51 protein-coding genes, 2 tRNA genes and 1 other annotated feature (1 of these 54 running past the window's edge) are annotated in these 57671 nt (G+C 47.3%); of the genes, 3 read left to right on the top strand and 50 right to left on the bottom strand.

All coding sequences use genetic code 11. The features are described from left to right. Together ACFPXP_RS16560 and ACFPXP_RS16555 are read left to right on the top strand one after the other, a co-directional pair. Positions 1–100, top strand: partial view of a class I SAM-dependent methyltransferase gene (locus ACFPXP_RS16560; RefSeq protein ID WP_379895457.1) — the end only. It extends 656 nt beyond the left edge of the window; the window shows 100 of its 756 coding nt (coding positions 657–756); its start codon lies beyond the left edge, outside the window; the stop codon is at positions 98–100. A gap of 381 nt (positions 101–481) precedes the next feature. Continuing rightward, positions 482–1471, top strand: a complete 990-nt coding sequence (locus tag ACFPXP_RS16555) for an S-layer homology domain-containing protein (protein WP_379895456.1) — start codon at positions 482–484, stop codon at positions 1469–1471. Positions 1472–1596: 125 nt separating this feature from the next. Here the strand turns inward: ACFPXP_RS16555 and ACFPXP_RS16550 are convergent. From ACFPXP_RS16550 to lspA, 19 genes are all read right to left on the bottom strand, one after another. Continuing rightward, positions 1597–1673, bottom strand: a tRNA-Ile gene (locus ACFPXP_RS16550). Between the two features lie 15 nt (positions 1674–1688). Next, positions 1689–1765, bottom strand: a tRNA-Met gene (locus tag ACFPXP_RS16545). 111 nt (positions 1766–1876) lie between these two features. Continuing rightward, positions 1877–2041: a hypothetical protein gene (locus ACFPXP_RS16540; protein WP_379895455.1), complete on the bottom strand. Its 165-nt coding sequence runs from the start codon at positions 2039–2041 to the stop codon at positions 1877–1879. 107 nt (positions 2042–2148) lie between these two features. Continuing rightward, a complete protein-coding gene (locus ACFPXP_RS16535; RefSeq protein ID WP_379895454.1) occupies positions 2149–2676 on the bottom strand; it encodes a phosphatidylglycerophosphatase A family protein in 528 nt (175 codons plus the stop codon). A 130-nt stretch (positions 2677–2806) separates the two neighbouring features. After that, positions 2807–4291, bottom strand: coding sequence for an ABC transporter substrate-binding protein (locus ACFPXP_RS16530; protein ID WP_379895453.1), 1485 nt, complete (start codon positions 4289–4291; stop codon positions 2807–2809). Beyond that, complete coding sequence (locus ACFPXP_RS16525) at positions 4278–5171, bottom strand: ABC transporter ATP-binding protein (RefSeq protein WP_379895452.1); 894 nt, start codon at positions 5169–5171, stop codon at positions 4278–4280. The genes ACFPXP_RS16530 and ACFPXP_RS16525 overlap by 14 nt, the downstream gene beginning before the upstream one ends. Positions 5172–5174: 3 nt before the next feature. Beyond that, entirely contained in the window at positions 5175–8093 is a 2919-nt protein-coding gene (locus tag ACFPXP_RS16520) for an ABC transporter permease (RefSeq protein ID WP_379895451.1), read from the bottom strand. Continuing rightward, on the bottom strand, positions 8093–9229 hold the full coding sequence (locus ACFPXP_RS16515; protein ID WP_379895450.1) for an efflux RND transporter periplasmic adaptor subunit: 1137 nt from the start codon (positions 9227–9229) through the stop codon (positions 8093–8095). The genes ACFPXP_RS16520 and ACFPXP_RS16515 overlap by 1 nt, the downstream gene beginning before the upstream one ends. Then, complete coding sequence (locus ACFPXP_RS16510; RefSeq protein WP_379895449.1) at positions 9183–9980, bottom strand: ABC transporter ATP-binding protein; 798 nt, start codon at positions 9978–9980, stop codon at positions 9183–9185. Before ACFPXP_RS16510 ends, ACFPXP_RS16515 begins: the two co-directional genes overlap by 47 nt. A 461-nt stretch (positions 9981–10441) precedes the next feature. Then, positions 10442–11083 carry an orotate phosphoribosyltransferase gene (gene pyrE / locus ACFPXP_RS16505; protein ID WP_379895448.1) on the bottom strand — a complete coding sequence of 214 codons (642 nt, stop codon included), beginning with the start codon at positions 11081–11083 and terminating at the stop codon, positions 10442–10444. Then, positions 11080–11808: an orotidine-5'-phosphate decarboxylase gene (gene pyrF, locus ACFPXP_RS16500; protein ID WP_379895447.1), complete on the bottom strand. Its 729-nt coding sequence runs from the start codon at positions 11806–11808 to the stop codon at positions 11080–11082. Before pyrF ends, pyrE begins: the two co-directional genes overlap by 4 nt. A gap of 109 nt (positions 11809–11917) precedes the next feature. Further along, positions 11918–15136: a carbamoyl-phosphate synthase large subunit gene (gene carB, locus ACFPXP_RS16495; RefSeq protein WP_379895446.1), complete on the bottom strand. Its 3219-nt coding sequence runs from the start codon at positions 15134–15136 to the stop codon at positions 11918–11920. Beyond that, positions 15123–16271, bottom strand: coding sequence for a carbamoyl phosphate synthase small subunit (locus tag ACFPXP_RS16490; protein ID WP_379895445.1), 1149 nt, complete (start codon positions 16269–16271; stop codon positions 15123–15125). The genes carB and ACFPXP_RS16490 overlap by 14 nt, the downstream gene beginning before the upstream one ends. A 119-nt stretch (positions 16272–16390) precedes the next feature. Continuing rightward, a complete protein-coding gene (locus ACFPXP_RS16485; RefSeq protein WP_379895444.1) occupies positions 16391–17674 on the bottom strand; it encodes a dihydroorotase in 1284 nt (427 codons plus the stop codon). Positions 17675–17700: 26 nt separating this feature from the next. Further along, positions 17701–18606: an aspartate carbamoyltransferase catalytic subunit gene (locus ACFPXP_RS16480; protein WP_379895443.1), complete on the bottom strand. Its 906-nt coding sequence runs from the start codon at positions 18604–18606 to the stop codon at positions 17701–17703. Then, a complete protein-coding gene (gene pyrR, locus ACFPXP_RS16475; RefSeq protein WP_379895442.1) occupies positions 18606–19154 on the bottom strand; it encodes a bifunctional pyr operon transcriptional regulator/uracil phosphoribosyltransferase PyrR in 549 nt (182 codons plus the stop codon). The genes ACFPXP_RS16480 and pyrR overlap by 1 nt, the downstream gene beginning before the upstream one ends. Before the next feature lie 360 nt (positions 19155–19514). Beyond that, a complete protein-coding gene (locus ACFPXP_RS16470; protein ID WP_379895441.1) occupies positions 19515–20759 on the bottom strand; it encodes an LL-diaminopimelate aminotransferase in 1245 nt (414 codons plus the stop codon). Between the two features lie 138 nt (positions 20760–20897). Continuing rightward, positions 20898–21845, bottom strand: coding sequence for an RluA family pseudouridine synthase (locus ACFPXP_RS16465; protein ID WP_379895439.1), 948 nt, complete (start codon positions 21843–21845; stop codon positions 20898–20900). Beyond that, positions 21832–22332 carry a signal peptidase II gene (gene lspA, locus ACFPXP_RS16460; RefSeq protein ID WP_379895438.1) on the bottom strand — a complete coding sequence of 167 codons (501 nt, stop codon included), beginning with the start codon at positions 22330–22332 and terminating at the stop codon, positions 21832–21834. The genes ACFPXP_RS16465 and lspA overlap by 14 nt, the downstream gene beginning before the upstream one ends. A gap of 125 nt (positions 22333–22457) precedes the next feature. On the opposite strand from lspA, the gene ACFPXP_RS16455 reads away from it, so the two are divergent. Beyond that, positions 22458–23201 carry a TraR/DksA C4-type zinc finger protein gene (locus tag ACFPXP_RS16455; RefSeq protein WP_379895437.1) on the top strand — a complete coding sequence of 248 codons (744 nt, stop codon included), beginning with the start codon at positions 22458–22460 and terminating at the stop codon, positions 23199–23201. Between the two features lie 18 nt (positions 23202–23219). On the opposite strand, the gene ACFPXP_RS16450 is transcribed toward ACFPXP_RS16455, so the two are convergent. The 31 genes from ACFPXP_RS16450 to ACFPXP_RS16300 form a co-directional block, all read right to left on the bottom strand. Beyond that, positions 23220–23570, bottom strand: a complete 351-nt coding sequence (locus ACFPXP_RS16450; RefSeq protein WP_379895436.1) for a DUF5665 domain-containing protein — start codon at positions 23568–23570, stop codon at positions 23220–23222. A 130-nt stretch (positions 23571–23700) separates the two neighbouring features. Further along, on the bottom strand, positions 23701–26472 hold the full coding sequence (gene ileS, locus ACFPXP_RS16445; RefSeq protein ID WP_379895435.1) for an isoleucine--tRNA ligase: 2772 nt from the start codon (positions 26470–26472) through the stop codon (positions 23701–23703). 88 nt (positions 26473–26560) lie between these two features. Next, positions 26561–26794 (bottom strand) — a binding site (T-box leader). A 155-nt stretch (positions 26795–26949) separates the two neighbouring features. After that, a complete protein-coding gene (locus tag ACFPXP_RS16440) occupies positions 26950–27426 on the bottom strand; it encodes a DivIVA domain-containing protein (protein WP_379895434.1) in 477 nt (158 codons plus the stop codon). A 108-nt stretch (positions 27427–27534) separates the two neighbouring features. After that, positions 27535–28326: a YlmH family RNA-binding protein gene (locus tag ACFPXP_RS16435; protein ID WP_379895433.1), complete on the bottom strand. Its 792-nt coding sequence runs from the start codon at positions 28324–28326 to the stop codon at positions 27535–27537. Further along, entirely contained in the window at positions 28326–28604 is a 279-nt protein-coding gene (locus ACFPXP_RS16430) for a YggT family protein (protein ID WP_379895432.1), read from the bottom strand. The genes ACFPXP_RS16435 and ACFPXP_RS16430 overlap by 1 nt, the downstream gene beginning before the upstream one ends. 21 nt (positions 28605–28625) lie before the next feature. After that, positions 28626–29054 carry a cell division protein SepF gene (locus ACFPXP_RS16425; RefSeq protein WP_379895431.1) on the bottom strand — a complete coding sequence of 143 codons (429 nt, stop codon included), beginning with the start codon at positions 29052–29054 and terminating at the stop codon, positions 28626–28628. Continuing rightward, positions 29042–29764: a YggS family pyridoxal phosphate-dependent enzyme gene (locus tag ACFPXP_RS16420; protein WP_379895430.1), complete on the bottom strand. Its 723-nt coding sequence runs from the start codon at positions 29762–29764 to the stop codon at positions 29042–29044. Before ACFPXP_RS16420 ends, ACFPXP_RS16425 begins: the two co-directional genes overlap by 13 nt. Then, positions 29761–30621 carry a peptidoglycan editing factor PgeF gene (pgeF, locus tag ACFPXP_RS16415; RefSeq protein ID WP_379895429.1) on the bottom strand — a complete coding sequence of 287 codons (861 nt, stop codon included), beginning with the start codon at positions 30619–30621 and terminating at the stop codon, positions 29761–29763. Before pgeF ends, ACFPXP_RS16420 begins: the two co-directional genes overlap by 4 nt. Before the next feature lie 109 nt (positions 30622–30730). Beyond that, positions 30731–31036 carry a YlmC/YmxH family sporulation protein gene (locus tag ACFPXP_RS16410; protein ID WP_379895427.1) on the bottom strand — a complete coding sequence of 102 codons (306 nt, stop codon included), beginning with the start codon at positions 31034–31036 and terminating at the stop codon, positions 30731–30733. Between the two features lie 202 nt (positions 31037–31238). After that, positions 31239–32024, bottom strand: coding sequence for an RNA polymerase sporulation sigma factor SigG (sigG, locus tag ACFPXP_RS16405; protein ID WP_379895426.1), 786 nt, complete (start codon positions 32022–32024; stop codon positions 31239–31241). Positions 32025–32130: 106 nt separating this feature from the next. Then, positions 32131–32853 (bottom strand): RNA polymerase sporulation sigma factor SigE, encoded by a 723-nt coding sequence (gene sigE, locus ACFPXP_RS16400; protein WP_379895425.1) that lies wholly within the window; start codon positions 32851–32853, stop codon positions 32131–32133. Between the two features lie 130 nt (positions 32854–32983). Next, entirely contained in the window at positions 32984–33916 is a 933-nt protein-coding gene (gene spoIIGA / locus ACFPXP_RS16395) for a sigma-E processing peptidase SpoIIGA (RefSeq protein WP_379895424.1), read from the bottom strand. 267 nt (positions 33917–34183) lie between these two features. Next, a complete protein-coding gene (gene ftsZ, locus ACFPXP_RS16390) occupies positions 34184–35308 on the bottom strand; it encodes a cell division protein FtsZ (RefSeq protein ID WP_379895467.1) in 1125 nt (374 codons plus the stop codon). An 88-nt stretch (positions 35309–35396) separates the two neighbouring features. Further along, on the bottom strand, positions 35397–36641 hold the full coding sequence (ftsA, locus tag ACFPXP_RS16385) for a cell division protein FtsA (protein WP_379895423.1): 1245 nt from the start codon (positions 36639–36641) through the stop codon (positions 35397–35399). A 273-nt stretch (positions 36642–36914) separates the two neighbouring features. Further along, the gene (locus tag ACFPXP_RS16380) at positions 36915–37718 is read right to left on the bottom strand and encodes a cell division protein FtsQ/DivIB (protein WP_379895422.1); all 804 of its coding nucleotides are present in this window, start codon (positions 37716–37718) and stop codon (positions 36915–36917) included. A 104-nt stretch (positions 37719–37822) separates the two neighbouring features. Further along, positions 37823–39100 (bottom strand): UDP-N-acetylglucosamine 1-carboxyvinyltransferase, encoded by a 1278-nt coding sequence (gene murA, locus ACFPXP_RS16375; RefSeq protein WP_379895421.1) that lies wholly within the window; start codon positions 39098–39100, stop codon positions 37823–37825. A 15-nt stretch (positions 39101–39115) separates the two neighbouring features. Next, positions 39116–40018, bottom strand: a complete 903-nt coding sequence (gene murB, locus ACFPXP_RS16370; protein ID WP_379895420.1) for a UDP-N-acetylmuramate dehydrogenase — start codon at positions 40016–40018, stop codon at positions 39116–39118. 202 nt (positions 40019–40220) lie between these two features. Continuing rightward, the gene (gene spoVE / locus ACFPXP_RS16365) at positions 40221–41318 is read right to left on the bottom strand and encodes a stage V sporulation protein E (RefSeq protein ID WP_379895418.1); all 1098 of its coding nucleotides are present in this window, start codon (positions 41316–41318) and stop codon (positions 40221–40223) included. 62 nt (positions 41319–41380) lie between these two features. Continuing rightward, complete coding sequence (murD, locus tag ACFPXP_RS16360; protein ID WP_379895417.1) at positions 41381–42784, bottom strand: UDP-N-acetylmuramoyl-L-alanine--D-glutamate ligase; 1404 nt, start codon at positions 42782–42784, stop codon at positions 41381–41383. Between the two features lie 3 nt (positions 42785–42787). Next, complete coding sequence (gene mraY, locus ACFPXP_RS16355; RefSeq protein WP_379895416.1) at positions 42788–43753, bottom strand: phospho-N-acetylmuramoyl-pentapeptide-transferase; 966 nt, start codon at positions 43751–43753, stop codon at positions 42788–42790. A gap of 22 nt (positions 43754–43775) precedes the next feature. Then, a complete protein-coding gene (locus ACFPXP_RS16350) occupies positions 43776–45182 on the bottom strand; it encodes a UDP-N-acetylmuramoyl-tripeptide--D-alanyl-D-alanine ligase (RefSeq protein ID WP_379895414.1) in 1407 nt (468 codons plus the stop codon). Beyond that, positions 45179–46666: a UDP-N-acetylmuramoyl-L-alanyl-D-glutamate--2,6-diaminopimelate ligase gene (locus ACFPXP_RS16345; RefSeq protein WP_379895412.1), complete on the bottom strand. Its 1488-nt coding sequence runs from the start codon at positions 46664–46666 to the stop codon at positions 45179–45181. The genes ACFPXP_RS16350 and ACFPXP_RS16345 overlap by 4 nt, the downstream gene beginning before the upstream one ends. 83 nt (positions 46667–46749) lie before the next feature. Beyond that, a complete protein-coding gene (locus tag ACFPXP_RS16340; RefSeq protein WP_379895411.1) occupies positions 46750–48723 on the bottom strand; it encodes a stage V sporulation protein D in 1974 nt (657 codons plus the stop codon). A gap of 231 nt (positions 48724–48954) precedes the next feature. Then, positions 48955–51138, bottom strand: coding sequence for a penicillin-binding transpeptidase domain-containing protein (locus ACFPXP_RS16335; protein WP_379895409.1), 2184 nt, complete (start codon positions 51136–51138; stop codon positions 48955–48957). A 14-nt stretch (positions 51139–51152) separates the two neighbouring features. Continuing rightward, positions 51153–51560 carry a cell division protein FtsL gene (gene ftsL, locus ACFPXP_RS16330; RefSeq protein ID WP_379895408.1) on the bottom strand — a complete coding sequence of 136 codons (408 nt, stop codon included), beginning with the start codon at positions 51558–51560 and terminating at the stop codon, positions 51153–51155. Positions 51561–51588: 28 nt separating this feature from the next. Next, positions 51589–52542, bottom strand: coding sequence for a 16S rRNA (cytosine(1402)-N(4))-methyltransferase RsmH (gene rsmH, locus ACFPXP_RS16325; protein WP_379895407.1), 954 nt, complete (start codon positions 52540–52542; stop codon positions 51589–51591). Positions 52543–52553: 11 nt separating this feature from the next. Further along, positions 52554–52991 (bottom strand): division/cell wall cluster transcriptional repressor MraZ, encoded by a 438-nt coding sequence (gene mraZ, locus ACFPXP_RS16320; protein ID WP_379895406.1) that lies wholly within the window; start codon positions 52989–52991, stop codon positions 52554–52556. Between the two features lie 315 nt (positions 52992–53306). Further along, a complete protein-coding gene (locus ACFPXP_RS16315; RefSeq protein ID WP_379895405.1) occupies positions 53307–54569 on the bottom strand; it encodes an adenosylhomocysteinase in 1263 nt (420 codons plus the stop codon). A 34-nt stretch (positions 54570–54603) separates the two neighbouring features. Continuing rightward, positions 54604–56229 carry a bacillithiol biosynthesis cysteine-adding enzyme BshC gene (bshC, locus tag ACFPXP_RS16310; RefSeq protein ID WP_379895403.1) on the bottom strand — a complete coding sequence of 542 codons (1626 nt, stop codon included), beginning with the start codon at positions 56227–56229 and terminating at the stop codon, positions 54604–54606. A 179-nt stretch (positions 56230–56408) separates the two neighbouring features. Beyond that, the gene (locus ACFPXP_RS16305) at positions 56409–57275 is read right to left on the bottom strand and encodes an aminoglycoside phosphotransferase family protein (RefSeq protein WP_379895466.1); all 867 of its coding nucleotides are present in this window, start codon (positions 57273–57275) and stop codon (positions 56409–56411) included. A gap of 287 nt (positions 57276–57562) precedes the next feature. Beyond that, positions 57563–57671: IS3 family transposase (locus ACFPXP_RS16300; RefSeq protein ID WP_379893815.1), on the bottom strand; the 109-nt coding region annotated here is incomplete at its 5' end.

Raw genomic sequence — 57671 nt, 5'->3', positions numbered from 1 at the left:
ATATACAGCGATAGAGCAACAACTAGCGCCGTTATTTTTCAAGGAAGGCCGATGGGTCATTCATTATCAGAGGCTGCGTTTTATCGCCTATCGCGCTTAAGAAGTAAAGGTGGTTCCGGAGTCGCGGACAGATGCCTGATGTGACAGCTTCGCTTTACGGTCTCTCATATAAGAGACCGTAAGCGTAAGAAGCGGCACCCTCAATGAAAGCCCGAACGATCTCCTTCATCTTCAATCCCACTTTATAAGCTACCCCGATGCAGCTAAGAACCCCGCGGCATGAGACCAGTTGACAGCATAAGAAACGAGCAAACCTCCAGCATAATAAGAATTAAATAAACAAATGTCGATTGCCTGATGATCAATGGTTTTCTTCCTTTCTAATTGAGGTGCATGTACCTGCTTGCAACCTTTTATGCACGCTTTCCGTCTAAAACGGTGAAATTAACCAAATAATAGACTTGAAGGAGTGAGGCAGCTCATGAAGCACCGTTTCAAGACGGTCATCACGACCATGCTCGTGTTTCTGCTTATGATCACCGGCAGCGTATTTGCTTTCAATGACATTGACCATTCTCCCAACAAAGACAAAATTATGCAGCTCAGAGCCCTTGGAGCCGTACATGGTGTAAATGAAGAGCAATTTATGCCCGAAACGGAAATGACCGTCGCTCAAGCCGTCAGTATGCTCGTTTCCAGCTTCAAGCTGAATATCGATCATATCCAATTTGTAAAAGAGCCGATGGCATCAGATTCCTTTAACCATGTCCCTGAAGATGCTTGGTATACGGATGCGTTCATCATCGCGAAATTGAACGGATTACCGTTAGACCGGGATATCCGGCCTCAGGACAAAATCACTAGAGAGCAGTTCGCCCATTTGCTATTACACGCGCTTACCGCCAAAGGTGAATATGCATTTACAGAAATGTACTTCATGCTTGAAGATGAAAGTGAAGTCGATGAAGCTTATATGGGCAGTATCCAGATGCTGCTGAATGGCAAAATCATTACACTCGATGAAAACAACAAATTTTATCCAAAACGTGTTATCACTCGAGGGGAAGCGGCGGGAATGATTTTCGACGCATTGGAATTTGTGAAACGAATGAATGAACCCATTCCCGATGTGCCAAACGGTGACGATCCCGTATCGAGCGATCCGGTCCCTCCTGTCCTGGATGAACCCGTTCAGATCGACGACGAGCCTGAACTGAAAACCGTGATGCTGCAGGATGAAATACAACAAGTCATAGTCACCTGGGGAGCCAAACCGAATTCTGGATATGACATTCGTATTGAAAAGATCGAATTCAAAGAGCAGGGTGAGGCCCACATTTATGTAAGACGTATACAACCGCAAGAAGGACATATGTACCTGCAGGTTATCACGCATCCGGAAGATAGAGCTTACTTATCCAAGGAATGGAAACCTGTATTAAAGCTCATTGAGGATGAGCCGATCCAATAACTTCCCCTGCAGAACCTATAAAAAAGCTTGCTCAACCTCGTCGGGAAGAGCAAGCTTTTTTCATTTGATCTGTTTAAACTTCCAAGGCACTAAAAAAAACCTTGTTACTCCAAGGTTTCTAATCATGGTGGGCCTTGAGGGACTCGAACCCCCGACCAATCGGTTATGAGCCGACCGCTCTAACCAACTGAGCTAAAGGCCCTCAAAAAACATAGTTTGGTTGCGGGGGCAGGATTTGAACCTGCGGCCTTCGGGTTATGAGCCCGACGAGCTACCGAACTGCTCCACCCCGCGTCAATATGCCGCTGACGCATTTTAGGACAGCGACAAATAATAATATATACTAATCAAGGGCCTTTAGTCAAGGGGATTTTATGATTTTATTTGATTCAGTCAAACTTCTTCTCACAACATATATCGGACGCCAAATCGGCCTTTTTTGGATTTGAATACCTCTACCGTATCCGGGCATTCATACCCGTAGATCCACCAATCCTCTTCCATTCTTCGGGCCATACAGCTGGCTTGAAATCGGCTGCTGTACAATCGGTTCCAATATACCCACTTCATTTCAATCCACACTCCATTTGATCATCTAGCTTCTACTAGCATAACCAAAAGAAGTGCATTTGTTACGCCCAAAATCCTCATCCTTGATAAAATCATGATTTTCGTGATCAGCCTGCGTCCTCCTGCAGCTCCGCTTCTTCTTCATCTCTTTTCCGATGCGCAATACGTCCAGAAGCAGAAGCTGCAATACTCGCGACCAGATCGTCAAGAAAAGTATGAACTCCTTTCCCATTCTTCGTATCCAACCTTTGGATAATACCTACCTTATGTTTATCCAAATGCCCAAACGTCGTCACACCGATGCTGCCGTAGCCAAGAACGGAACCTAATGCCAACGTTTCATCACAGCCAAAGAGGCCTTCGTCAGCTTCTACAATGGACTGAAGCGGCTCTGAAAGCATCCCTTTCTCCGCTAATACGTCCAGTTCAATCCCAACTAAAATCGCATGCTGCAGTTCCCTTTTATTCAATACTTTCTGAACACTGTCGGCACAATCAGCGATCGTCAAATCCGGATCATATGGAGATTGCATTTCATATACAATTTCCGCAATATCTTGAATGGTCACGCCTCTAGCTTCCAACTTATTCATAACGGCTTCACGAACTTCTCTGCTGTGCACTCTTCTTGCCATAATCCTATAACCTCCTGTCTGAGCATTCCGATACCGATTCATATCATTATAACATGCCTCACACTCCGCGGAAAAAAAACAGGACCAATCCTTCCAATTTGTAAGGAATTGGCCCATAAGACACTGTTGCTTATTTCACGGGTAAAGTCACAGCACCATCTGACGCACTATCACTCTGTTCTTGGCTCATACGCTGTAAAACCTCGTCACCGCGGGTCTTCCACTGCTGAAGACCTTCCTTCACAGTGATTTGCTCTTGAAGTACTTGATTAAACACATCGTATGCTATGGAATAAACTTCCCAATAGTTTTGTCCGTTTTTATTCATTTCACCATATGGATCCGGACCAGGTTTCAGTGTGTAGAAAGCTGCCAAGTTAATGTTCATGCCTGCTGGCTGTTCAATATACGACTTCCGAGCCACCATATTATAGGAGCTCTTTGATTTGAGTTCGGCCCATTCTGTTCCATTAATAAATTGAATGAACTCCCAAGCATCTTCCGTATTTTGCGCATTTGCAGCAATACCCATAATCGGATCCATACTCATAAATCCACCTACATCCGGCTGAGCTGCATGTACGGGATACGTTACAACGTCCCAAGCGAATGGAGTGAAACCTTGAATTTGATCACCCAATTGCATTGCTGTTGTAATTTCATTAATTTGACCATAGCTGAGCAGCATCATCGCAGTTCTTCCAGATAAGAAAGCATGATCGAAATAACGGCTGTATCCACCATCTGGCATGTTGCTGTAATCCGGCGGCTCAGGGAATACATTTTGCTTTTTCAACTCTATCATTTGCGTCCAAACTTGTTCCCATTCCGGTGTATCGACAAGCATCGTTTTTCCTTCATCATCAAACATTCTCAGCCCTAACGGAGCTGTATAATAACGCATGTCGTCATACAAGTTCATGCTATTGGAATACGAGGAAAAAGCGAAACCGAATTTCTTCTCTGGAGCGCCTGCAAAATGTGCACTGACAAGCTGCGCTTTTTCAAATACTTGATCCCATGTCATATTATCTGTGGGATATTCAATTCCGGCTTCATCAAACATATCCTTGTTGTAAACTAAAGCGCTCGGAGAAAAAGTAGGAGCGAGTGCATACAACTCTCCGTTTCCAATTTCCCGAAGACCTTCGATCACCGTTGGAACGAAATCTTCAATATCAAACTCATCATTTTGAATATACGTTTCTAACGATTGCAGCAGATTCTCATTTACCATGTCTGCAAGGACCGTTTGATCAACAAATACGATATCCGGCGGGTTGTCGCCTTCGATCAATGCTTTCATCGCTTCGGAAGGATCCGGCTCTTCGTAAGGTTGGTCAGATGATCTTGTCATATAGATCTCATTCCAATTAACGGCGGAGACAAATTCAATTTCAATGTTCTTATGGGTAAATTCGAAAAGATCCGTATACTGGCTTCTCATGCCTTCGTTGTAACCGCCATCCCCATAGAGGGTTGCAATGCGAAGCACACGCTTCTCATCGTCAGATCCCCCGGAATTGTTATTGCTGCATGCCGCAAGGAAGGTCGCCATGACCATCATCAAAGCAAGCACGGCTGCCGTAAAAGCCTTTCGGTTAATTGTTTTCATCCTTGTTCCCCTCCAGTAGTGTCGGTGACTTAATGATAATTTTCTCCCCGTCGAATTCCATCGACGCCTTGCTGTCAATGCTGAGCGCCTGCAAATAATCCTTCGGAATTTGCAAACGTCCCACACGATCGACAACTACATACTCCTCATGGGCATCTCCAATTTTGCGATGTCCGTCCAGCGATAGAAGATCCAGATTCGGATTTCGCTTGATAAACTCGGTACTGGTCAGTCCATCGCGAATGGCGACGACCCGGTCTACCTTTCCGGCTAATGAAAGATCATGTGTAACAATCACAATCGTAACGCCTAGTTCTTGATTCATACGCCTGAAAATATCCATGATCATATCTGAAGTTTGGGTATCCACAGAACCGGTAGGTTCGTCGGCGAGCAATAGCTGTGGACGATTTGCAAGCGAAATCGCGATTGCGACCCGCTGCTGCTCCCCTCCGGAAAGCTGCTGCAGCTTGTTGTACATTCGGTCCTTAAGACCTACCCATTCTAGTAGTTGTTTGGCGTATGTACGGTCGTATTTTCCGCTGAGCATCATGGGCATCTCAACATTCTCAAGCGCAGTCAAATACGGAAGCAGATTTCGCGCATTATTCTGCCAAATGAAACCGACTGTTTTCCGTTTATATTCGACGAGCTGCTCGTCAGTGATTTTCAGTAGGTTCCATTCTCCTACACGTACCTGTCCGGCAGAAGGGCGGTCCAGACCGCCCAATATGTTCAGCAGAGTCGATTTACCGCTTCCGCTGTTGCCGATGATGGCCATCATTTCGCCCGGCTTCACGTGAATGTTCAGCCCTTGCAGCGCCACAACCTCGATTTCATCTGTTTTATAGATTTTAACGAGTCCTTCACACTCAATCATGAATTACCGCTCCTCTCCCAGCTTCACCGCTTGATGAACGCGAAGCTTACGGATGTGCATGAGCAGCAGTCCCGCTCCAATAAGCATCATGACGGCGACAACGATGTATAATTGCATAGTATCTTGGCTGTCGAATACGACGCGGAATGGCGGCACCTGTTGCTTCGCGCTTTCTGACGTCTCCAAGAAAGGTAAATATAGCAGACTGGCAATTTTCCCAATCACAATCCCCAGACAGATCGCAAGTCCAGCGGTGAAACCCTGTTCCAATAGCAGCATGCCCGTTAATTGTTTGCGGGACAGTCCCATCGCTCTAAGTACACCAAATTGAACCACCCGACTCGACAAGTTAAAGAACCAGTACAGGACGTACCCGACGAGTGAAACGATCACCGACACTAAAAATCCGAGGGACAGGATGCCGAACACGCCGCCACGTGACGGATGCTTCTCCTGCTGCGCCAGTTCAATCCGCATATCTTCTATAGAAGCAAGCTGGATTCCCTGATTGGCAAGCTCCTCCATCAAAGGCGCGGTCAGCGCACCAGCCTTCATCTTGAGCCAAACCTCATATGGAATCATTGGCACTTGATCGTAAATATAATCCAAATTCGTAATGAAGAACGGCTCTTCATCCGGATATTGTGAAGGCCAATACGGGACGATTCCGGCAACGACGAATTCAACGGATTGCTGGTTGATTGAAATGTTCATGATATTTCCGGGCTCTAGACGGTATCGCTTTGCGAACCCTTCAGGAACTAACACGGCCGCTTCGTGGAAACCAAGCAAGTTCAAGTATTCATTCTGGTGATGCGGAAGCAGGTCTCCATCACGGAACCAGGCGACATTGCCAAACGTCGTATTATCAATACCGAGTACCGTACCTTGACCTGCAGTCTTACCGGCTACCACTGCGTTTCCTGGTGTTTTCAGAACGCGTGCTGCTGACTCAACCCCTTCCAACTGCTCGAAGATCCGGAATGGAGGTTCTCGATAAGTCACCGTAGGAGGAGGCCCATTCTGTCCCGGATTGCCGCCGGGCTGACCAGAAGGCTGTCCGCCGCCTCCATTGCCGCCAGAACCACCACCGCTGCCATTTCCACCGTTTCCATTGCCGCCGCCATTATCCGGCGCTTCTGGATAAACTTCAATAAATCCTTCCCATACGGACTTAACGACGACATCTGTTCCGTATTGATATTGTATACGCTCCGTCGAATTCAGATCGATGGTGCGTGCTGAGGATGCATTATATACCCCAAGTCCGAGCGTCAAGATCAACAGCAGCATGAGCGGATAATACGCCTTAGCTGATCTCGACAGCTGCGTCAGCGTTAGGAAAAGAGGTACAGGCATGAATTTTCGGCCGATCCAGTTAAACAATTTTAACAACCACGGAAATATTCTTAAAAATACAAGTCCTAACGAAAAAATCGTTAATGCCGGAACAAAGAATAACAACGGCTGTACTTGCAGCTCATTGCTGCTAAGTCCTGAGCGCATAGATAAAAATTTGTTCTCGTTGAACATATACCATCCGTATCCAGACACTGCGACGAGTGCAATGTCGATAAACCAGCGCATCCAGAACGGATTGCGATCGGCTCTGGCCATCGATTGCTTCACGTTGACGATTGACTTTCTCGCATAGGACAAAGCTGGTATCAGGCTCGCTAACAGCGCGATGACAACGGTGAGAACTCCATACAGCACCGCATCCATATTAATGTCCACCGGAATAGACTTACGGTTCACAAAGGTCAGGAAGCCATTAGAGGAGCCGATGCTCTTGGCCATAAACCAACCGATCAATGGTCCTAAAATAAGTGCCGTTCCGCCTAGGAGCAAGCCTTCCAAAAAGTACACCATAAAAATTTGCCTCGTGCTTCCGCCCCTGCTTCGCAATACGGCAATGTCGCTGCGCTGGCGTTCCAGAGATTGCTTTGAATTCATCGCAATATAATAGAACACCATGGCGATCATCGGCGCGGCCAACGTGAACAGCAAGCTTTGAAGCTGCAAGCTTTGTGTACGAAATTCTTTCAGCATATCATCAAAGGACAAATCGACTTTCGTATTTTTCAGCAATTGATACACTTCCGAGTCGATTTCCTCCAGCGTAGACGACAAGGCTGAAAGCTGGCTCGTTTGAATTTCTCTCAAATCAATATTGTAATACCACTTGGCAACATCGAGCGGGACATTTTTCTTTTCCAGCAGTTCTTCCTGAAACACCTTCTCGTTAATAATGAAAGTATTCAGCATCGAATCCAGACCTTGGAACCAATAAGCGTCATATGGATTCTCCGGTGCTTTGGGTTCGTAAGTACCGACGATCTTGATTTTTAACGGCTGTATACCGTTGCCGCCTGAAATCGGATAAGAAAATACGTCACCAATCTGAAAATAATTGCTGTATAACGAATCTTGAAGGACGACCGCTTCAATAATATCACCGTCCACCTGATCGGAAAACATCGTACCGTTCAAAATATCTACGTGATTTTCGAAATCCGTCAGCGTCATAACAGACATTTGACGCCGTCTGCTCGTATCGGCCGTCTCGTCATTCGCCGGCTTTATATTGGATGACCTTAAAGAATAATTACGAACATAATTATGCTGTGGAAAGCCGATCGCTTCAGGAATATCCTGCTCAATATATTGATTGACGTCATTCAGAGAATCCAGATCCGGTTTCTCCGAACCGACGGCTTGGTAGCGGATCAAGATCGAACCTGCTGGCAAGCCGCTGTTATTTTCCTGAAGTTCTGACTCAACGACACGCTTCAATGACCCATTGGCATACATAGGAATGCTTGTTGAAAAAGCCACCGCAATAATTAACCCGACGAGCGTACTCAAGGTTAACCATCGCGTGTTCCACATTTTTCGAAAGACGAATCTGAACATCGCCATTATTTACCCACTACTTTCTGACCTGGCTCTAGTCCTTTCACAATTTCCACAGCGGTTGAAGTTTGTTGACCGACTTCGACATCCACTTCACGCTTCGTGCCGTCCTCTTCAACCACTTGGACGTATGTGCGCCCGCCATATGTTCTTAAAGCGGAAGGCGGAATGACAACCGCGTTTTCCTTCCGATCCACGATAACCTTCACGCTAAGCGGAGTTCCGCGAGTTGCCCCTTCAGGCATGCCCGCAAGCTCAACGACAAGATAGTCCTCGATGGACTCTACATCATTTTCGTTGCCAGGCATCGGATTTCCCCATGGATCGGTTGGCTGTTCCTCCCCGTTATCGACAGGCAATTGCTTCACCGTACCCTGCTGAGAACCAATCCCGTTAATGTCTACAACGGCTTCCATTCCAGGAGCAACCTTTTGCAGATCGTTCTGGCTCAGCTTCGCGGTAACGGTGAGCTGAGTCAAGTCTGCAATCACAGCCACTGGCTTATACGCCTGCACGGCATCGCCCCTTGAAACATTAATGGAAACGATCGTTCCGCTGAAAGGCGCTTTCAGCTTCGCTCTCTCGATCTGCTCTTCCATCTCTACGATTTCCAATCGGGCATTCTCAAAATCGATTTGAAATTGCTCGAATTCCTCTGGCGTGTATTGATCCTTTTCTCTAAGCTTCATTTTCATATCGAGCTCGTTTTTTCTAAAGTCGAGTCTGGCTCGTCTTAAATTGTCTTCAATCGTCTGCGTATCCAGCTCCATAATGACCGTACCGGCTTCCACATAATCTCCGGCCTTCACATAAATATCAAGAATGTTGCCTCCACCGGACGAACCGCTTTCCGAGCCGCTGGCAGTACCATCGGTGAAGAATAGTGTTTCTTCCCGTGCAGACATCAGCTTGCCGACTCCGCTCACGGTCGTTTCCAGCGTCTGTGTGGTAACGGCATACTCTGGTTTCTCGGACAGCTTTGGTGCCTGGATCGGCGGAAGCACTTCTTCCGCTGTCTCATCCGGAAGCAAGGAGCAGCCCGCAGAACTGATACTGAACACCAGCACGGCAGAAATGACTGCCGCTTGTTTCATTTTAGTTTTCTTGCTTGATGAATTTTCCGTCCACCATTTGGTAAACATGATCAGCTACCTCCAATATTGTAGGGTCGTGCGTCGTCATACAAATCGTCACATTTTCCGTTTGAATAATGTCTTGAAATACCGCCATCACCTGGGCGCTCATTTGGGAATCCAGCTCCGCTGTCGGCTCGTCGGCCAAAATCAATGAAGGCCGATGCGCGATGGCTTTTGCAATTGCTACCCGCTGCTGCTCTCCACCGGACATTTCATATGGGCGGTGATGCATTCTTTTCACCAGACCGACCAAATCCAAGCAGTGCGTTACTCTTTGCTTCCACTGCGATTTCGGAAATCCGGCCATCCGCAGGGACAGCTCCACATTCTCATACGCCGAAAGCAGCGGCATCAGCGCAAAGGTTTGAAAGATGAAGCCAATTTCTTTTCTGCGAATACGGGTTCTCATTTGATCGTTCCATTTGTGAATCGGTCTTCCTTTAAAATAAACCTCCCCTTCTGTCGGAAGGTCCAAACCGCCTATGATATTCATCAGGGTGGTTTTCCCTGAACCGGAACGGCCTCGAAGCATGACCAGCTGCCGCTTCTTCAATTCCATATCGATCCCTTTCAAGACGGCCAGTTGATTTCCGCCAACCTGAAAAGCTCTCTTAACGTTCATGACTTGAAGCAGCGGTTCCTGATCGTTCTCCGTTTCCTGCTCCGGCTGTTGATCGTTAGAGACTTCCACCGCTTTTACTGCAGCGGCTGTCTCTTCGTTATGTACTTTCTCTTTCTTTTTCAGCAGCCATGGCATAACGGCACAACGTCCCCCTCCATTTTTTCTTGATTTACATTATAGACGAGTCGAATTGCAAAAAAGTTACATGTACTTTAGCCATAAAAACCGATTTTTCCCAAACATATTTCCATTCGATGTAAAACAGGCATTTCCTTTTTATTTGATAAGAAACTGCGTTAAAAGACAATTTGTGACCAAAACTTGTAATTTGCCAGTTTTGTAATCTACTCACTCTTCTAATTCGAAGAAAAGGGATTGTCCTAGTCATGAGTGACTTTTAGAACAATCCCTAAGCAATAACGTTATTCCATTTAACCATAATATGTATCATAAAAAGATCATCTGTAGAACCTTGTGATCTCAGTCTGCAGACTGATTTACGATCGAATGCGAAACAAAAAAGACTCCTTCGGAGATCCAAAGGAGTCTACATCCACACGATCCGTCAATCGTGCCTTTCATGATTTTCGATTCATTTATTGTCCGAACGCGGTAGGATTGTCCTTCCAGCTTCGAAGCAGCTGAAGATCTTCCTTCGCCACCTTGCCAAGCTCAGCAGCAAGTTCAACCAAGTCTGAATAGCAGGACAAAGTGTGCAGTGGAATGCCCGCTTCCTCGAACGCTTTCACCGATTGCTCAAATTCATAAGTAAAGATCGCCGCAGTGCCAAGAACATCTCCTCCCGCATCCCTAACAGCCAGCGCCGCCTTCAGTGAACTTCCGCCCGTGGAAATCAGATCTTCAATGACGACAACCTTCTGACCCGAGTCTAATCGACCTTCGATCTGGTTTTGTTTGCCGTGACCTTTTGCTTTATCTCGAATATAGATCATGGGCAGATCAAGCTTTTGTGCGACCCAAGCCGCATGGGGAATGCCCGCAGTTGCCGTGCCTGCAACGACCTCTGCCTCTGGATATTGAGCACGGATCAAAGTAGCGAAGCCCTCAGCAATTTGTTCTCTTACTTTCGGGAAGGACATCGTCATTCGATTGTCGCAATAAATCGGAGATTTAAGTCCAGACGTCCATGTGAACGGCGATCTCGGATTTAAACTAACAGCCTCAATTTCCAGCAATTGCTTGGCGATGCTTTTAGATAACGCTTGGTCTCTATTCATTCACCATTCATCTCCTTCAATATATGTTCCAATGCTTCTCTAGGGCGTTCCGCACCCGTAATCGGCCGACCGACGACGATGAAATCCGTTCCTGCTTCCATTGCCTGCTTCGGAGTCATAACGCGGCTTTGATCGCCTGCCGCCACTCCGGAAGGGCGAATCCCCGGTGTGACCGTTATAAATTGCGGCCCGCAGTGCTGCTTTATATGCTGAACCTCCAGCGATGAAGCGACGACCCCATCTAAACCTGACTCTTTCGTCAATCCTGCATAACGAACGACCGCATCGATCATCGTTCCAGGAATCCCAATCTCTTGATTCAACACCTGTTCGCTGGTGCTGGTCAATTGGGTCACAGCAATGACCAACGGTTTGGTTTGGTTCGGGGCAAGCGCCTGCTGCAACCCTTCCAATGCGGCCTCCATCATCTGCCTGCCTCCTGCCGCATGCACATTAAACATGTCAACACCTAATCGGGTAATACTTGCGGCCCCGCCTTTGACCGTGTTGGGAATGTCGTGCATTTTCAAATCGAGAAACACCTTATACCCTTGGCTCTTAAGCTGTTCAATAAAGGCTGGCCCCGCGTTGTAGAACAATTGCATGCCTACTTTAATATAGCAAGGAATGCCGGCTAGCTCCTGCAGCAGTGCTTTGGCTTGATCTGCTTCCGGGTAATCCAGTGCAACCATCACTTTGCCTGCGGACTGCATCCATTGTGACATGTTAGGTCCCCTTTCGTCTCATCATGATTCCGAAAAAAAAGCCTGTACATACAAGCGAGGAGCTATCGCCGAAATAACGGCGCTCTCCCGCCTGTATGATCAGGCTGTACTATTTCTGCTCTGCAAATGCCGGCATCGACTGAGACGTAAAGTTAATCGTCTGCATCATGTTCAGCAGCGCTCTTGCCGTATCCAGTGAAGTCAAGCAGACAATCCCGTTCTCCGCTGCTTCACGGCGGATGCGGAAGCCATCGCGCTCAGGCGTTTTGCCCTTCGTGAGCGTATTGACGATCAGCTGAACTTCTCCATTGCGAATCAAATCCAGGATGTTTGGCGAACCTTCGCTCAACTTGGTAACGCGGGTAACAACCATGCCTTCATGCTCCAATGCCTTTGCGGTTCCGCCGGTTGCCGCAATTTTATATCCCATACTGTAGAAGCCCTGTAAAATATCAACGGCTTCCTGCTTATCTTTATCGGATACCGTAGCCACGATCGTTCCAGCCTTAGGAACCTTCATCCCTGCACCAATCAAGCCTTTATACAGTGCTTTGGCGAAGTTAATATCGCGTCCCATGACTTCACCCGTAGACTTCATTTCAGGTCCTAAGGTCGTGTCAACTCTGCGCAGCTTCGCGAAGGAGAACACCGGAACTTTAACAGACACGTAGCTGTCTTCCTTCCAAAGTCCATTCTCGTAGCCTTCATCCTTCAGCTTGCGTCCAAGAATGAGGCGCGTCGCTAGGTTTGCCATTGGAATACTTGTTACTTTGCTTAAGAAAGGTACTGTTCTTGAAGAACGTGGATTCACTTCAATAACGTACACTTGATCTTTGTAGATAACGAACTGGATATTTACTAGACCAACCACGTTCAGGCCTCTTGAAATTTTCGTCGTAATATCGACAATTTGTTCTTTAATTTCGTTAGACAGCGTTTGTGGAGGATATACCGCGATTGAGTCACCAGAGTGAACTCCTGCACGCTCCACATGTTCCATAATACCCGGAATCAATACCGTTTCTCCGTCGCAAATGGCGTCTACCTCAACTTCTTTACCCAGCATATAGCGGTCGATTAGCACCGGATGCTCCGGATTGATCCTTACAGCCTGCTCCATGTAGTTAAGAAGCTCCTGATCGGAGTAGACGATTTCCATCGCGCGACCTCCAAGTACGTAGGAAGGTCTTACCAATACAGGATAGCCGAGCTTTTGAGCCGTGACGACTGCTTCATCTACCGAAGTGACGGTCTCTCCTTGCGGTTGAGCAATCTCCAGCTTACGCAGCAGCGCTTCGAACTTTTTACGGTCTTCGGCAGCGTCAATATCCTCCAGGCTTGTTCCTAAAATCTTCACGCCTGCTTTGGCCAGCGGCCCTGCAAGATTAATCGCAGTTTGTCCTCCGAACTGGACGATAACGCCAACGGGGTTTTCCTGCTCGATGACGTTCATGACATCTTCGAAGAACAGCGGTTCGAAATATAATCGGTCCGATGTATTAAAGTCGGTTGAAACGGTCTCAGGATTGTTATTGATAATGACTGCTTCATATCCTGCATCTTGGATCGCCCATACCGCATGTACTGTAGAGTAATCGAATTCGATGCCTTGGCCGATCCGAATTGGACCAGAGCCCAATACGACGATTTTTTGTTTATCGGATTCTGTAACTTCATTTTCCGTTTCATAAGTAGAATAATAATATGGCGTTGTCGCTTCGAACTCAGCGGCGCAAGTATCTACCATCTTATATACAGGTTTGATAGCGTAGTCTTTGCGCAGCGAGCGAATTTCTTCTTCTGTCGTAAATTTCAAGCCGGATGCCTGCTGGCGGATTTCCGCGATCGCGCGGTCTGTGAAGCCTTTGCGCTTTGCCTCAAGCAGCAGATCTTCACTGAGCAGCGGCTGCTTCAGCTCTTCCTCGAACTTAATCAAGCCTTCGAGCTTTCTGAGGAACCACCAGTCGATTTTCGTAATGTCCTGAATCTGCTGCAGCGTGTAGCCTCTTCTGAACGCTTCGGCGACAAGGAACAAACGTTCATCGTCCGGTTTTTCAAGTCTAAATTCCAGCGTTTCCTTGTCAAGCGCGTCTGTTCCTTTGAGATAGAGACGGTGTACACCAATCTCCAAAGAGCGGATCGCTTTATGAATCGATTCCTCGAATGTTCTACCAATTGCCATGACTTCCCCGGTCGCTTTCATTTGCGTGCCGAGCTTGCGGTTGGCAGCCGTAAATTTATCAAACGGCCAGCGCGGAATTTTGCTTACGATGTAGTCCAATGTCGGTTCAAAGCAAGCATAAGTCTGTCCTGTTACCGGATTAACGATCTCATCGAGCGTATAACCGATCGCAATTTTAGCAGCCATTTTCGCAATCGGATAGCCTGTTGCTTTGGAAGCCAGCGCAGAAGAACGGCTTACCCGCGGATTCACCTCGATGACATAATATTGATAGCTGTGCGGGTCTAGTGCGAACTGAACGTTACATCCGCCTTCGATATTCAATGCACGAATAATTTTGAGCGATGCGGAGCGAAGCATCTGATATTCACGGTCGGACAATGTCTGGCTCGGTGCCACTACGATGCTGTCGCCAGTATGAACGCCGACTGGATCGATATTTTCCATGTTACATACAACGATGCAGTTATCGTTCGCATCACGCATGACTTCGTACTCGACTTCTTTCATGCCAGCGATGCTTTTCTCGACCAAGCACTGTTGAATCGGGCTGTAGCGCAAGCCGGAAGCAACGGTCTCACGAAGCTCTTCCTCGTTGCCTACGATACCGCCGCCAGTACCTCCTAATGTATAGGCAGGACGAACGATGATCGGATAGCCGATTTCATTGGCGAAATCAACGGCCTGCTCTACGTTGTTCACGATCGTGCTTTCCGGAACTGGCTGTTCTAATTCTCTCATTAGTTCGCGGAACAGATCACGGTCTTCTGCACGCTCAATTGCGTTCAGCTGCGTACCGAGCAGCTTGACGTCTTCCTGCTCCAGCACGCCAGCGCGTGCTAGCTCTACAGCCATATTCAAGCCGGTTTGGCCGCCAAGTGTAGGCAGCAAGCCGTCCGGGCGTTCTTGGCGAATAATTTGCGAGACGAAGTCGAGTGTAATCGGTTCGATATATACCTTGTCGGCCATATTCGTATCCGTCATGATCGTCGCTGGGTTGCTGTTGATCAGAACGACCTCCATACCTTCTTCCTTCAGCGCTTCGCAGGCCTGTGTTCCCGCATAATCAAACTCTGCAGCCTGGCCGATGACTATCGGTCCGGAACCAATCACCAATATTTTCTTGAGGTCTTTATTTTTGGGCATATTGAAGTTCTCCTTTCGCTGCAGCGGCCGCAAGCTGTGCTTGACGAGGCGGCTGTGGGTTGTTTTGCTTGTAATCACGAATCATAGTTAGAAAATCATCGAATAAGTAGCTAGAATCGTAAGGACCTGGTGCTGCTTCCGGGTGGTACTGCACGGAAAATGCCGGAGCCTTTTTATGCTTCAATCCTTCGATCGTCTTATCGTTATTGTTAATGTGTGTAACTTCCAAATCCGTTCCTGCGATAGAATCTTCTTTCACCGTATAGCCGTGGTTTTGGGAAGTAATGTAGCAGCGTCCGCTAGCTAGTTCCTGTACCGGATGGTTTCCGCCGCGATGACCAAACTTCAGCTTCTCGGTGTCCGCTCCGCTGGCTAAGGCAAACAGCTGATGCCCTAGGCAAATACCGAACAGCGGATATTCTCCGATGATCTCTCTGACCATTTGTACGGCATGCGGAACATCCTTCGGATCCCCAGGACCGTTGGACAGCAGAATGCCGTCCGGATTCAGTTTGCGAATTTCATCCGCAGTCACTGTATGTGGAACGACTACCACATCACAGCCCCGCTTCACGAGGTCTTTCAATATTCCGCTTTTGGATCCGAAATCGACGAGTACGACTCTTTCTTTATGGCCTGGTGCACTGAATACGTTCTTCGTAGAAACTCTAGATACTTGATCGCGAAGCAGACTCGACTGATTCAGACGATCCATCAGCGCCTCAACCGGTTCATTCGAGGTTGTCAGAATGCCTTTCATCGTTCCGTGATGACGGATTTTCCGGGTCAGCATACGTGTGTCAATACCCTGAATACCAGGAATATCATATTCCTTCAGCAGTGCATCCAATGTATATTCCGCTCTCCAGTTGCTCGGAACGTCTTCATGTTCTCTGACAATAAAGCCGTGAATATAGGGACGCAGCGCTTCAAAGTCGTCGCGGTTGATCCCGTAATTTCCAATCAACGGGTAGGTCATCGTTACGATTTGACCACAGTAAGACGGGTCGGACAATACCTCTTGATATCCTGTAATCCCCGTATTGAATACAACCTCGCCAGTCATTTCCTTCGTGCTTCCGAATGATTTTCCTATTAATAAAGTTCCGTCTTCCAGCAGCAATCTAGCTTGCATACGGATTCCACTCCTTTTCACGTTTACCTTCTCTGGCTGTACAGCGAAACATCGCCTTTATAACTTTTTACTCCATTGCAGGGCACATGTCAATAATTTTTATAAAAATTTATGCATAATTATTCAGACCAGACCACTTTTCCATCCACAATTGTCTTCACTGGCCAGCCTTTTAAGCTCCATCCAGTGAATGGAGTATTCTTTCCTTTGGATAAAAATGCTTTTGGATCCACTAGCTTTTCTGCCGACAAATCAACGAGTGTGATGTCCGCTGGAGATCCAACCTTCAATTCACCCGAAGGAAGTCCGAACACCTTGGCAGGAGCCTTGGTCATCTTTTCCAAAAGGAAATCCAGTGTCCATCTTCCAGTTTCGACGAATTTCGTATACAGCAGAGGAAACGCGGTTTCCAAGCCGACGATGCCGAAAGGAGCAAGCTCCATTCCTTTGGCCTTCTCTTCTTCGCTATGAGGAGCATGATCGGTTACGATCATATCAATCGTTCCATCCTCAATCGCTTCAATCATCGCCTCTACATCGCGAGGAGTACGAAGCGGCGGATTCATTTTCCAATTGCCGTCCATTCCCGGAATATCTTCGTCCGACAGCAAGAGATGGTGCGGGCACACTTCTGCTGTTACTCGAACCCCTACCTGCTTCGCCTGGCGGATCAGCCTGACGGATTGTTCCGTGCTGACATGGCATACATGATAATGAACACCTGTCGCTTCAGCCAGCAGCACATCTCGGCCTACATGAATCGCTTCAGATTCATTCGGAATCCCCTTCAAGCCGTGTTGTCTGGCGAACTCGCCTTCGGTCACAGCAGCACCCTTGACTAAGGAATCATCCTCGCAGTGTGCGATGATCGGTTTATTCAAACGCTGAGCCCGGTTCATCGCATCCTTCATCATTTGCGCGTTCTGTACGCCGACGCCGTCATCCGTAAACCCGATCGCACCTGCTTCTGCCAGCGCTTCGAAATCGGTGAGTTCCCTGCCCAGCTCGTTGACCGTAATGCTGGCATAGGGCAGTACCTTTACAATGCCTTCCTGCTTTGCTTTGTCAAGGACATATTGAACCGTCTCTACGCTGCCCGTCACCGGTCTTGTATTCGGCATGACCGCTACCGTCGTGAAACCGCCCTTGGCTGCCGAACGGGTACCAGTTGCAATCGTTTCTTTATATTCAAAGCCCGGTTCTCTAAAGTGCACATGCATATCGATAAATCCTGCACTGACCAGCAGTCCATCCGCCTCTATCACTTCATGTCCTTCCGTGTTAGGCTTGCTTTCTCCTTCAACGATTTGGGCGATCTTCCCTTCTTCCATCAGAATATGCGCCTTCATCCATTGCTTCGATTGTGGATCCATCATTTTTCCGTTCACTATCCAGGTTCCCATCTCGTCTCCTCCTGTATCCATTGTGATTAAGATAGAGCTCTCTCAATAACGGCCATTCTGATCGGTACACCATGACTGATTTGCGTGAAAATTTTCGATTTCTCGTGCTCGACCAGCTCATCGTCGATCTCCACATTCCGGTTGACTGGTGCCGGATGCATGATGATCGCATGCGGCTTCATCGCTGCTGCCCTCTGCACCGTCAGTCCGTATGCCTTTCTGTACTCGTCCGCAGATTTCATAATCCCGATCTCATGTCTCTCCAGCTGCACACGCAGCATCATCACTACATCCGCCTGTACGGCTTCTTCAATCGTCACATAAGGAGCGTACGCATCCAGATCCGGTGCCTTCATGACGTCCGGTGCACAGAACTGAACATGCGCTCCAAGCTTCTGCAGCGCCCATAGATTTGAACGTGCCACCCGGCTGTGCTGCACGTCTCCGATAATCGAGACGGTCAATCCGCGAATTTCGCCAAACTGCTTTCTCATCGTATATAAATCGAGCAGCGCTTGTGTCGGATGCTCGTTATTTCCGTCGCCCGCATTGATGAGTGGAACCGTTATTTTCTTCGCCACCTCCTGCAGCACTCCGACCGGCTTAATTCGGATCACACCGGCATCAATCCCCATCGATTCCAGCGTCTTTACGGTATCGTAAATGCTCTCGCCTTTCTCCACGCTGGACACCGCTGCGCTGAAATTGAGCACTTCTGCACCCAATCTTTTCTCTGCAAGCTCGAAGGAGAACCTTGTTCTCGTGCTGTTTTCGAAAAACATATTCGCTACGAATCGGCCGCTCATCATATTCGATACTTTAACCGGATGGTTTTCCCAGTAAGCTGCCCGATCTAATATCGATATGATCTCATCTGCGTCTAAATCCTTTAAACCGAGTAAATGCTTTGTTCTCACTTCAACCTGGCTCATTATTCTTGACCTCCGTTTGTACCGATTACGACTTGATCGGCATCATCGATTTCTTCTAAGGTGACTTCAATTTCCTCATACTTGGAGGTAGGTACATTCTTTCCAACATAGTCTGCTCGAATCGGCAGCTCTCGATGACCTCGGTCGATTAAGACGGCAAGTTGAATCATCTGCGGCCTGCCCTTGGAGACAAGTGCGTCCATTGCAGCCCGAACGGTTCTTCCTGTATACAGCACATCATCAAATAAAATGACTTTCTTCTCATGTACATTTAAATCGTTAAATCCGTTTTTTTCTTTGCCTGACTGGTCTTTCCCCGCGATATCGTCTCTGAACGATGTAACGTCCAGTTCACCGACTGGCACCTCGATGCCTTCAATTTGTGAAACCTTCTCCGCAATTCGTTGGGCCAAATAGATCCCTCTCGTGCGAATGCCGATGAAGATACAATCCTTGATGCCTTTGTTCCTCTCTACAATTTCATGGGCGATCCGTGTTAATGCTCTGCGAATTGCCGCATCGTCCATAATGACATGCGATTTGCTCATCGCTTTCCCTCCTCATTGGAAGATCGATCAACAAGGCGAAGGCGGCCGCATACAACAAAAAAACTCCTTGCCATCAGAGGCAAGGAGTACAGCTGTAAGCTTGCACTTTTTTCGTTGGATCTGCTTATGTCTGAGCACAGCTCGTCTTAGCGCGAACTGTATGTCTGTAAGACATCGCACATTAACCTGCAGACAACGATTGTCGATCACCTTGCCAGCCTCACGGGACTGAATTAAAGGTACTTATTCACCTAAGTGGATTATCCCACTTTCGACAAAAGAAGTCAAGCGCAACGATCAACTTTATCAAAAAACTCTAAAAAAACGAGCAATGTATTTTAATCATCCTTTAAAAACGGATTAAAATTCGAATTCTACATCCGTTAGACGACGCTTGATCTCATCAATGACTTGGCGTTCTTGTTCAAGACCACCCGCTTCGAACGTGACCGAAAACCGAATGAAGTGGCCAGCATCGTCCCAAGGTACAGTTGAAATGAGCTTCTCGCGAATTAAGTATTGAGAGAAATCCTCGCCGCTTTCGAACCGCTGTCCACCTTTGATGCCTTTTGGCGCTTCTACGTAAAGGAAGAATGAACCTTTTGGTTTTTCCGCTTTAAAACCAATTTCGTTCAGTGCGCCAACAAGCATCTCATGTCTGCGCGAATATTTCTCAGCGATTTTCTCAGTAATTTCCGGATGATCTAATCCGTAAGCCGCCGCCTTTTGAATAGCGATGAACTGACCGGAATCGTTGTTGTCCTTCACATCTTTGAACGCTTTGACGGCTAACGTGTTGCCAGCAATAAAGCCAATTCTCCAACCGGTCATGTTATACGACTTCGATAAGGAATGAAGCTCTACGCCAACTTCTTTCGCTCCCGGTACCGAAAGGAAGCTTAATGGTTTCAGACCATCATACGTTAGCGCAGCATATGGGGCATCATGCACAATGAGAATGTCGTTTTCCTTTGCAAATTGTACGACCTCCTCGAAAAACTCGACCGTAGCTGATGCACCTGTTGGATTATTTGGGTAATTCAAATAAAACAGCTTTGCCCGTTTGCGAATATCCGCCGGGATCGAATCTAAATCAGGAAGAAACTGATTTTCCTTTAAGAGCGGAACATTGTATACTTCTCCACCCAAGTACTTCGTATGCGTGCCCATCACCGGATAACCCGGTACTGTCATGATGGTTACATCTCCAGGATTAATGAAGCATGTCGGCAGCATCGCCAGTGCCGGTTTAGTCCCGATCGAGTGATTGATTTCCGTATCTGCATCAATGCCATCCACCTGAAATACATTTTTCAAATAGCGGGCTGCCGCTTCTTTAAATTCCTGAATTCCATTATCGGCATAACCGCGGTTCTCCGGCTTCGCAGCTTCCTCAGCCAGCTTGGCCACAATCCCCATATCTGCCATCTCATCCGGCTCGCCGACTCCCATATCAATGAGCTGAACCTCAGGGTGTTCTTTTTTCGCCGCAGCTTTCGCTCTTTTAATCTTTTCAAATTTATAAATTTCCGTGTCTTTACCGTAATTGATTCCGCCGATCCGTTCAGCAAACAGCTTTTGAATGTAGCTTTCTTGTTGCGTCATCGATGACACTCCTTCCAGAATTCTTCTACAAATCTCTCCAGATTCTATCAATTCCCTGAAAGGTTTGAAATGGATGTAGTGTACAATAGTTTGTATTCTTCTTCTGGCTGTCTCTAGAAGGTCGTGCCAAGTCCCGCATTAGGTTCTGCTGCGTATCAATTCTAGAACGTGATTCATGTCCTCTGGGATCGGAGTTTCAAATTCCATGTATTCTCCTGTACGGGGATGCTCAAATCCTAATACGGCCGCATGAAGCGCTTGTCCGTCCATGGAAATACCTTTGTTCCGTCCATATGCCGGATCACCGACTAACGGATGTCCGATAAATTTCATATGAACCCGGATTTGATGCGTTCGTCCTGTCTCCAGCTTTAATTCCAGCAGGGCATAATCCTCGTACTGCTCTAATACAACGAAATGTGTGACCGCATGCTTGCTGTTCTTTTCTATAACGGTAAAGAGCTTACGGTCTTTTGGGTCTCTGCCGATAGGGGCGTCAATGGTCCCTTGATGATGAGATAACTTGCCATGGACGATCGCAACATATTTGCGTGTTACCGTATGATTCTTAAGCTGATCAGCTAAAGAAGCGTGTGCCAAGTCGTTCTTTGCGGCCATGATCAGACCCGAAGTATCCTTATCGATCCGATGAACGATGCCTGGCCTCAGCTCTCCATTGATGCCGGACAAGTCCTTGCAGTGATGCATCAGTGCATTGACCAGTGTCCCGCTGTAATGCCCGGGTGCCGGATGAACGACCATTCCCCTGGGCTTATTGACAACAATGACATCCGAATCCTCGAAAACGACTTCCAGCGGAATATCCTCTGCCGCAATTTCGGATGAAGCGGGCTCAGGGACAGTCAGAACGACCAGATCTCCGGAGTTCAGCTTGTAATTCGCCTTCACCGCCTTATCATTCACCTTCACATGACTGTCCTTGATCCACTGCTGGATTTGTGAACGGGAAATTTCCTCCGGCAGTTGTTCCGTAATAAATTTATCAATGCGCTGCTCAGCATCCGCTTCCAAGATCGTCCATTCCAGTGTTTCGTCTAATTCGTTCCAAACGTCATGCATGCTCATGCTTTGATTCGTTCCTTTCCTTTTTCCAGTCAAGCAGTGTGTCGAGCGCGATCAAAGCAACACCTGTCACAATGGAACAATCTGCAATGTTGAATATCGGATAATGATAATCAAACGCGCTGAAGTATACATGGAAGAAATCAACGACTTCTCCCGATCTTACTCGGTCAATAAAGTTGCCAATGGCTCCTGCGAGCACGAGTGTCAACGCAAAGGAGAGAAGCTTTTTCCCATCTCTTAACGTGTACCTTAAGTACCATATAATGGCAATGACAATCACAGTCGTGGCAACAATAAAAAACCAACGCTGGTCTTCTAATATCCCGAAGGCAGCTCCACGGTTGCGATGCGAAGTAATGCGAAAAAATTCACCGATAACGGAAATCGATTCCCCTAACATCATCTTCGTTTTGACCAGCCATTTGGTCCAATAATCTAATCCTAAAATGGCTAAAAAAATGATGAAATATACAGAAACCTTCTTCATACCATTCCTCCTCAGGTCTTGTCAGCAGCGCTACCTGTTTCCCACGAAACAAGGAATTACCTAATTTATTTCTGGAACTGCGAGCAACAATAATGATGCACACTCAAGAAAGGAGTTGCACTATAATGAATCATTTATCTCAAGCCGAGCTGGAGCAGCTGACTCAGCAGCTCCGTGAGGAACAACACGATTTAGAGCGGAGATTAAAAGACAATGACTCGTTTCAATTCGTACGTTCCCTTCGTGACAGTACCGGTGAACTGTCCACGAACGACAACCATCCCGCGGATACAGCTACTGAAATTTACGAAAGGGAAAAGGACATTGCCTTAAACGAACAATATGAGCTTCACTTAGAAGATATTGATACAGCTTTTCGATTAATCGAGGAAGGCATGTACGGCATATGCCAAGTATGCAGCAAACCCATCCCTTTCGAAAGGCTTCAGGCACACCCTACTGCTCGCTATTGCGTAAATCATACGCTTCCCAATGATGATATTTCCAGACGCAGACCTGCCGAGGAAGACTACCTGCAGCCTCCATTCGGACGCACCAGTCAGGATGAGTTGGATGAACAAAACCAATTTGACGGAGAAGACGCATGGCAAATCGTTGAAAGCTACGGCAACTCCAGCAGTCCGGCTTTCGCAGAACAATCGGAAGTCAGTGACTACAACGATATGTACATCGAATCAGATGAGCCGGATGGATACGTTCAACCGATCGAAAGCTTTCTGGCCACGGATCTTTATGGACGAACGATATCCGTTATCCGAAATCGAGAATATCAGAAATACATGGAAAATGATGCCGATGAAACGATTTCAGAAGATGAGCTCGGCATGCAGCATTACTTTTATAGTTAACGAACGGGTACTGCATACTCATTGATAACCGGTATAGCCGTCAATTTGCAGCTGTGTCTGGACGATTTTGACGATCTCCGCAATAAAATCTCCAATAATCGGCAGGTTTAGCGCACCGATCATCTTCAGCATATAGACAAGAATGGCTAAAAACACAGTTGCACCAATCGCATATCCAACTCCTCTGGCAATACCAGCCAATAAATTGCGGAATAAAAGACGCCTTGGATTACTGGCGAGTCTGACATATTCCGCAATTTCCCCGGCTTCCAGCTTTAAAGCTAATTGATCGAGCTTTGCGTTCAGCGAATGGATCGTCGTCGTCGTTGGCATAGATTCCGTTTCTCTGGAAGGAGATTGTTTCAACATCGACCACCCTTTCAAAAATTGACAAGTCCCTCCGCGATGGATGCTGTTCGAGGGACTTATCAGTATTATGAGCGAAAAGGACGGTCTCCTTCCTATCTATAGGTTTGTTACATTTTACCTTTTGACTTTATTATGATAGATCAGCATGATGGTGCTCTACTACTTCCGCACAGCGTTTGCACAGCGTAGGGTGTGCTTCATGTGCACCCACCTCTGGAGTGATGATCCAGCAGCGTTCGCACTTCTCGCCTTCCGCCGGCTTCACGCTCACAGACAAGCCTTCATAAGTGTCTGCATCCGAAGGCACAGCGGCATCCGCTTGTTCCAGCTTCACTTGTGAAACGATGAACAGCTCTTCCAGTTGTTCAAACTTCGTTAAAAATTGAACTGTGCTTTCATCAGGATACAAGGTAACCAAAGCACCAAGCGCATTGCCAATCACTTTGTCTTTACGAGCAACCTCCAGTGATTTGTAAACATGCTCCTTGATTTCAATAAACCGGCTCCACTTCTCTTCCAAAGCGGCGTCATACACCGTTGTATTCACCTCAGGCATCTCTGCCAGCTGAACACTTTCCAACTCAGCACCCGGAATGTACTTCCATACTTCATCGGCGGTATGCGGCAGGATCGGCGCAATCAGCTTCGCAATACTTACCAAAGATTCGTAGAGCACTGTTTGCGATGCTTTTCTCGCTGGATCATTTGGAGCGCTCGCGTATAAACGATCTTTCGCAATATCCAGGTAGAATGCACTCATCTCAACCGCGCAGAAATGATGAACGGCCTGATATACCACATGGAAATCGTAGCTGTCATACGCCTTTAATACTTTGTCTGTCATTCGATTCAAACGAATCATCGCATAACGATCCAGCTCATTCATTTCTGAAGTGCGAACCCGATCTGTCTTCGGATCGAAGCCCGTCAAGTTTCCAAGGAAGAAGCGTAACGTGTTGCGAATTTTACGATAGACTTCTGTAATTTGGCTCAGAATGCTGTCCGAGATACGAACGTCCGCCTGATAATCGACAGAAGATACCCATAAACGAAGAATATCTGCACCTAGTTGATTCGATACTTTGGTAGGGTCGATCGTATTGCCAAGCGATTTGGACATTTTCCGTCCTTCGCCATCCAGCGTAAAGCCATGGCTCAATATACCCTTGTACGGGGCCTGCCCTTTTACTGCTACTCCTGTAATAAGGGATGAGTTATACCATCCACGATATTGGTCGGAGCCTTCCAAGTATAGATCCGCCGGCCACTGCAGCTCCTCTCTCGTTTCCAGCACTGCAAAATGGCTCGAACCCGAATCAAACCATACGTCCATAATATCTGTTTCCTTACGGAATTCCTTGCATCCGCAGGCGCATGCCGTACCTTCTGGCAATAGTTCCTTCTCACTGCGGATAAACCAAGCATTCGAGCCTTCCTTTTCAAAGATGTCCGCAATATGCTTGATCGTTTCATCGGTAACAATCGGTGTATTGCATTCGCGGCAGTAGACGATCGGAATCGGCACGCCCCAGGCTCTTTGTCTGGAAATACACCAGTCTCCTCGATCCGCGATCATATTATGAAGACGAATTTCGCCCCAATTCGGCGTCCAATGGATTCGTTTTATTTCATCCAGCATTTGCTGTCTGAATTGATCGATCGAAGCAAACCACTGCTCTGTGGCCCGGTAAATGACAGGCTTCTTCGTCCGCCAATCATGAGCGTATTGGTGCTTGATAAAGGACAGCTTCAGGAGATGTCCGCTCTCTTCCAGCTTTTGCGTGATCGGCTTGTTCGCCGCATCATAAAACATTCCTTCGAAGCCCGGTGCTTCAGACGTGAATTTACCTTGATCATCAATTGGACACAATACGTCCAAGTTGTATTTTTGGCCAACCGCGAAGTCCTCTTCCCCATGACCCGGAGCCGTATGAACGCATCCTGTACCGGCATCCAGCGTGACATGCTCTCCGAGAATAACCACAGATGCTCTGTCGTAAAACGGATGCTTGCAGGTGATATGTTCAAGCTCAGCGCCTTTCCATTTATCGAGCACCTTCACTTGTTCCCATCCGATTTCCTCGGATGCTTGCTGCAGCAGCCCCTCAGCCAAAAGCAGCTTTCTGCCTCCTGCCTCTACCAAGACATAATCAAAATCCGGATGAATGCTGATGGCCAAGTTTGCCGGCAGCGTCCAAGGCGTCGTCGTCCAGATCACAACAGCAGCGTCGTCCGGCAGCTTGCCTTTTCCATCCTTCACTTCAAATGCGACATAGATCGATGGGGAAGTCTTCTCCTTATATTCGATTTCCGCCTCAGCCAAAGCGCTCTCCGAAGAAGGTGACCAATATACTGGCTTTAGTCCTTTATAAATATAGCCTTTCTTGACCATTTCTCCGAACAGCCGAATTTGCTGTGCCTCATACTTCGGCAGCAAGGTGATATACGGATTCTTCCAATCTCCACGTACACCTAGACGCTGAAATTGCTCCTTCTGCTTTTCCACCCATTCCAATGCATATTCCTTACAATACTCACGGAATTCATGAACACTCATTTTTTTGCGGTCCACTTTCCCGCTATTGGAAATCGCCTGCTCAATCGGCAGACCATGTGTATCCCAGCCTGGAACATAAGGAGCGTCAAACCCCTGCATCGTCTTAAAGCGGACGATCATATCCTTCAAGATCTTATTCAATGCATGGCCGATATGAATGTTGCCGTTGGCGTATGGCGGACCGTCATGAAGAATAAATTTCGGCTTCCCCTTGCGGTGCTGCTGCACCTTGCTGTAAATATCAATTTCATCCCACCACGCTTGAACCTTCGGCTCGTTTTGCGGCAAGTTCCCTCTCATTGGAAAATCGGTCTTTGGCAGGTTTAATGTTTTACTATAATCCATGAAGCTCTCTCCTTTTTAACCATCGTCATTTACTCAAAAGTGAATGGGTTTTACGATATCAATAAACAAAAAAAGCTTCTCATCCCCAAAAAGGGACGAGAAGCTTACGGCCTCGCGGTACCACCCTCGTTACCGAATCCACCGGCGGATTTCGGTCACTCGATCATCGATAACGGGATGAACCGTGCCCAACTACTCGCAAATGGTTTCGAAGGGCAGCTCCTGGGTGATTTTCGAACGACGACACTTGCCGGGCTTTCACCATCCCCGACTCGCTGAATTATGCCGAACTCATCCTACTCTTCCCGGTCAACGCTTTACAGACTATATCAGTCCACATCCCATACGATGCTGTAATCAAGGATGTAGAGAATGAAGAAAAGAAGTATAAGTCACAGCCTATACTTCCAAGTCATATTATTATGCAGTATAACCAATCTACTGATGCGCGTCAATACGCGCACATCCCCGAGTTTCTTACTCGTTCACTGCCGATTTCTCGAAAGTGTCCCAGCCTTCTTCTCTCAACATTTCCAGCTGAGCCTCCAGAAGCGTACGAAAACGAGTTCGATAAATCGACGCTTGTTTTTTAAGCTCCTCGATTTCAAGAGCCACTTTGCGGGATTTCGCTAAGGATTCATTAATGATCCGATCCGCGTTTTTCTCCGCCTCTTTTATGATCAGCTGTGCTTCTTTCTTAGAGTTGTTCTTTACTTCGTCCGCAGTTTCTTGCGCCACAATGATCGTTTTGCTGAGTGTTTCCTCAATATTCGCAAAATGGTCCAGCTTCTCTTTCAAAGCGGCCAATTGTTCTTTCAATTCGTTATTTTCGCGGAGGATCGATTCGTAATCCTTGATCACCTGATCAAGAAACTCATTGACTTCATCCTCATCATAGCCACGAAAGCTGCGTGAAAATTCTTTGTTATGTATGTCGAGTGGTGTGAGCGGCATGACTGCACCTCCTGCTTTTTATTATAGTGTTTTGTACATGTTGTGAATGTTATATTCGACAGCAGCCGGCGAATTCCTGCAAAAATTCAGATTTTTCCCGTCAGGTTATTATGCATATTTCCCGATTTTCACCCGAGTTCTGCCGCTTTTTGATTCGCCTAAAATTTCAAGCACTTTAAATCGGCCAAAGCCTTTAAGCGAAACGACATCGCCCTCCTGAAGCAGGGCAGAGGGGTTTTCCTCCACTTTCCAGTTCACTTTGCACTTGCCTGCTTTAATAGGGATCATAATCTTGGACCTGCTTAATCGCACCACATCACTGACGATGCCGTCGAGTCTTAAGGAGGCAACAGAGATCGTCATCTCGTCCATCCTAACGGGAATCACTTCCAATCGGTCTATCGGCAGTAATTCCGTTAAGACACTCACTCGATGGATCTGATTCAGATTCATATCCAGAAAAGAGGCCGTCTCTGCCGCGACGACATATTGACAAGCATGGGGATGAATTTGCAAATCGCCGATCTTGTCCCTTTTGAGGCCAAGCCCTAAGATGGCTCCCAGAAAATCACCATGATCCAGCTGAGAAAATTTCGGATCTGGAGAAGTTACAGAGAGCAGCTGCAGAGAGAATTCGTTATCATCCACGTACAAATAATCCGGGCCAATCATCGCCCTTTTCCGTTCTGCGTCGGGATATCCGCCTGACATCGCAAGCCGCACATTCGGAAATTTACCTACCAGCGAACTTACAATTTGCTGCTGACGAGGGTCCAAAAAATCTGTCAGCTTCACTGTATGCTGATCCGAAGCCTTTTCCAACCATTCGAGCACCCGATCAACGAAGGGTCTCTCCTCCGGACGGAAATGAATGAGCAGGCTCTTCTCATTGTTCCCCATTAAAACATCATTCCATCCACGTAGGACAAGATCGCAAGCAAGCCCTGTAATATGAATCTCAATGCGATAATCGCAACGATCGGCGAAATATCAAGCACCCCGCCGATGGGTGGAATGAATCTACGAAATATCGATAAATACGGCTCTACAAATTTAGCCAGCAATTCTCCGATAAAGCTCGTTCTAGCGTTCGGAATCCATGACAGCAGCACGTAACCGATCACCATATACAAATAAATATCATGCAAAGTAACAAGAAAGCTTGCAAATTGAATCAAAATGAATTCACCTCGGGTGTATTATTCCGCCTCTTCGTTCAGCATCCCCGTTATTTTGCCGTGTATTTCCACCGTTTCCGGCGCACACATGAAAATGTGAGGACCAATTTTTGAAATATTTCCGTTCAATGCATAGACGGTACCGCTGAGGAAATCAACGATTCTAACGGCTTGGTCTCTGCGTACTCTTTGTAAATTGACGACAACGGATCTTCTGGAGCGAAGATAGTCGGCAATTTCTTGAGCTTCATCATAATTATTGGGCTCACAAAGCATCACTTTGGTGCTCTTCTGGGAATGTATGCTGACGACATTGGCTTTATTACTTTTACGAAAGTCACTGGCTGCTGGTTCCATCTCGTCATCCGTTTCTACAACGCGTTCGCGTTCTACAATCTCCTCTTCTTCCTGCAGTCCAAGAAAGTTCATTACTTTATTCATGACTCCCATGTGCTTTCTCCTCCTTCATCTTTACCAACCAAGATCGAACCTAACCGAAGCCAGGTCGCTCCTTCTTCTATCGCAATTTCAAAATCATTAGACATGCCCATGGACAAATGACGGATCTCCGTGTCAAATACCGCTTGACGGTTCAGCTCGTCTCGCAGCTCCCGGAGTCCCCGAAATACAGGTCTAGCCTCCTCTGCGTCTTCCGAAAAAGGAGCCATCGTCATTAAACCAACGACCTCAATATTCGGTATCGTGCGAACCTGCTTCGCAAAATCGAACAGCTTGTCCGGTTCTAATCCGTACTTGCTCTCTTCGCCAGATACGTTCACCTGGAGAAAGCATTTGACACGCAAGCCTTCTTGTTCTGCTTTTTTGCCGATCGCTTCTGCCAAGGAGAATCGATCCAATGAATGAATGTAATCGAATTTGCCGACAACATCCTTCGCTTTGTTCGACTGGAGATGTCCGATAAAATGCCATATTCCTCGGTGGTGAAGTTGGTTCCATTTCTCTTTGGCATCCTGCCAACGATTTTCTCCAATATGCTCCAGGCCTTGATCCAGTACAAGTTCAGTCATTTTTGCAGAGACATATTTCGTCACGGCAATCAAATGAATATCCTCAGGACGTCTGCCGCTGCGTAAACATGCTGCCCCGATTCTGGCTTCAACCTGCTTCCATCGTTCCTTCAATTGCTCTTCCTTCGTCAAGATGATGCATTCACCTCTTCTTGTAAGCCGATCCAACTCATCATCCTTCCTGTGCGGCCATGCTCTTTACGATGCGAAAAAAAGACATCCGTCGAACATCCGGTACACCACTGAGTGATTTCGATATGAGTCGGCACAATTCCTGCTTTTATCATAATCTGTCGGTTGCATTCTTTCAAGTCCAGCATTACCTTTCCTTGTTTGTCCGGCAAAGATTGAATACACTCCTCCAGTACTTCTTCGCTTCCCAAAGCGCTTCTCATCGCTTGGATGACATGATCGTCCACTTCATAGCAGCATCCTCCAATCGAAGGGCCGATGGCCGCAAGGATATGCTCTGGCTTCGATCCGTAGTTTTCCGTCATCGCAAGGACTGTCTTTTCGGCGATTTTCAGCCCGGTTCCTTTCCAACCGGCATGTGCTAAACCAACAGTACCCTTTACCGGATCAAAAAAGTACAACGGAACGCAGTCCGCATAAAATGAAGTGAGCCAAACTCCTCTTTCATTCGTAATCAGAGCATCCGTCATCCCAATGGAATCCGCTCCGCTCATGCTGCCGCGTCCAGTCTCTCCTACTGTGACAACCGCCACCTCACATCCATGGACCTGCCCAGCACAGGTCCATGATGAGAAGGGAAGCTGCAGCGCCTCCGCAATCCGCCTGCGATTCGCAATAACATATTCCGGGTTATCACCGACATGCATCGCAACGTTCAGCCCGCCGCTGATCAGCTCGCTCTCCCCCCCTTTACGGCTGGAAAAGCCAGCTGTGATACCGCTGTATCTCCGAATCCATGGATCAATATGAAACAGTTGAATTCCTGACGGATAAGTATGTGCTGCAAAAGGCTCCATGCCGGGCACCTCTTCTTCATTATAAAAATAAAACCTTCGTTCATTTTATCATACTCTTAAATCGGGCGATATCTCTAAACGGCGGCGGGGACCCTTATGAAGGATGCTTTTACTTTTGTGCCTTATAGTTCAAATAATAATCTTCCTGCACCTCTGCATCTTCCTGTACCTTGTATAACCGTGAGTCTTCGAGCTTGACAAGGACAACATCCATTCCGATTTTAACGATATTCTTCCAGGGAATGATCACCTCGCTGCTGCTGCCGAACATGCCGAAAAATTTCCCTTGGCTGGGAACCACGATCGATTCAATGCGTCCTTGTCTTAAATCCAAATCCAAATCGCTGATCTGCCCCAGCTTTTTACCGTCCACGATGTTAATGACATCTTTGGTTTGGAAATCGGAAATTTTCACCCCATCACCACACATTTATGGTTATTTATCCCCCTGTTACCGCTCGAAAGGCTTACGAATCGGGGACATCGTCTTATTAAAAATATATGTGCTTCTCGTTTAAAATGTCCTCATTCATGTAAAAAAGCTGAACCCGTACGCTTTCACGAAAAAAAGTCTCTGTTCACGTTGTACCGTGCCAGAGACTATAAGGACCTATGTGTTATTGAGTTTTGACATGTTTTTGCATTTGCTGAATCGCCGATTTCTCCAAGCGAGAGACTTGAGCCTGAGAGATGCCGATTTCGTCTGCGACCTCCATCTGCGTCTTCCCTTCAAAAAAGCGTTTCGAAAGGATCATCTTTTCCCTGTCGTTTAATTTTCGCATCGCTTCCCTTAAAGCTATTTCTTCAATCCAAGATAAGTCCTTGTTCTTCTCATCACTGATTTGATCCATCACATAAATAGGATCCCCGCCGTCATGATAGATCGGCTCAAACAAGGATACGGGATCTTGAATGGCGTCCAGTGCGAATACGACATCCTCTTTCGGTACGTTAAGAACCTCGGATATCTCGAAAACTGTCGGTTCACGGGAGTTTTTGTTGGTCAATTGATCTCTTACTTGAAGTGCTTTGTAAGCAATGTCACGCAAAGAGCGGGAGACGCGAATAGGATTATTGTCCCTTAAATATCGACGAATTTCCCCGATGATCATCGGCACAGCATATGTAGAAAACCTTACATTTTGACTGAGATCGAAGTTGTCAATGGCTTTCATCAGTCCGATACAACCGACTTGAAACAGATCATCTACGAATTCTCCGCGATTGTTAAAGCGTTGTATAACGCTCAGCACCAATCTCAGATTCCCGTTGACCAGCTTTTCTCTGGCCGACAGTTCACCCTGCTGCTGCAGCTGCACAAACAATTCCCGCATTTCCGCATTGGTTAATACGGGCAGCTTTGAGGTATCCACACCACAGATCTCAACTTTGTTTCGGGTCATTTTGCGACTACCTCCCAAGGAGAAACTAATGTACATTATCCCCTCGAGTGGTATTTTTATTCTTTCATCTTCAAGCAGCCATTCGTCGGTATGGTCCTGCCTAAATTCAGATCATTTTATTAAATTCCTTGCGCAGACGCTTAATAATCCGCTTTTCCAGACGAGAAATATAGGACTGCGAAATACCAAGTAAATCTGCGACGTCCTTCTGCGTCTTTTCCTCGCCATCCACAAGTCCGAAGCGCAGCTCCATAATAGTTCTTTCCCTCTCTGAGAGCTTATCGAGAGCCTTCACAAGTAGCTTACGATCCACTTGCTCCTCAATATTTTTATAAATAATATCGTTCTCCGTACCGAGAACATCAGAAAGCAGCAGTTCATTGCCATCCCAATCAATATTTAAAGGCTCGTCGAAGGATACCTCCGTTCTCGTCTTGCTGTTCCTGCGCAAATACATTAAAATCTCATTCTCGATACAGCGTGAGGCGTATGTGGCCAGTTTGATCTTTTTCTCCGGGTCAAATGTATTCACCGCTTTAATCAAACCGATCGCCCCGATGGATACCAAATCTTCTATATGAATTCCCGTGTTTTCAAATTTCCGGGCTATATATACCACTAATCTCAAATTGCGCTCAATCAGCATCGCGCGAATCGCCGCGTCCCCGCTTGATAGCTTTCCTAGTAAAAATTCCTCTTCTTCTCTTGTGAGCGGAGGAGGCAATGCTTCGCTGCCGCCAATATAGTATACCTCTTCACTTTTCAAACCGAGCAAAAACAGAAAGCGATAATAGTAAATTTGCAGTGAGAATTTCAACTTCCAGAACATAAGAAACCTCCTGTAGAGTTAATGGGGCCGTTTCGCCTCTGCTTTTACAGCTGTTAGGGAGGTACTAACGGATACGTTCCCTTATACCGCACGTACTTCCCAGCTTCTGTCCATCATGGGTGAAGCCTGATTAGGCTGATTGAGAGACATCTCCTTCTAACAGATCCGGGTGAATAATCGCTTGAAACTTTCCTTCGCTACTCAGCGCATCGCCCCGAATACCTAGCAGCACCTTTTCCTTTTGAAATTTCTGCTCTCCATGATGAATAAGGACTTGATCCGGTTTCAGCGCCAGCATAAATTGGGTTCCCTTCTGAACTCCACGGTATGGAACGAACCTGAGCCTGTCGCGAAAAGGTACGCTTTCGTCTTCTAAATATGGCAGCAAATCCTTCATATCCCCCTGTACGCCTTCCTTCATAGTTGGTGGAAGGATATCCTTAAGAAGCGAAAATTCAACAATAACGACAGGTGAAGATGTCAAAGGATCATACAACCGGTTACCCGTATCGATCAACCCCTGGCACGTCAACGTATGCTCTTCAAGCCTTACTTCCATCTCCACAATGAACTGCTGGATAGCCTGTCTTTTCCCTGTCGTCCGGACCAGATATCGGTAGGCAGCCATCAGAATGATCAAAAGGATGATGACAAGAATGAGCGTTGTTTTGAAATGAAGCTGCTTCGTTCCAAATAGGCTGACTAAGATGCCATTGACCACCTCATGCTGAGACTGATACATATAATAAATGGCAAAGATGCCTCCGCCCGCTACGAAATTCACGATATAAAACGAAACCAAATTGCGAAAAACAAACTGAAGGCTGTGAAAACCAAAGGCGATCATCACCATCGCGGCAGAAAATAAAAATTTGATTCCCAACGTATACATGGACGACAGTACCGGAAAAAACATCATGATGACGTAGGCCGCTCCAAGTGAAGAAGCCGCGAATAATCGAACAGGTCTTATTTTGATTTTCTGCGTCCAAGCCGTCACGGACAAGGTCACGGTGTCTATCAGCAGATTGGTGAGGAATACGATATCCGCATAGATCACCATCTTCGCCCCATCCCTCCCGCTAGGAACTACTTTCATAACCTGCTATATCGGATAACCGGTTGTTCAAGTTGAAACTAGTATAATGCAACCTACCGTTAGAAGTCTGTCTAAACGTGCTGTACAGACCGGACTTTTTTTGTCGAAAGGCGCTCTTACTTTCGTTCCCAATGAGAAAAAACGCCTGACGGCGTCTTGAGGTCGCGAGCATAAAAAAAGCCGGTCCAATAAGCCGCTAACGCTTACTGGACCAGCCTTCATCAAATCAAATTATTTATCGAAATGGTTTTTCTTGTTTCTAAGGAACGTTGGAATATCTAATTGATCCGCCGAAGGGCTGTTGCCAAACGGGCGAAGGCCCGAAGTACGATTCTCTGTACTTTCCGTCGTTGTTGTTGGAATAGAAGGCTTCCGGATCGGTGTATCCATCGATGGAGCCGGCTTATGTTCAAAGCCTGTCGCGATGACCGTCACCTTAATCGCATCCTTCATGTCATCATTAATGATCGCACCGAAAATCATGTTCACATCTGGATCTGAAGCAACGGTTACCATTTCAACCGCTTCATTGACTTCAAACAAGCTTAAGTTCGAACCTCCAGTGATGTTCATGATTACACCTTTTGCGCCTTCTATGGACGTTTCAAGCAGCGGGCTCATGATCGCTTTCTTCGCTGCCTCCGCCGCACGATTCTCGCCGGTCGCTTCTCCGATCCCCATCAGAGCGGATCCTCGCTCAGACATAATGGTTTTGACGTCGGCGAAGTCCAAGTTAATTAGACCCGGTACAGCAATCAGGTCAGAAATTCCTTGAACAGCTTGACGCAGTACGTTATCCGCTTCACGGAACGCTTCAATCATCGGCGTTTTCTTATCGACAATTTCAAGCAATCGATCGTTCGGAATAATAATCAATGTATCTACTTTTTCTCTTAAAGCGGCGATCCCTTGTTCCGCTTGAGCACTTCTCTTGCGTCCTTCAAACGTAAATGGACGGGTCACCACACCAACGGTGAGCGCACCGCATTCCTTCGCAATTTCAGCGATGACAGCAGCTGCACCTGTTCCTGTCCCGCCTCCCATGCCTGCTGTCACGAAGACCATATCCGCTCCGCCCAGCGCTTCCATAATTTGCTCACGGGATTCCTCCGCAGCCTTTTTACCGATATCTGGATTGGCACCCGCACCTAATCCGCGGGTTAGTTTCTCACCGATTTGCATTTTCACGGGAGACAAGGAGTAGTTCAATGCTTGAGCATCCGTGTTTACAGTAATAAACTCGACACCCTGAACACCGAACTCAATCATTCTATTTACTGCGTTGCTACCGCCTCCGCCAACACCGATGACTTTTATTGAGGCCAGCTGATTGGTCTCGAAATCAAACTCTAGCATATCTGTCATAATCCTCCTATTTCAACGAATAAGTACGTCTTTCGCATTTTCGTAAGGGATGGGTACGTCGCACTTTCCGCCCTGCTTTTTATATAAACTCGCTAAACCAATTTTTCACTTTATCAACAAAACCGGACTTCTTAGGTGAACTCTTCTTCAGAACTGATTTAGCAGCAGGCGCCGCACCAGCGCTCGGCATCCCCTTTCTGGAAGAACGGGATGCGTACTGAATAATCCCTACACCGTTCGTAAAGGACGGATCTCTGACACCGATGAAATCAGGCACCGCAATTCTTACAGAGGTTTGAAGAACTTGCTGCGCTGCGGCCAACATACCGGGCATTACCACGCTGCCTCCGGTGAGAACGTATCCTCCTGCCAATTCCTTCCCGCCGATTCTCGCAACTTCAGCTTGAACGAGTTGGAAGATTTCAACCACTCGCGGTTCGATAATATTCGACAAATCCGTTTGGCTGAATTCCTTCTCCGAATTGCTTCCAATACGGGGTACTTTAAAAAGCTGATCCGGCTCAGCATGCTCAATGAGAGCACAGCCGTATTTCAGTTTTATCATTTCAGCCATTTCGGTTTGTGTCCGCAAACCGATTGATATATCGTTCGTAATATATTCGCCGCCGATCGGCAAGGTCGATGTAGCTACGATGTTGCCATTCTCGAATATAGCAATCGTAGTAGCTCCTGCCCCGATATCCACTAATGCAGTTCCCATTGTTTTCTCATCTTTAGAGAGCGCAATCTGACTTGCGGCCAATGAGGAAAGCACAAGCCCTGATACCTGCAAACCCGCTTTCTCCACACAACGTAGCAGATTATGTACTGCTGTCTTGGCGCCGGTAATAATTGTCGCTTCGACTTCCAGGCGAACGCCGATCATCCCGTGTGGATCATGAATGCCTTCAAGTCCGTCAACTAAAAACTGTTTCGGAACAATCCCTATAATATCGCGTTCAGGCGGCAGCGCGATCACTTTCGCGGCTTGCAGCACTCTGTCAATATCTTCAAATCCAATTTCCCTGTCTTCATTTGACACCGCCACTACACCATGGCTGCTTTGCAAACCAATATGATTGCCCGTGATTCCAACATATACACTGGAAATTTCGATACTTACCATGCGCTCCGCATGATCCACCGCATTTCGGATCGACTGAACGGTCTGATCTATATCAACGATAGCTCCTTTGCGGATGCCCTGAGAATCAGCGGAGCCTACACCAACGATGTTTATGGAGCCATTGTTCAATTCTCCGATAATTGCCCTGACCTTGGATGTACCGATGTCCAAACTAACGATGATGTCATTGCTGCTCAACCTGTGGCACCTCCTGTTTACCTACTTTAACTGATCTATCCCATAGGATTCCTTTGTACTTATTCCACACGATCGTACAATTCCCTCTTTTTACGCCATTTTTTTAACGCGTTAATCATATTTCATTTACAATGAATCAATCGATTTGCGTGAAAGGTTATATTACTTTGATAACCATTCTACCAACCTCTCAACATAAGATCAATTTTATCATTATTTGCTCGGTTTTAATAGTCAATTTTTCATTTCTTTTCAATTATTGTCGAAAAATGACTAACCTTCTTCCGAATTTGACTCATTCGATGTATCGGGCCCCACCTCAGTTCCTTCCTGTGCACCAAAGGGACGATGAATAATCGCCTCGAGCATTGATATTTCGCCAGAGGTGATATCTTGAGACCGGAGCTCATATATTATATCAGGAAGAAGATCAATCTTATCTTTCAAATACGAAATGGTCGTAATCACTTCAAAGCCGGAACGGGTATAGAGCAGAATCTTGTCCTTGTATGAGGTCGTGGACGGCAACGGTTTAATCTCCGAAATATCAGCAAGCAGCTTCGAAGGGATTTCCCCGATCGTGCTGCTCAATTCGACTTTTTCCGCATCACGGCCTTCCCATCCCGTAAGCAGCGGCTTATCCAACTCCATCTGCTGTGAGCTGGCACTCACTTGAGTACCGTTTGCCAGAAGCAGTACGATTGTACCGTCACTTTTCACTTCATACGCTACGCCAGGAAACTCTTCTACCTCAACTGTCATTCGGCCTGGGAACGATTTCGTCACCTTCGCATGACGTATTTCTTTCAGCTCCATTATATCATTTTCAATTTCCTGCTCGTTCACGAGAAAATACGAATCGCCGTTTTCAACTTGAACTGCAGCCATTAGCTCTTCCTCGGACACATAATGATTGCCTTTGATTTCGATCGAAGAAATCTCGCTCAGGGAGGAACGGAAAAATAATACCGCCATCAGGGCAATAAAAAACATAAAGACCAGCAGTCTTATTTTTTTGTTCGCTTTTTTGGGTTTATTCCCCGTCTTCATCGCTGGAATCGGCACCCTATTATTCATGATCTCCCCCCTAAGGACTTGTCCCGATTGGCAAAAAGAAAAATGCCATTCCGTCACCTTGCCGCAAGCTCCATCGCAGGGCAAGGATCAGGTTGGCTCAACGTTCAATTATTAACAATTTTGGCCGTCTGCGTTCTTCGCGTAATGTTAGCGCCTAGAAGACCAAACATCTCTTCGATATTTTCATATCCGCGGTCAATATGATGAATTTGTTCAACTACCGTCGTCCCTTTGGCCGAGAGTCCAGCGATCACTAATGCTGCACCGGCTCTTAAATCGGTCGCCTCGACTGCAGCTCCGTACAGCCTTCGAACTCCGCGTATAAAGGCGGTATTCAGGTCTACACGAATATCCGCACCCATCCGGCAAAGCTCATCGACGTGTTTGAACCTTCCTTCAAAGATCGTCTCCCGGATGGTGCTCATGCCGTCAGACAGCGCCAGCAATGTCATAATCTGTGCCTGTAAATCCGTCGGAAACGCCGGATACGGCGAGGTAACAATTCGGTCCACAGCCATTGGTCTGCGGCTGCTGCATACATTGATTATATCACCCTTCACATCCACTTGAACACCGGCTCTTCTGAGTACATGGGTGAGAGACGTTAGGTGCTGTGAGTTCACACCCTCCAGTGTCACATTCCCTCTCGTTGCAGCCGCTGCAATCATGACAGTCCCGGCCACGATCCGATCAGGAATAACGTGATAGTGACATGGCGACAATTGCCTTACGCCTTGGATCGTAATGGTGCTCGTGCCTGCGCCGATAATGCGTGCGCCCATCTGATTAAGAAAATTTTGCAAATCCTGAATTTCCGGCTCTCTGGCGGCATTATGGATCACCGTGACCCCTTCCGCCCTGACCGCAGCCATCATAATGTTTTCTGTTGCACCGACGCTCGGTAGATCGAGAACAATTTCAGCTCCTTTAAGCTGATTGCCCTGACAAATAATCGTATCCGTGGACGACTTAAGCTCCCCGCCCAACGCTTCCAAACCACGTAGATGCAGGTCTATTTTTCGCTCGCCGATTGCACAGCCTCCAGGCTGATAGATTTGGACATGGCCAAACCTCGAAACCAGAGGCCCCATCAAAAATATCGAAGAACGCATTTGACTCATTAAATGTTCGGGAATATGGGAAGAGTGAACGTGCGTTGTATCCAGCACGATCTTCCCGTTCGAAAATTCTGCTTTGCAGCCTATCTCTCTTAATATTTGGAGCATGACTTGAATATCCAGTAGATTTGGCACATTGTCAATGACATGAACGCCCTCCACCATCACAGCAGCGGCTAAGATCGGAAGCGCGGCATTCTTAGAACCGTGCACGTGTATCGTCCCGGCAAGAGGCTCTCCACCTTGAATAACCAGTTTCTCCAATGTTTCACCTCCGAATTAACGCTCACCCATCAACAGAACCTCAGTTTCCAATTCGATCCCGTATTTTTGTTTAACGATGGCACGTATACGTTCGATCAGAGTGAGAACATCTTCAGCTGTCGCATTGCCCGTATTCACTATGAAATTCGAATGGAGCGTTGAAATTTCCGCCCCACCGCACCGCAGCCCCTTGAGTCCGGCTTCTTCAACCAGCTTTGCGGCATGGTGGCCTTCAGGGTTTCTAAACACGCTTCCCGCGCATGCCAATTGCAGCGGTTGTGTCCGAAGCCTACGGTCCTTATAGCTGGCTAGAGTTGCGGCAATTTCTTTCCGATCCCCGTGCTTCAATCGAAACACAGCTTCGGTGACAATCCCGCGCGTTTGCTGAAGCCGGGAATGACGATATGAGAAATCCAACTCTTCTGCATCATAGTTTACGAACTCCCCAGTCTCCAGCAATACTTCTGCGGATTGCAGTATACGTGACACATCAGACCCGTGCGCTCCTGCGTTCATATAGACGGCTCCGCCGACCGTGCCCGGAATCCCCCCTGAAAATTCCAGCCCAGTCAGCCCTTGCTTGCCGGCCATGACCGAAAGCTTAATAAAAGAATAGGCACCTCCTGCAATGACGATGCAGTCTTCGAAACGAATTTGTTCAAAGCCTTTGCCTAATTTCAGCACAGCGCCCCGAATTCCCCGGTCCGACACCAATGTATTGGATCCTCTGCCTAATTGGGTCCAAGGGATTTGATGCTCGGAAAGCGTGCGTAAGGCATGCACGAGCTCCTCCTTCGTATCTGCAACGATGAATACATCTGCAGGTCCGCCGATTTTCCAAGTCGTATGACGGGACATCGGCTCATTCTCTCTAACATCCTTGATGTGTGCCTTTAATTCTTTAATCACTTCCTGCATGGGTAAACCTCCTAAATGTACTTTGGAACGACCAGCGATGTTTATCGGGCCAATGATTACGGTATGCGACGAGTACGAGATGTCTGTTGGTAGTCACGTTTATACGGTATATTATGTTCAGCGTGTTCGGAGTGTGACAATCGCCCAAATAAACAGGCATTTATCAGATGCGAATCATACTGCAAGACAATGAGAAACTGCGTTATCTGGAGTACCTTGAAATATTCAGCAAAATTCCGATGGCTGTCAGCATAAGTGTTAAGGAAGAACCTCCCGCGGAGATTAACGGCAGTGTGATTCCGGTGACTGGCATGAGTCCGATCACGACACCGATATTTATCACAACCTGAACACCGATCATACCGGTAATTCCGACAGCCAGAAAGCTTCCAAACGAATCGGGCGCGGTGATCGCAGTTCGCATCCCTTTCCATACGAGCAGCATAAATAATACGAGCACGAATGCGCCGCCAATAAAGCCTAGTTCTTCGGCAATGATGGAGAAAATAAAATCCGTTTGCGGCTCTGGCAGGTAACTGTATTTTTGCCGGCTCATCCCTAAGCCTAAGCCAAACAGCTTGCCTGGTCCAATTGCATACAGCGACTGGATGGATTGATAACCGGCACCGAGAGGATCCTGCCATGGATCCAGGAAGGCCGTAATTCGCTTGAGCCGGTAGGGTGCCGCGATAATCAGTCCGATCAGTCCGACAACCCCAATCATCGCCAGTCCTGCCAGATGGGAGATTCTAGCGCCGGCTGAGAAAATGATAAGCAGCGAAGCTCCTACCAGTACAGCGCCTGTCCCTAAATCCGGCTGCAGCATAATGAGACCGAAGGCTGTACCCACGAGCAGCAGTGGAGGCATAAGCCCTTTCGTGAAATGGGTAATTTCTTTTTGTCTTTCCGCCAGATGCTTGGACAAAAATAAAATCATGCCCAGCTTCATAAACTCAGAAGGCTGAATACCGAATGCGCCAATTCCGAGCCAGCTGCGCGCTCCGCCGCGAACGACTCCGATGCCTGGAATCAGGACGATCACTAAAAAGACGAAGCAAACGATTAATCCGATTTTCGCAAATTTTTTCCATACCCAATAGTCGGTATTCATCGTAAAATACATCGCCACGATGCCAAGCACCGCAAAGATCAACTGGCGTTTCAAATAAAAAAATCGATCCCCGTAATCGTGAAATGCATTGACGGCACTGGCACTGTAAACCATGATGATGCCGACGGTTAAAAGCAGCAATGTTGAGACGAGTAGGAGCACGTCCGGTGCGGAACGGGTTTTTGCCATGATTGAACACCTCTTATCTGCAATCTTGAGGGGTACAGATCAAGGCTTGTTTACCCCCTCTCTTACAAATTATGCACGGTCTCCTTAAAAATGCGTCCCCTTTGCTCATAAGTGGAGAACATATCCCAGCTTGCACATGCAGGTGAGAGCAGGACAGTATCGCCTTCCTGCGCCATGCTGAGCGCCTTATCCAGCGCTTCCTGCAGCGCCTGATGGACGTTTTCTTTACCAGTTTCAACCGTTTGAATGTGGGTAATTCCGGCCTCTTGCGCCACTTTATTTAATTTGACTCGGGTCTCTCCCAGTGTAACGATCCCTTTCACTTTACCTTTAAACCACTCTGTGAGCTCTTTATAATCCATTCCACGGTCCAACCCTCCTGCGATTAATATCACCTTGCGCTCAAAAGCGTCTAGCGCCTTCATCGTCGAGGTCGGATTGGTCGATTTGGAATCGTTGTAAAAAGAGATGCCGTTCTTCTGCGTAACATATTCAAGCCGGTGCTCCACGCCTTGAAATGTCTTCAGAACTTCCTTAACAGCATCCATCGGCGTGCCTGCACACAAAGCAATGGCAGCGGCAGCCGCTGCATTTTCAAGATTATGTCTGCCTCTTAACGTCATTTCGCCGCTTTCGATGAGCGCGTGATCTACTCCCTCGCCGTCACGCCAAATCACAAGCTCTTTGCCCCCATCGCTCTTCAGCCAAACTCCATGATCCACTTCATGGCGAACGGAGAACCATACGATGCCGCTTTTGATCTGCTTCGACAATTGCACACAAGCCTCATCATCAGCGTGCAAAACCGCGATATCCTCCGCCGTTTGGTTGGCAAACAGCTTGTATTTCGAGCTTATATAATCGTCGATGGAGCCATGATAGTCTAGATGGGTTGCATATATGTTCAAAAGACAAGCAATTTTCGGATGGAAATCGCCTGTCCCTTTCAGCTGGAAACTGCTGAGCTCGGTCACAAGCCAATGGTCTGACTCTGCCTCTTCAGCCGCTTCACAAAGAGGAATGCCGATATTCCCCGCTATAATCGGACGCTTTCCTCCCGCTTTCAGCATCTCGTAAGTCCAAGTCGTTGTGGTCGTCTTGCCATTGGAACCGGTGATTCCGATAATTGGAGCAGAGGTTACATGCTGCGCTACCTCGACTTCCGTCACCACCTCGACACCGAGCTCTAAGGCGCGCTGAACAGGCGGTGAGCTATATGGAATCCCGGGATTTTTGACAACAAGTGCCGTGTTCTCATCGATGAGATCGTCAGGGTGATGACCGCAAACGACAGAAATTCCCAAAGCCTCTAATACATCGGCTTCGGGACTCTGGTCACGCGGTTTCAAATCGTTGACGACAAGCTTAGCTCCATATTTCTGGAAAACTCTGGCTACTGCCTGTCCGCTGCGGGCTAAACCGAGAACAACTACTTTTTTAGAACGATACGTATTTGGATGATGCATGCTTTACAACCCCTCATGTAGAAATAGCCCTAAGCCGGCAAGAATCAAAGCCGCTATCCAAAAGGTGATGACAACGCGCCACTCAGACCAGCCGCTCAGTTCGAAATGATGATGAATCGGGCTCATTTTAAATACTCTTTTTCCTGTCGTTTTAAAGGAAGTCACCTGAATGATTACCGATAAGATCTCGATAATAAACACGCCGCCGATGACAACGAGCAACAGTTCTGTCTTGGTCAGCAGCGAGACTGCAACGAGTCCTCCGCCGATTCCGAGAGATCCGGTGTCCCCCATAAATACTTTCGCGGGGTGCGCATTGAACACAAGAAACCCAAGAACAGCACCAATCATCGCTGCCGAGAAGAAGGCCGACTCATGTTCACTGCCCATCATGGCGATTACCGTTAAGGCGCCGAACGCAATCGCGCTTGTTCCCGAGAGCAAACCATCCAAGCCGTCGGTAAAGTTGACGGCATTAGACATGCCCATCATGAACAAGATCACAAATGGGTAGTACAGCCAGCCTAACGGAATGTGAAGATCCAATCCGGGAATAATCAGATCGGTATTATGATCAATGCGATACAGCATCACACATACGATCACCGCGAAAATAAGCTGACCCAGCATCTTTTGTCTTGCCGTCAATCCCAAAGAACGCTTGAATACTATTTTAATATAATCATCTAGGAAACCGATTAAACCGTATCCGAGGGATGCAACCAGCAAAATATAAAATTCCATCGATCGATGGCCGCCAAATCGGAAATACGCAAGCGATAACGCCAGCATGATAATGATTCCGCCCATCGTCGGCGTGCCTTTTTTTTTCAGGTGCGCTTGCGGGCCTTCCTCCCGAATTTGCTGCCCAAATTTCAACCTCCTGAGCAGCGGAATAAATAAAGGACCGACAATCACGGCCAGCAAAAAGGACACTCCCATGGTTAACATGATGGCTGAAAATTCCATATTAGAACCCCTCATTCTTTCTTCATCTTAGACCGTTCACAACTTCTTCCAAGCGCATTCCCCTAGATCCCTTGACGAGAACGACTGTTTTGCCGCTAGAAAAGGATTTCAGCTTCAGCACAATATCCTCTTTGTTGGAAAACGAAATCACCGAGCCTGACGGATACGCGTCGGAAACAGCCAAAGCAATTTGCTCGGCCAGCTCCCCGTAAGTAAACACATATTGAATTTCATCCGGATGCAGCAGGCGGCCAATATCGCGATGAAACTGCTCTTCCTGCTCCCCGAGCTCCAGCATATCACCGAGCACAGCGATTTTCGTATCATAGCCGGGCAGTTCGGACAACAATTGAAGTGCTGCTTTCATCGAAGTGGGGCTTGCGTTGTAGCAGTCATTCAAAATCGTCATGCCGTTCTTGGCTTCAATTTGTTCAATCCTCATCCCCGTCGCCTTCATCGTCTTCAAGCCTTGAACGATATCCGCTTCGGACACGCCCATATACTTAGATACAGCTATAGCTGCGATAGCATTCGTTACATTGTGCAGCCCAAGCATCGGAACATAATAAGTAGGCGATTGGGAAGTATTCAGCACAAAAAAGGTTCCTTTGTCGTCCATCATCGTGCTGATCGGAAACAAATCATTCCGGTCGCTGTCCCCAAACCTTAAGTACTTGATCGATGGGGAAATTTGGAATCCCAGCACTTCGTCAGAAAGCTTCATCTCTGGAAACAACTGCTCGATTAACGGTTCATCTCCCGGATAGACAAAAAACCCGTCTTCCTGGATACCCGATAATATTTCCATCTTCGCCTTCGCGATCTCCAAGCGGCTGCCAAGCTGCATCAGGTGGGCTTCCCCAATGTTCGTAATGATGACAGCCTCTGGCCGGGAAAGCTGAGACAGAAGTTCGATTTCATGTCTTCCGCTCATTCCCATTTCGAGAACGGCCATCTCTGTGTCTTCTTCCATCGACAGCAGCGTTAACGGAAGTCCAATATGATTGTTAAAGTTCCCTTCCGTTTTGTGCACTTTGTATGTCGTCCCCAAAATCGAGGCGACCATATCCTTTGTCGTTGTTTTCCCATTGCTCCCGGTAATGCCAATGACTCTGACTGCCAGCTCGTTTCGATAGGCGGAAGCAAGCTGCTGCAGGGCAGTCAATGTATTCTCCACTTGTATCGCAGGGACCCCTTCAGGAGGCTGTCCTTGGTCCGCTTGCCACAATACCGCGGCAGCCCCCTTCTGAATGGCTTCCTCTGCGTACTGGTGTCCGTTGAATTTCTCACCAATCAGCGGAATAAAGAGGCTGTCTCTTGCTATGCTTCGAGAATCGGTGCTGACTCCTCGAATTGCACTTTCGGGGGTGCCGAATATGAGCTGTCCTCCAGCCATATTGCTTATTTGCTGCAGGGTTCTATTTATCAATGAAACCGTCTCCTTATGGCGTGTTTTGCAACGATGCGGTCATCGAAATCCGTTCTGATTCCATTCACTTCCTGATACGTTTCGTGACCTTTTCCCGCAATCAATACTACATCTTCATGGCTTGCCATTTCAATAGCCGCTTCAATCGCTTCCTTTCGGTCTACGATCATGCTGTACTGTTCAGGGGACAATCCGCCGCGCACAACCCCCGGTTCTATATCAGCCAAGATCAAGGATGGATCCTCCGTCCGCGGATTGTCCGAAGTGACAAACACATAGTCACTGTATTTCGCTGCGATCTCCCCCATGACTGGACGTTTCGTCCGATCGCGGTCTCCTCCGCAGCCGAATACACTGATGATGTTGCCCTTTGCAAAATCCTTAATGGTGGCGAGTACATTCTCCAAGCTATCCGGCGTATGCGCGTAATCGACCACAACTAAGAAAGGCTGCCCTTCCATCACGGCCTCAAATCGGCCGTTCACACCTGAAACCTTCTCTAACGATGTTTGAATATCCTCCAGCGCGAATCCTTCGGCTAAACCTGCTGCAATCGCCGCAAGGGCATTATAGACGCTGAATTTTCCAATTAGTTTTAGGGTAATTGACGCATGACCCGCAAAGCTCTCCACCTGAAACATCGTGCCCTGATGTGTAATCCGAATATTCGTTGCCCTTACGTCCGCTTCCTGATCAATTCCGTATGTGATCACCTGTGCGGACGTCACTCGAGCAAACACTTTACTCGCTGGATCATCCGCATTCAGAACAGCCACTTTGCGCCGGTTCACATCCGGCGTGAAGGTGTTGCCTAGCCTTGAGAAGAATAATGACTTGGCATCCCTATAATTCTCCATCGTTTCATGGAAATCGAGATGATCCTGCGTCAAGTTGGTAAAGATCGCTGTTTTAAAGTCACACCCCTTCACCCTGCCCAATTCTAGAGCATGACTGGATACCTCCATCACCGCGTATTCTGCCCCGGAATCACGCATTTTTCTGAGATTGCGCTGCAGATCGAGTGATTCTAGTGTTGTATTTTTGGATTCAAACACTTCGCCGCCGATTTTGGTCTGAATGGTGCCCATCAGACCCAGCTTTTTTCCTTGATCCTCTAATATCCGTTCCATCAAATACGTAATGGTCGTTTTCCCATTCGTACCTGTTACGCCGATCACTTTGAGTTCGGAGCTGGGGTATCCGTAAAAATGTGCGGCAATGACTGACATCGCATAGCGAGTATCCTTCACGATTAGCTGAGGAATGTCCAGCGCCAATTTTTGCTCCGTGACCAGTGCAGCGGCTCCTCGCTCCACTGCGTCGGCTGCAAACTCATGCCCATCGAATTGATATCCGCGTATACAAATAAATAAATCTCCAGGCCGAACCTTTCGATTATCCGCTGCCAGCCCTTGAATTTCGGTCTCCGGATCCCCTTCACAACGACTGGCGACGAACAAAGCTGCACATTCTTTAAGCTTCATATAAATCCTCCTCAGCGACTGCTTCACTACACCTTATAAGATAAATATTAATATTATGGTCAAACTTTCCTAATCCACAACGTCTAATTCCCGTTTTTTTGTTTTTCATCGGTTTCTTCTTTGGATTTTGGTTCGGCAGGCGGATCGGACAAGAAGATGCGAATCGTCGATCCCTGTTCTACCCTTTCCCCCGGCTTCGGTGCCTGATTCACAACCATGCTTCCGGATCCAGATGTCGCTAAATTAAAGTTTTGATTCATCATTTCATAAATTTCAGTCACCGACATTCCGATCAAATTAGGCACCTCAACGATCTGAGTTTCACCATAAGTATATTCCCTCGGTACCTGCTCTGAACGCGGCTCCACTTCCATGTATCTTAGTGCATCCTCCAGCATATTCTTCACGAGTGGTGCGGCGACAAGACCACCGAACTGTATTCCTTTCGGATTATCTACTGCGGCGTAAATCACAATTTGCGGATCGTCCGCTGGTGCAAAGCCGATAAAAGAAACGATGTGTTCGGTTTTTGAATATCTCCCATCAATTACTTTCTGCGCAGTACCGGTTTTTCCTCCAACACGGTACCCGTCAATAAAAGCGTTCTTACCGGTTCCTTGTGCAACCACGCTTTCCAGCGCTTCGCGAACCTTTTTCGAGGTTTCTTCCGAAATGACGGTGCGTACAAGCTCAGGCTCTATCGTTTCTACCACTTCACCGCTCTTCGGATCGATCCACGCCTTCGCCAAATGCGGCTCATACAGCTTTCCTCCGTTGATGGCAGCCGACACTGCGGTAATTTGCTGAATCGGTGTCACAGATACCCCTTGACCGAAAGAAGTCGTTGCCAGCTCCACTGGTCCCACCCGATCGAGCTTGAAGAGAATTCCATTCTCCTCTCCGCCTAAATCAATGCCGGTCTTTTGTCCAAATCCGAAATTCTTAATGTAGTCGAACAGTGTTTCCTTCCCTAATCTTTGGCCCATGACGACAAAACCAGGGTTGCAGGAGTTTTCTACGACCTCGAGGAACGACTCGCTTCCATGCCCGCCTTTTTTCCAGCAGCGCAATCGAGCTCCTGCCACTTCTATATAACCCGGATCATGGAAATGCTCATTTTCGAGGTCCACCTTTCCTTCCTCCAATGCGGCGGCAAGGGTAATAATCTTAAAGGTGGAACCCGGTTCATATGTCATCCAGATAGGAAGGATCCGATTGTAAACCTCCTGCGGGTATTCCCTGTAATTTTCTGGCTCATAGTCAGGACGAGAGGCCATGCCGAGAATTTCTCCCGTATTCGGATCCATAGCAATGGCCCATACCCCGTTCGGCTGATGCTTGATCATTGCTTGATCCAGTTCACGCTCCATAATGGTCTGAATCTGTTTGTCGATGGTAAGCTGCAGATTCATTCCATCGCGCGGCTCCACATACTTCGATGTTGTCCCCGGCATTTCTCTTCCAGCCGCATCCGCTAAATATGAAATAGAGCCTTCTATTCCTTTCAAGTAGCTGTCATAGGTGAGTTCAATCCCCGTAAGTCCTTGATTGTCAATGCCGGTAAAGCCGAGAATATGTGAAGCTAAGTTTCCATACGGATAGAACCGCTTATTGTCCTCAGCCACAACGATACCGGGCAAATTCAGCTCTCGTATTTCCTGCGCTTTTTCCAGTGTTATTTTTCGTCCGCCCGGCTGCAGCTTGACACTCGATTGACGCTTCGTAATCAAAGTATATATCTGCTCTTCCGACATCCCGAGAATCGGCGACAGCTTTTGGGCTGCCACTTCCGGTTCCTTCACTTGAGCCGGGATCGCCATAACAGTCGGCGAAGTTATATTATATGCAAGCTGAACACCATTGCGATCCAAGATTTCTCCTCTTTTTGCCGTGAAAGGTATATTTCTGCGCCAAGAATCCTCAGCTTTCTCTGAGATTTCTGTCCCTTGAATCAACTGAACATATCCAAGACGAACAACCAAAGCGGTAAAAAGTAGGGTGGTACAAATCAATACGATAAACAGCCTGCGTCGAACCGTGACATTAGAAACCTTCATCCCGCAGATCCTCCTCATTCTAACTCCTTATGCAGCCCTATTACACTTTCATAACCATGAGTATTCAATAAGCATAAGGGTTAGAACAAGCTGTCTGATCTGCTTTCTTCCCGATGAATGAATCCGAAAGAAAAGGGAGCTGCGGGAAATTCTGTCATTCCCTCAGCACCCCGTGTGTGGATCGTCTATAGTAAGTCTATTATTGTACTAGTGCTGCTTATCATCCGGTTTTTAACCTTCGTCCTCATCATCTGAATCAGAGGAGATCTCTCTTAAAGGCTTCAGCTGTAAAAAAAGTTTGCGGGTGCCGCCTGCCGTTTGAAGCTCTTGGGCGTCCACATAGCCCTCTCCCTCAACGACCGTCTCCAATTGGAGCAGCTTAGCAATTTGCAGCGCGTCTCGCAAGGATTTGCCTTTCAAATCGGGGATTTCCGCTTTCTCTGGTGCTTCAGTCAACATATAAATTCGTTCGCCTGAGACAATTTCCGACCCCTGCTGCGGAATTTGGGCAATCACCTCTGTACCTTCTCCGATGATCTCATATGAGATCCCCTGCACTTGAAGCTTATTTTCAGCCGCGGAAACCGCCAACCCTTTCAGATCCGGCACCTGACTGTCTCCAGCTGGTGAAGAAATGGAAGTCCCCTCTTCTTCCTGCTCGCTCACCCCCAAATAACGTAAGCTCTTCGACATAATCTCACGAAATGCGGGAGCGACCACCTGACTTCCGTTTCGATAATCTCCATCCAAATCCGGTGCGTCGGCGATCACAATGAGCGCAATCTTCGGATTCTCTACAGGAGCGTATCCGATAAATGAAACGACATATTGTCCATCCGCGTATTTGCCGTTAACTACCTTTTGGGCCGTCCCCGTCTTCCCGGCAATCCGATATCCATCGATATAGGCCATGCGTCCGGTGCCGATCTCCTGGTCGGAGATGACTTGCTCTAAGTAATCCCCGACCTGCTTCGAAGTTTCCTCGCTGATTACTCGGCGAATCGTCTTCGGCTCGTTCGACTCGATCACTTCTCCGGTCTCAGAGTCGACAATCTCCTTAACCAGATACGGCTGTTTCAGCTCCCCGCCGTTGGCAATCGCCGAAATCGCGGCCACCTGCTGGAGCGGCGTTACCTGGACAAGACCTTGACCGAAGGTCGCGGTCGCGACTTCCGTCGCAATCCAATTGCGAAACGAAATCGAACCTGCCAATTCCCCTTGGATGTCAATTCCTGTCTTGGTTCCGAAGCCAAAGGCATCAATATAGCTTCGCAACTTCTCGGCACCCAACTGCTCATAGCCAAGCTTAACAAACGCTACGTTACTTGACCGTTTCAAGCCTTCCATATAACTGATGCGCCCCCAACCTTGACCGTAGTTATGGTCGTGGATCGGAGTTCCGGCCACATTGATCGAACCGGATTGAAATTCATCTTCCGGATTGAATATCCCTTCTTCTACTGCCGCGGCCAGCGTCACGATCTTAAAGGTAGAACCTGGCTCATACAGCGCGGAAACCGAGTTGTTTTTAAAATCTTCAAAGCTGTCAAAATCCCAATATTCATTCGGATTGTATGTGGGCATGTTCGCCATTGCTAGAATTTCCATCGTCTCTGGATCTGCAGCAATGGCCGTCATGCTTTTCGGCCGAAACTGCTTGTAAGCTTTCTCCAGCGCTTGTTCAACGAACAATTGAATTTTCTCGTCAATGGTCAGCCGAATATTGTCTCCGTTCTGCGGAGGAATCAGCTCTACTTCTCCACCCGGAATCTCGTAACCGAGCCGGTCCCGTTCATAGCTTATTTTGCCGGGGATGCCTCTCAAAATATCATCGTACTGCTGCTCGATCCCTTGCTGCGCCTCGCCTTCCAAATTCGTATAGCCGAGTACGTGAGAGGCCAATTGCTTCAGCGGGTAATACCTTTTCTTCTCCTCTAGAAGATAGATCCCGTTCAAATCCCGCTCTTTCATTTCCTCTCGAATTTGATTTGCCCGTTCACTGTCAATCTTCCAACCTTCTCTTCTAATCTCTACTTGTATATAGTAATCGCCGTTGCTTTGCTTGGCGGTTACTTTCCCATATAATTCCTGCTTCTTCTCAGCAGAGGTCATGCCTAAAATCGGAGCCAGCATTTCCACAACCTCGTCTGCCGTTCCGTTTTTATGAATTAAGTCAGGATTCACCGCGACCGTATAAGCTGCAGCATCCTGGGCCAGCACTTGTCCATTGCGATCCGTAATGGCCCCTCTTGTAGGAAGCAGCTGTTTGCTAGTTTCCCACGTTTTCTTCGCCTCGTCCATCAGCATAGATGCATCTACGACTTGAATCCAATACATTCTGGCCATAATTGAAACAAAAAACAACGTAAACACGGCACCAGCCAACAAAGAACGAAGTTTTATTTTTTTGTTCATCGCGATCAGATTCCTTAATTGTTATTTGCCATATTTCCAACTTGCGCGCTTACGCCGGATTGAACCTGCTGCAACGAATTTTCGTTCACATATACGAGTCCTAATTCCTCTGCCTGCTTCATCAGTCTAGATGGCTCAAGCAATTCCTGCGCTTTCAGCTGCAAGGTTGCGTTCGAGCTCTCTAATTGATCGATCTTTCTTTCTACCTCTTGAATCTTCGTATTCAAACTATAGATTTGCGCATAACGCCAAATGACAGCCGCTGCAACGGCCATGCAAAGAATAATGACCAATAAATACAGCAGCTTTTCCGCCATCGGAATAGAAACCTTCTTGGAGACCACTTTTCGGGTTTCCCGCACCTTCACTTTCGGTTTCTTCTTCGGGTCTAAGGCAAGATTCCCATTATAGTACGCCGACAATTCGCATTTCTCCTCTCTGCTGCGATTTCTACAACTTCTCTGCTACCCGCAGCTTCGCGGAACGGGCTCTTGGGTTTAACTCAAGCTCCTGTTCGGAAGGCAGCAGCGGTTTTCTATTCACCAGTTTGATGACCGCCTTCTTATGGCAAACACATATCGGAAACCCCGGAGGGCAAGTACAAGCTTCAGCCAGCTTCGCAAAGGTCTGCTTACAAATCCGATCCTCTAGCGAATGGAACGTAATGACGCTGATTCTTCCGCCGGGAGCCAGACATTCCACGCTTTGTTTCAGTGCTTCTTTAAACACATTCAGCTCATCGTTCACCTCGATGCGAATCGCCTGAAAGGTACGCTTGGCCGGATGCGGTCCGGTCCTTCGAGCGGCAGCGGGAATTGCCGATTTAATAATCTCTACAAGCTCGCCGGTCGTCTCGATCGCTTTCTGCGAACGAGCCGCGACGATTTCTTTGGCAATTCGTCTGGAAAATTTCTCCTCGCCGTATTCATAAATTACATCGGCCAAGTCCTTCTCCGGATATTCGTTGACCACATGATATGCCGTCAAGCTCTCTTCGCGATCCATTCGCATGTCGAGCGGAGCATCATGATTGTAGCTGAAGCCTCTTTCAGCTTCATCCAATTGCGGAGACGACACCCCTAGATCAAACAATACGCCTTGAACCTGTGGTATTCCCTCGGAGGAACGCGGCACATTCAGTTCAAGGAGCACTTTCTTCAATTCCTTAAAATTCGATTTTACAAATTTCACTTTGCTTTCATAGGGAGCAAGACGCTGAGCTGCATGAGTTAAAGCGGCATCATCCTGATCAATTGCGATAAGCAGTCCATTCTCGCTCAATTGAGAGGCAATCCATTCGCTGTGTCCTGCACCACCTAAGGTGCAGTCTACATAAATGCCGTCAGGCTGAATATGGAGACCATCCACCGCTTCTTCCTTCAAAACCGTGATGTGATGAAACAAACCTCTTCCTCCTAAAAATTAAAATCAAAATCAACCAGCTTCTCCGCGATCTCATTGAAAGATTCCTCAGACTGCTGGTTATACGCATCCCAAACTTCCTTCGCCCATATTTCAACTCGATTCGACACTCCGATAACCACCGCATTACCGGACAGCTTGGCATGCTCTTTCAAATTATTGGGTATATTTACTCTGCCCTGCTTGTCTAATTCGCATTCAGTAGCGCCCGAGAAGAAAAAACGGGTAAACGCCCTAGCATCAGACTTCATAAGAGGCAGCGCTTTAAGCTTCTGCTCAAGGACAGACCATTCTTCCTGAGGGTAAATGAACAGGCAGTTATCCAGTCCACGGGTCATCACAAAGGTAGGACCAAGCATATCTCGGAACTTCGCCGGTACGATCATACGGCCCTTGTCGTCTACACTGTGCTGGTATTCACCCATGAACATACGGCTCTGCCCCCTTTCTACCCTTTTGCCCCACTTTGCCCCACAATCTACCACTCAATGCGTAAATATTCGCCACCACAAAAAAAAATCCTGCTTTTTGGGCAGGATTTTTTTGCATCATATTCGCTCTGAGACCTTTTCCCTACGCAACTTTCGTGGTCTCAATGCTCTTAATCAGCAGAATGGATATGAAAAACATAAGACAGCGTATGGAATGAACAGATTAATTTTGTCGATTTACTATTCTTTATCCCTAGATTTCAATTTGGAAAAACAGGAAATAAGAACTACTTCAGTATGACTCTGATAACGTCGTTATTCTGCCCAGCTGTCCAAGTATTTCTTCTGGGCGTCGGTTAAACGGTCAATCGAAATCCCCATCGATGCTAATTTAATTCGAGCCACCTGCTCATCAATTTCATAAGGTACAGGTACGACTTTATTCCCTAACGCCGTGTAGTGGTCGTTCGCATACTTCAGAGACATGGCCTGCAGTGCAAAGGTCATATCCATGATTTCCGCCGGATGACCGTCGCCGGCAGCCAGATTGACCAGTCTCCCTTCAGCCAGCAAATAAATTTTGTTGCCGTTTTTCAACTGGTATTCTTCAATATTTCTGCGAACCGTTCTCTTGGATTGGGAACGTTCCTCCAGTTCAACCTTATTCACTTCAATGTCAAAATGTCCTGCATTGGAAAGAATAGCTCCATCCTTCATCACATCGTAATGCTCTCCGCGAATGACATCGCGGTTGCCTGTCACGGTCACGAAATAATCCCCGATCTTGGCAGCTTCCCCCATTGGCAATACAGTGAAGCCGTCCATATGCGCTTCGACTGCCTTAATGGCGTCTACTTCCGTCACCACAACCTTCGCTCCTAAACCTTTCGCGCGCATCGCCACACCTTTGCCGCACCAGCCATATCCGACTACAACGACCGTCTTTCCTGCGACGACCAGATTGGTCGTCCGATTAATGCCGTCCCATACCGATTGACCCGTACCGTACCGATTATCGAATAAGTATTTACAGAATGCATCGTTGACCGCGATCATTGGAAACTGCAGTTTATTTTCTTTCTCCAATGCTTTTAAACGCAAAATGCCTGTTGTTGTTTCCTCAGCGCCACCTCGCACCTGCGACAATAAGTCTTGGCGTTCCGAGTGAAGAATGGTGACCAAATCACCGCCATCGTCAATAATCAAATCCGGCTTCGTCTCCAGCGTTTTGATCAAGTGAGACTTGTACTCTTCTGGTGACGGATTGTATTTTGCGAATACCGTAATTCCATCCGATACCAGAGCAGCACAAACATCATCTTGCGTCGATAGCGGATTAGAGCCTGTGATAGTAACTTCAGCGCCTCCGGCTTGAATCACCTTGGCCAAGTAAGCCGTTTTTGCCTCCAAATGAAGAGAGATCGCTACTTTCAATCCCTTGAAAGGAAGCTCTTTCTCAAACTGTTCGCGAATACTATTAAGTACCGGCATATGCGCTTGAACCCAGTCAATTTTTAATTTACCTTCCGGTGCCAATGCGGCATCGGTAATGATGCTTTCTTTCGATGCATTCGTCATCCCGAATTCTCCTTCATTCCATATATTTTGATCGTTAAACGTACATAAGATAATGCACTTCGTCATCCGCATCCCAGCGGATCAAATCCTCTAACCACTGCATGCCGTATTTATTCAGGTACACAAATACATTGTATACCCGCTCCTGGTATTTGCCCATCGGCTTTAAGGAAGCATACATCTTTTCCCATTGGCGCATAGCTGTACCGTGGCGATCGATGAGTGCTTTCTTGGCCTTGTTTTCTAAAAAGACGATCTGTTCCAGTATCTTCTCCATATTGGTGTTACCTAATTGGTTCATTCCCGGCTGGATCTGCTTCAAAGATTCCACAACGGGGCGGTATAATCTGATAAACTCATCTCTCACACGATGGAATTGTCCTTCAATGTCAATATGATCCTGATCCTTAAGCCAAGCTTGAAGCTTTTCCTCATATCGCTCCATTACATCTTCAGCGGTAAGTTCATATTTATCTAGATGCTTCTGTACAGTGCTTTCAACAAAGGTGATTTCTGTTCTAGGAATCAGCACCGGCATCTCCATGTCCAGATGCTCGAAAGCCGGCTTGAGCAGTCCCCAATATGCGATTTCCGCTGGTCCCAGCACGGTACCGAGCACAGGAAAAAGAAATTCCTGCATTAAAGGTCTCGTAAATACATTATTGCTGAAACGTTCAGGATGCTCCTCGATGAAGGTCAGCAGTTCTTCCTTCGTCCAGCTTTCCGTTCCCTGCTTATCCTGAAACCTTCCATCTTCGTATTGCAGCAGCTTGCGCCTGCCTCCGCTGCGCATGAACAGATTGACCTGATGCTCGGCAGGCTCGGCCTGCAATGGAAATCCATCACGTACAAGCGCTTCCCCCTGCTTCACAATCATTTCATTCAGTGCCTCATGCTGCTCCAGCAGCTCACGGAACATCGGCCGCTCCAACGCGCGAATGTTAGGATCTGCTGCATCCATGAGCACTAAGCCATGCTCTGCAAACAACCAAGCCATCGTTCGGGCAAAGGCATCGCTTAATGTACCGGATTGCTGATGAATTTCCCTTAGCTTGCCGACCAATTGTGATTTAAATTCGGTGTCTATTAAATAAGCTTCCAGCTTCTCCATCACTTCATTCCAATCGTCCTGTGAGATGGAGACATGGCTAACGCCTTCTAACGCTTGAATCCGCGAATCCAGCGACAGCTTCTCGAATTTGCCTTGAGGGTTCAACACCTGAATATGATTCACTTCATTCATGTCGTGATCTTCTCCGGCAATCCAGAATACGGGGACTACGGGTTTGCCTAATGCTGCAGAAGCCTTTTTCGCTTCTTGAATAATCGTGATCGCCTTATACATAACTAGCACAGGACCGGTCAATAATCCGGCCTGTTGACCGCCAATGATGACAAGCGTTTCAGGTCTAAGCAGGGCGCGGATCGACTCCATCGCCTTCGGTGAATTATGTATGCGAAGATTGTATTCCTCCAATACGGAGACAAGCCTTGTACGGTCTGCTTTTTGCCGTTCAGGCTTCTCCATCCTCACATTTCGCGCTATATAAGCGTCCGGACGTTTTGATATATATGAATAATAAGTGCTTACCCGATCGGAACCATTCACAAATTCAGCCGACAGGGTGTTTCTGTGTGCACGGTATGGTACGGAATTCATATGGACCCTCCTTTGGCTTGCAGATTACTCTAATGATTGTACACGTCTTTTATCTGACTCGTCAAAGTGTAGAATTGTATATTTTTTCGTTCATGGTCGGGTATCGCATTAGCAGCTCTTGAACCTTTATCTTTCTTAGACCTCAGGTTTATGATTCGATTGATTGTCTTGAATCATATTTACGCCAAATGCTTCTTCCATTTCGTCCAAGCTTCGAGATATTCCGGTAAATCCTCAGGATGGTGCCTCATACATATGCCGATCCGAAAGTAAAGCTGAATCGCTGTTTCTTCAATTAACCTTGTTTCATCCACGGCTTGATACTGAAGCAGCGAATACGCTGAAATCAAGGTGTCCGTATTCAGATCGTCCGGTGAAGAGCAGAAGGCGTAAAGAAAATCGTACAGCACGGGTCCAACGATTGGCGAGGGATCAATGACACCGACGAATGAATATTGATCGAATACGAAATTATGCACACCGGTATCGCCATGCAGCAAGTATTGTTCTTCAACATCGGAAGCAGCATACCACTTATGAACAAGCCGCTGAACGAGGCGATGATCTATATCCGGCAGTCTCTCACCGATATCGTCTACAGTTTCTTCTAAGCTCGTCTGCATAAACTCGTGCCAGCTTTGCCGCGGTATGCCGAACCTGCCCCATGTTGCCGTCTCTTTGACAGGAGTGTAATAATTAAGCAGATCTGTCACCAAACGAGCCATCCATGCTTTTTTGGAACTGCGATGCACATGTGTTGTCCCCTCTAGAAAGGAATACACCAAGTAAGAACTTTCCGGATCATGATACAGCAATTTTGGAAGCAGCGGGGACTGATGATACGTCTGTAAAAAGTGTTTTACCGGTGCAATTTGCTCCGGATGGTCCAGCTTCAATATATATGAGGATAGATGATCCGAGATCAAGTAGACAAGGCCTTCTGTTGTCCCGCTCAACTGTTTAATCTTTACGGCAAGACTAGAAATAATGCCTCTCTCATATAAGCGTTGTATGATCCGCTGCATATGAGGCTCCATCGTCGCCATATTAGCCACACTCTCCAACTCCCTTTCTTTCATTTCAACTCAGGATAACAACCAACTTCAGTATATCTCATTGAAATCCCTATATAGAAGAGGGGAAGAATGATGAATTTTGTGCCGTCCGTATCGGTAGATCTTTTGATAAATCGAGTAGGAGGGGGCGGCTAGCCCCCGACCTCTCACACCACCGTACATGCGGGTCCGCATACGGCGGTTCCTAAAGGTTAACAAAGTTCTTCATACCGACGAAGTAAGCTGAACAGCCCTCGCACTGGATTGTCAACAGTAAATCAGACAACTTTTTTAAGGGCTTGTTTGCGATACTGAACAGGCGTCAAATATCCCAGCGTTCCGTGAATTCGATGCTTGTTAAACCAGTTAACGTAATCGTATAATTCC

The sequence above is a fragment of the Marinicrinis lubricantis genome (assembly GCF_042658665.1).
Lineage (GTDB): Bacteria > Bacillota > Bacilli > Paenibacillales > KCTC-33676 > Marinicrinis > Marinicrinis lubricantis.
The sequence above is the reverse complement of the archived record's forward strand: the minus strand, read 5'-3'. Positions and strand labels throughout refer to the sequence as shown.

Bases quoted from the DNA above. Each gene is read 5' to 3' on its own strand.
- ACFPXP_RS16555 (WP_379895456.1), top strand. From the start codon at position 482: ATGAAGCACCGTTTCAAGACGGTCATCACGACCATGCTCGTGTTTCTG.
- ACFPXP_RS16540 (WP_379895455.1), bottom strand. From the start codon at position 2,041: ATGAAGTGGGTATATTGGAACCGATTGTACAGCAGCCGATTTCAAGCC.
- ACFPXP_RS16535 (WP_379895454.1), bottom strand. From the start codon at position 2,676: ATGGCAAGAAGAGTGCACAGCAGAGAAGTTCGTGAAGCCGTTATGAAT.
- ACFPXP_RS16530 (WP_379895453.1), bottom strand. From the start codon at position 4,291: ATGAAAACAATTAACCGAAAGGCTTTTACGGCAGCCGTGCTTGCTTTG.
- ACFPXP_RS16525 (WP_379895452.1), bottom strand. From the start codon at position 5,171: ATGATTGAGTGTGAAGGACTCGTTAAAATCTATAAAACAGATGAAATC.
- ACFPXP_RS16520 (WP_379895451.1), bottom strand. From the start codon at position 8,093: ATGGCGATGTTCAGATTCGTCTTTCGAAAAATGTGGAACACGCGATGG.
- ACFPXP_RS16515 (WP_379895450.1), bottom strand. From the start codon at position 9,229: ATGTTTACCAAATGGTGGACGGAAAATTCATCAAGCAAGAAAACTAAA.
- ACFPXP_RS16510 (WP_379895449.1), bottom strand. From the start codon at position 9,980: ATGCCATGGCTGCTGAAAAAGAAAGAGAAAGTACATAACGAAGAGACA.
- pyrE (WP_379895448.1), bottom strand. From the start codon at position 11,083: ATGAATAGAGACCAAGCGTTATCTAAAAGCATCGCCAAGCAATTGCTG.
- pyrF (WP_379895447.1), bottom strand. From the start codon at position 11,808: ATGTCACAATGGATGCAGTCCGCAGGCAAAGTGATGGTTGCACTGGAT.
- carB (WP_379895446.1), bottom strand. From the start codon at position 15,136: ATGCCCAAAAATAAAGACCTCAAGAAAATATTGGTGATTGGTTCCGGA.
- ACFPXP_RS16490 (WP_379895445.1), bottom strand. From the start codon at position 16,271: ATGCAAGCTAGATTGCTGCTGGAAGACGGAACTTTATTAATAGGAAAA.
- ACFPXP_RS16485 (WP_379895444.1), bottom strand. From the start codon at position 17,674: ATGGGAACCTGGATAGTGAACGGAAAAATGATGGATCCACAATCGAAG.
- ACFPXP_RS16480 (WP_379895443.1), bottom strand. From the start codon at position 18,606: ATGAGCCAGGTTGAAGTGAGAACAAAGCATTTACTCGGTTTAAAGGAT.
- pyrR (WP_379895442.1), bottom strand. From the start codon at position 19,154: ATGAGCAAATCGCATGTCATTATGGACGATGCGGCAATTCGCAGAGCA.
- ACFPXP_RS16470 (WP_379895441.1), bottom strand. From the start codon at position 20,759: ATGACGCAACAAGAAAGCTACATTCAAAAGCTGTTTGCTGAACGGATC.
- ACFPXP_RS16465 (WP_379895439.1), bottom strand. From the start codon at position 21,845: ATGAGCATGCATGACGTTTGGAACGAATTAGACGAAACACTGGAATGG.
- lspA (WP_379895438.1), bottom strand. From the start codon at position 22,332: ATGAAGAAGGTTTCTGTATATTTCATCATTTTTTTAGCCATTTTAGGA.
- ACFPXP_RS16455 (WP_379895437.1), top strand. From the start codon at position 22,458: ATGAATCATTTATCTCAAGCCGAGCTGGAGCAGCTGACTCAGCAGCTC.
- ACFPXP_RS16450 (WP_379895436.1), bottom strand. From the start codon at position 23,570: ATGTTGAAACAATCTCCTTCCAGAGAAACGGAATCTATGCCAACGACG.
- ileS (WP_379895435.1), bottom strand. From the start codon at position 26,472: ATGGATTATAGTAAAACATTAAACCTGCCAAAGACCGATTTTCCAATG.
- ACFPXP_RS16440 (WP_379895434.1), bottom strand. From the start codon at position 27,426: ATGCCGCTCACACCACTCGACATACATAACAAAGAATTTTCACGCAGC.
- ACFPXP_RS16435 (WP_379895433.1), bottom strand. From the start codon at position 28,326: ATGGGGAACAATGAGAAGAGCCTGCTCATTCATTTCCGTCCGGAGGAG.
- ACFPXP_RS16425 (WP_379895431.1), bottom strand. From the start codon at position 29,054: ATGGGAGTCATGAATAAAGTAATGAACTTTCTTGGACTGCAGGAAGAA.
- pgeF (WP_379895429.1), bottom strand. From the start codon at position 30,621: ATGGAGCCTTTTGCAGCACATACTTATCCGTCAGGAATTCAACTGTTT.
- sigG (WP_379895426.1), bottom strand. From the start codon at position 32,024: ATGACCCGAAACAAAGTTGAGATCTGTGGTGTGGATACCTCAAAGCTG.
- sigE (WP_379895425.1), bottom strand. From the start codon at position 32,853: ATGTTCTGGAAGTTGAAATTCTCACTGCAAATTTACTATTATCGCTTT.
- spoIIGA (WP_379895424.1), bottom strand. From the start codon at position 33,916: ATGGTGATCTATGCGGATATCGTATTCCTCACCAATCTGCTGATAGAC.
- ftsZ (WP_379895467.1), bottom strand. From the start codon at position 35,308: ATGCTAGAGTTTGATTTCGAGACCAATCAGCTGGCCTCAATAAAAGTC.
- ACFPXP_RS16380 (WP_379895422.1), bottom strand. From the start codon at position 37,718: ATGAATAATAGGGTGCCGATTCCAGCGATGAAGACGGGGAATAAACCC.
- murB (WP_379895420.1), bottom strand. From the start codon at position 40,018: ATGCAGGAAGTGATTAAAGAATTAAAGGCACACATCAAGGATGTTAGA.
- spoVE (WP_379895418.1), bottom strand. From the start codon at position 41,318: ATGGCAAAAACCCGTTCCGCACCGGACGTGCTCCTACTCGTCTCAACA.
- murD (WP_379895417.1), bottom strand. From the start codon at position 42,784: ATGCATCATCCAAATACGTATCGTTCTAAAAAAGTAGTTGTTCTCGGT.
- mraY (WP_379895416.1), bottom strand. From the start codon at position 43,753: ATGGAATTTTCAGCCATCATGTTAACCATGGGAGTGTCCTTTTTGCTG.
- ACFPXP_RS16345 (WP_379895412.1), bottom strand. From the start codon at position 46,666: ATGAAGCTTAAAGAATGTGCAGCTTTGTTCGTCGCCAGTCGTTGTGAA.
- ACFPXP_RS16340 (WP_379895411.1), bottom strand. From the start codon at position 48,723: ATGAAGGTTTCTAATGTCACGGTTCGACGCAGGCTGTTTATCGTATTG.
- ACFPXP_RS16335 (WP_379895409.1), bottom strand. From the start codon at position 51,138: ATGAACAAAAAAATAAAACTTCGTTCTTTGTTGGCTGGTGCCGTGTTT.
- mraZ (WP_379895406.1), bottom strand. From the start codon at position 52,991: ATGTTCATGGGTGAATACCAGCACAGTGTAGACGACAAGGGCCGTATG.
- ACFPXP_RS16315 (WP_379895405.1), bottom strand. From the start codon at position 54,569: ATGACGAATGCATCGAAAGAAAGCATCATTACCGATGCCGCATTGGCA.
- bshC (WP_379895403.1), bottom strand. From the start codon at position 56,229: ATGAATTCCGTACCATACCGTGCACACAGAAACACCCTGTCGGCTGAA.
- ACFPXP_RS16305 (WP_379895466.1), bottom strand. From the start codon at position 57,275: ATGGCGACGATGGAGCCTCATATGCAGCGGATCATACAACGCTTATAT.